This window comes from Mycolicibacterium agri (assembly GCF_002553505.1).
Classification (GTDB): domain Bacteria; phylum Actinomycetota; class Actinomycetes; order Mycobacteriales; family Mycobacteriaceae; genus Mycobacterium; species Mycobacterium agri.
Genome location: NZ_PDCP01000045.1, coordinates 1 through 48,598, shown reverse-complemented (window position 1 = coordinate 48,598; position 48,598 = coordinate 1). Strand labels below are relative to the sequence as shown.

Genomic DNA, 48,598 nt, shown 5'->3' with positions numbered 1-48,598 from the left:
ACCTCCGACTGCCCCGCCACCGCCCGCCCCTGCGCCCGGTGGTTGAGCAGTCGGATCTCGAGGCCGTCGCGCGGCAACTCGGTCGCGAACCGCGCGGGGTGCTCGAGATCGCCTACCGATGCCCGAACGGCGAACCGGGCGTCATCAAGACCGCGCCGAGATTGCCTGACGGAACACCGTTTCCGACGTTGTACTACCTGACGCATCCCAAGCTGACGGCAGCGGCCAGCAGGCTGGAATCGGCGGGCCTGATGCGGGAGATGACCGAGCGGCTGAAACAGGACCCGCAACTGGCCGAGGCGTACCGTCGGGCACACGAGGCCTACCTTGCCGAGCGCGACGCGATCGAAGCGCTGGGCACCACGTTCTCCGGCGGCGGCATGCCGGACCGAGTGAAATGCCTGCACGTTCTCATCGCGCATTCACTGGCGAAAGGTCCAGGCGTAAACCCGTTGGGCGACGAGGCCCTGGCGATGCTGGCCACCGAACCTGACATGGAAGGCATCCTCGACCGGGAGGTGTGGACGTGACTCGAGTCGCGGCGATCGACTGCGGCACCAATTCGATCCGATTGTTGATCGCCGAGGTGGTCGACGGTTCGCTGCATGACGTCCACCGCGAGATGCGCATCGTGCGGTTGGGCCAAGGTGTCGACGCCACAGGGCAATTCGCGCCCGCCGCGCTGGAACGGACCAAGGCCGCGCTGATCGATTACGCCGAATTGCTGCGCCGCCACGATGTCACGAAGGTGCGGATGGTGGCGACCTCGGCAACGCGCGACGCCGCCAACCGCGACGTGTTCTTCGCGATGACATCGGAGGTGCTGGGCGCGGTCGTGCCCGGTGCGGTCGCCGAGGTGATCACCGGCGACGAGGAAGCCCGACTGTCGTTCCACGGCGCGGTCTACGAGTTAGACGCCGCCGCAGGACCTTTCGTCGTGGTCGACCTCGGCGGCGGGTCGACGGAGGTGGTGCTCGGCCAGCGCGAGGTCGAGGCGGGCTATTCCGCCGACGTCGGCTGTGTCCGGCTGACCGAACGCTGCCTGCACACCGACCCGCCGACGGCGGCGGAAGTGGCGGCAGCGCGGGATGTGGTGCGCGAACGGCTCGGCGAGGCGCTGCGCGTGGTGCCCGTCGAGAAGGCGCGGACGTGGGTCGGCGTCGCCGGAACCATGACGACGCTGGCGGCGCTGGCGCAGCGGATGACGACGTATGACCCGGAGGCGATTCACCTCTCGCGTGTGGGCTTCGATGATCTGCTTGCAGTGTGCGACGAGATCATCGCGATGAGCCACGATCAGCGCGCGGCCTTGGGGCCGATGCACGAGGGCCGAGTCGACGTTATCGGCGGGGGCGCGATCATCGTGGAGGAGTTGGCCGACGCGCTGGGCAAACGCGCGGGCATCGACGAATTGGTCGTCAGCGAGCACGACATTCTGGACGGCATCGCGCTGTCGATCCTGTGATCAGGTGCGGACCCTCGTCCGGTGTTTGGTCGGGTCGCGCTGCCCGGCCAGGGTGACGCCGAGCAGCACCATGCCCACGCCCAAGCCGAAGTGCAGCCAGTTGTCGGCGCCGTTGAGCGGGACGAAGTTGGCCGGGCTGGCGTGGTCGATCAGCAGCCCGTAGAGCCACAGGCCCAGGTAGGCCAGCCCGCCGACGAGGAAGTAAAGGCGGGCCAATGCGTAGGTGCGGGCCATCGCCAATCCGGCAACGCCGAAGGCGATGTGGACGATGTTGTGTAACCCGGACACGGCGAAGACGCCGAACAGCAAGCCGCCGGAATGGTGTCCGGCCAACTCGAGCGAGTCGACGTTCGTCGTCACCCCTGGGATGAATCCAAGCACGCCCATGATCAGGAACACGACCGCGATCAGCAGGGCCGCGCCCTGAACCGCCATCAACTTGGGCCGCTTCACCATCGCCTCGCCTCCCTTCGACCTCGTTATTGACGGGTCGGCAGGTAGGTACCCCGCCAGGTCGCCGATTAATCGCGACGGCGGGGAAGACGCGCTAATAGACGCGCGAAAGTAACCGTCGGCGGACCTGTGCCGCCGTAAGAAGGTGACTTAGTGCAGGGCGCTCAGCGCCGTACGTGGCAGTTGGGCGGGTTACCGCAGTGGTGCCCGCTGTCGCACGCGTTGCAATGACAGTTACAACTGCCGGCCTTGGTTTCGCGCATCGCTACAACTCCTCAGTCGCTCTGACCGCCTGATCAGGTGGGAGCAGAGTTCGAACATATGCCGAAATCACCATAGTTCTGTTCATCGGCGAATGAAAGGAATATGCGCTCAAGCGGCCGCGTCGGCCTCGGCCAGCAGGCGTTGCAGCAGGTCGGTCATGGTCACCAGCCCGACCGAGCCGCTGTCGACGACGATCGCCACGTGGTTGCGGCTCTTTCGCATCTGCGCAAGCGCGCGATACACCGGTGTGCTCGGCCGCAGCCGCAGAAGCGGCCGCATCAGATCGCGCGCCGTGGTACCCGGCGGCGGGCGCAGGCTGTCGCGGACGTGCACCACGCCAATCGGCGCATGCTTCTCATCGGCCACGAGCAGCCGCTGATGACCGGTCAACTGCGACATCGCTTGAATCGCCGCGGGGTCGGCATCGGCGGCGACCGTGCTCAACCGCGTTGTGGGCGACACGATATCGCCGACGGTTAGCTTGCGCAGATCCAATGCCCTCGCCAGGTTGCGATAGTTGCGCTCATCCAAAGTGCCTGCGGCCGCCGAGTGTTCGACTAATTGACGCAGCGTCTCGGGGTCCTGCCCTTCGGCGAGTTCGTCGACCGGGTCGACGCCGACCATGCGGACACACCAGTTCGCCGCGCGGTTGAGCGCGATCAGCACCGGACGCGTCAGCGTCATGAACATGCGCATCGGGATCGCCAGAATGATCGCCGCACGTTCAGGATGTGCGATCGCCCACGATTTCGGCGCCATCTCACCGATGACCAGATGCAGGAACGTCACGATCGCCAGCGCCAGAACGAAGCTGCCCGCGTCGGCGACCCAAGGTGGCGCGCCCAGAGCGCGGATCAGCGGCGTAAGCCAGTGGTGCACAGCCGGTTTTGTGGTAGCGCCCAACGCCAGGGTGCAGGCCGTGATGCCCAACTGCGAACCGGCCAGCAGCACCGACAGTTCCGTTGTGCTGCGCAACGCGGCCCGTGCGGCGTAACTCTTGGCCGCCGCATCCTCCAGTCTGTGCTTGCGTGCGGTCAACAACGCGAACTCCACGGCGACGAACAACGCGCTGACCGCGATCAGGCCCATGGTGACCGCGAGCACCGTCAACGGATTACTCATCGTGGGTCTCCAACGTGCGCACCGACACGAAAACCTCGGCGGGCACGCGCCGTTCGATCGACCGCACGGTGGCGGTCAACACCTTGACTGGGTCGCTCTTCCACTGTGCGGAGTCGTCCGGCAGCGGAATTTCGACGCAGTCCCCGACGACCGGCAGGCGGCCGAGCTTTTCCATCAACAGCCCCGCGAGCGTCTCGCTGTCGCCGTCGGGTAGTTCCTCGTCGAGCAGTCGCGAAGCCTCGTCGAGGTGTATGTCGCCGGGCATCACCCAACCGTCGTCGCGCCGTGTCGCCTCGCCGCTCGACGCGTCGTGCTCGTCGGCGATCTCACCGACCAGTTCCTCGGCGATGTCCTCGATGGTGACGATCCCTGCGAAACCGCCGTATTCGTCGATCACCAGAGCCATTTGGTGGCCTGCATCGGTGAGCCGCTGCAGCGTAACGGGCAGCGGTAGCGATGTCGGCACCTGCACCGCGGCCCGGCACCGCGAGGCGGCGGTCGCCGTGGGATCGGCGTCGAGCACGTCGTGGAGGTCGACGATGCCCAGCACCTCGTCGGTGGTCTCGCCGACGACGGGGTAGCGGGTGTGTCCTGCGGCCATGCGGGTCAGCACCGACTCGACGGGCTCGTCGAAGCGTACGACGTCCACGCGGGTGCGCGGGACCATCGCGTGTTCGGCTGTGCTGGTGGGGAAGTCGAGGATGCGGTCGAGCAGCGTGGACAGTTCGGCGGGCATCTCGCCGGTGGCCGACGACGCGGCGACGATGTGCTCGAGGTCGCGTGCGGTGACGGCCTGTTCGACGTCGTGCACCGGTTCGATTCGCACCGCGCGCAGCAGCACGTTCGAGGACTGGTCCATGAACCAGATCAGCCACCCGAACAACCGCAGATACCAGCGGGTCGACAGCGCGAGGCGCCGGGCCAGCGCTTCCGGGATGGCAATCGCCAGGTTCTTCGGGAACAACTCGCCGAACAGCATCTGCACGATCGTGCAGAAGATCAGCGATATGGCCGCGCCGACAGCCACCCCGACGCTGCTCGGCACACTGGCCAACCCGAGCACATCCGCCAGCCCCTGACCGATCAGCGGTTCGGCGACATAGCCCGCGAGCAGACCCGTCACGGTGATGCCCAATTGCGCGCCCGACAACATGAACGACGTCCGCCGGGTCACGTCAAGAGCGCCGGCCGCGGCGGCATCGCCCGCCTCCGCGTGCGCCTTCAAACGTGCCCGGTTGACCGCCGTGTAGGCGAACTCCTGGGCGACGAAATACGCCGTGAACGCGGTGATCAGGACCACCACCACGACGCCGAGGCCGATATTGGCCAGCGCCATCAGCATGCTTCCACCTCCGGAGCCGTCACACGCTCAGTCCGGGGTGGGACGGGTCTTCGGGGTGCGCGCGAGGCGCTACTCATCGCTCCCTTACATCGAAGTGGTGTGCCTTCGACGATACCGGCGTCAACGAGTCAGGATCGGTTTGAGCTTGTCCAGCACGGTCGGGTCCTCGATCGTCGACGGCAGCGGTTCGTCCTTGCCATGTGCGATGCCGCGCATGGTTTTGCGCAGGATCTTGCCCGAGCGCGTCTTCGGCAGCGCGGGTACGACGTCGACGGTGCGTAGGCAGGCCACGGCGCCGATCTCGGTGCGCACGAGTTCGACCAACTCCTCGGGCAGGCCTTCCGCCGAGGCGCCGGACTTGAGCACCACGAAGCCGCGCGGCACCTGGCCTCTGATCTCGTCGGCGACGCCGATGACGGCGCACTCCGCCACCGCGGGATGGGTGGCCAGCACCGCCTCGATGGAACCCGTGGACAGCCGATGCCCGGCGACGTTGATGACGTCGTCGATGCGGCCCATCACGAACAGATAGCCGTCCTCGTCGAGGTAGCCGCCGTCGCCGGTCAGGTAGAAGCCCGGGTACTCGGACAGGTACGAGCGCTGGTAGCGGGCGTCGTCGCCCCACAGTGTCGGCAGCGTTCCCGGCGGCAGCGGCAACCGGATGCAGATCGCGCCGTCCTCGCCGGGCGCGCATTCCGAACCGTCGACGTGCAGCACGCGCACGTCATAGCCCGGCATCGGCACGGTCGGCGAGCCGGCCTTGATCGGAAGCGGATCGGCGCCCATCGGATTGGCGGCGATCGCCCAACCCGTTTCGGTCTGCCACCAGTGGTCGACCACCGGCACGCTCAGTTTGTCCGCCGCCCACGCGTAGGTGTCAGGGTCGAGCCGTTCGCCCGCTTGGAAGAGGTACTTCATCGGCGACAGGTCGTATCGGCCGATGTGCTCTCCGTCGGGGTCCTCCTTGCGGATTGCGCGCAACGCCGTCGGCGCGCTGAACAACGCCTTGACGCCGTGCTCGGCGATCACCCGCCAGAACGCGCCGGCATCGGGTGTTCCGATCGGTTTGCCTTCGTAGAGAACGGTTGTCGCTCCGAGCAGCAGCGGCCCGTAGACGATGTAGGAGTGGCCGACGACCCAGCCGACATCGGAAGCGGCCCAGAACACCTCACCCGGTGCGATGTCGTAGATGTTGCGCATGCTCCACAGCAGTGCGACGGCATGTCCGCCGTTGTCGCGCACGATGCCTTTCGGCTTTCCCGTCGTGCCCGAGGTGTAGAGCACATACAGCGGGTCGGTCGCTTTGACGGGCACGGCGTCAACCGGTGAGGCCGTCGCCATCACGTCGGTCCAGTCCAGATCGCGGCCGTCCTGCAACTGGCACCGGTGCCGGTCGCGCTGCACCACGATGCAGACGGGCGCGGGGTGTTCGGCCATGTCGAGCGCGGCGTCGATCATCGGCTTGTACTCGACGGTGCGGGTCGGCTCGATGCCGCACGACGCGGTGACGATCGCCTTGGGGCGTGCGTCGTCGATGCGGGTGGCCAACTCGTGGGCCGCGAAACCGCCGAACACCACCGAGTGCACCGCGCCCAGCCGGGCGCAGGCCAGCATCGCGACGACGGCCTCGGGAATCATCGGCATGTAGATCACGACGCGGTCGCCCCGCTCGACGCCGTTGGCGCGCAGAACGCCGGCGAATCGGGCCGTCAGGTCGAGAAGTTCCCGGAAGGTGAAGGTGCGCTTCGTGCCGGTGACCGGCGAATCGTAGATCAACGCCAGCTGGTCGGCCCGGCCGCCGTCGACGTGACGGTCGAGCGCGTTGACGCAGGTGTTCAACTCGCCGTCGGGGTACCAGCGGTAGAACGGTGGGTTCGTGTCGTCGAGGATCTTTTGAGGTTCACGTGTCCACGTCACCGCCTTGGCGGCATCGGCCCAGAAGGCGTTCGGATCTCGGATGCTGGCCTCGAAGAGTTCTCGATATCCACCCATAACCGGCACGGTAGCCGCGACGGGGCCGCTGTAACCCTGGTTTGGGGCCGTTTGACATCGACCGTCTCGGGTAGCCCGTTGTGCATGCACGTCGGAACTCGCCCTGGTGACGGGCGCATCCAGTGGCATCGGATTCGAGTTGGCCAAGCTGTTCGCCGAGGACGGATACGACGTTGTGGTGGCGGCCGACGACGATGCGATCCACGCCAGCGCCGACAAACTGGCCGCAACGGGTGCGACGGTGACGCCGGTACAGGTCGATCTGCGCAAGCCCGACGACGTGGAGCGGCTGTACCGCACCGCCACCTCGGGCGGCGGGCATGTCGAGGTGGTATGTCTGAACGCGGGCACCGGCCGCGGCGGACGGTTCATCGACGGCGACCTGGACAGCGACATGAACGTCGTGGACCTCAACGTGCGGTCGACGGTGCATCTGTCCAAGCTGGTGCTGCGGGACATGGCCGCGCGCGGATCGGGCAAGGTGCTCTACACGTCCTCGATCGTGGCCCAGATGCCCGGCTCACATCAGACGATGTACAACGCCTCCAAGTCGTTCGTGCAGTCGTTCGCCGAGGCGCTGCACGACGAGATGCGCGGCACCGGTGTGACTGTCACGTCGTTGATGCCGGGTCCCACCGACACCAACTTCTTCCGTCGCGTCGGCATGGCCGACACCCTGGTGGCGCGTGGTCCGAAGGACGATCCCGGCAAGGTCGCCAAGCAGGGCTACGACGCGCTGATGCGCGGCGACCGCAAGGTGGTCGCCTCGTCGCGCTGTCCAAGGCGATGGGCCTGGTCAACCGGTTCCTGCCCGACTCCGTGAAAGCCGTTGCCAATCGGGTGATTTCACAGCCGCCGCGATGATGCGCCAGACAGCGGATGCGGTGGTTGTCGGTGCCGGGCACAACGGATTGGTCGCCGCGGCGATGCTGGCCGACGCCGGATGGGACGTGCTCGTGCTCGAGGCGCAGGACGAACCGGGCGGGGCCGTCAAGAGCGCTTCGCTGTTTCCGGGTTTCGTCAGCGACCTCTACAGCGCGTTCTATCCGCTGTCGGTGACCTCACCGGCACTGCGGGCGATGAATCTCGAGGATCACGGCCTGCGTTGGTCGCATGCTCCGGCAGTGGTGGGTCATGCACGCTCGCCGGAGGACGAAGAGGCGCCGCTGATCTACCGCGACGTGGACCGCACGATCGCCAATCTCGATCCGCGCGACGGCGGTGCGTGGGCGGGCCTGTTCGAGCAGTGGCAGCGGATCAAGGACCCGCTGTTGTCGACGTTGTTCTCGCCGTTTCCGCCGGTGCGCGGTCCGGTCGGGCTGTTGCGCCGTCTGGGTACCGCCGAAGCGCTGCGGTTGGCGCATCTGTTGCTGCTGCCTGCGGGTGTGATGGCCGAGAAGCTGTTCTCGGGCGACGAGGCGCGACTGTTGTTGTTGGGCAACGCAATGCACGCCGACGTACCCATCGAGGCGCCGGGCAGCGCGGTGATGGGCTACATGCTGATCATGATGGCGCAGGACGGCGGCTTCCCGGTACCGGTCGGCGGCGCGGGCCAGTTGACCGCCGCGTTGGTCAACCGCGCGCGGTCGGCCGGAGCACAGATCGAGTGCGGGCGTCGGGTCGATGGAATCGAGGTGCACGGTGGGCGGGCGGTCGCCGTACACACCGCCGACGGTTCGGTGGTTCGGGTGCGGCGCGCCGTGGTCGCCGACACGTCGGCGCCCCGGTTGCTCCGCGACCTGTTGCCAGAACACGCCGTGCCACGCGGGCTGCTCCGGTCGCTGGACGGATTCGTTTGGGACACACCGGTTCTGAAGATCAACTACGCGCTGGATGCGCCGGTGCCTTGGCGGTCCAAGAGCTTGGGCGAAGCCGGCACCGTGCATCTGGGCGCCGATCACCATGGGCTGATCCGGTGGATGGCCGACCTCAACACGGAGACCATTCCCGAGCGGCCCTTCCTGCTGTTCGGGCAGATGACGACCGCGGATCCGACCCGTTCGCCCGCAGGCACTGAAAGCGCTTGGGCCTACACGCATCTGCCTCGTGGTGTTTCCGACGATGCGTCGGCGGATCGGCTGGCCGAGGCGGTCGATCGCGTATTGGAGGAGCACGCGCCGGGATTCGGCGCCCGCGTGATCGGCAAGACAATCCAGCGGCCGTCGGATCTGGAAGCCAGCGATGCGAACCTTTTCGCGGGTGCTGTCAATGGCGGCACCTCGCAGCTGTTTCAGCAGTTGATCTTTCGGCCGGCGCCCGGCTTCGGCAGGGCCGAGACGCCTGTGCAGAACGTCTATCTCGGAAGCGCGGGTGCCACACCGGGCGGCGGCGTGCACGGGATCTGCGGCAGGAACGCAGCTCGGGCGGCCCTTGCCGGTGCCGGGGCGCGTGGCTGGCCGCGTCGACGCCTGGCCGCTGCGTTGCTGTCCCGGGTGACGCGGTAGCGAGTCGTCTCGGCGCGATATTGTCGCGAATCTAGCCTGGCTAACCATGCGCGACTTTGTCGCTCCAAAGCGGGCACGCGGGCGTCGTCGCCGACCCTGCTGCCTATAGTCCTTCAAATGAGCGCGCAACCGCCCCTGATACCTGGAGTGCGCCGGTCCTTCATCAACGCCAACGGCGTGCGCTTTCACGTCACCGAGGCCGGTCCCGAAGACGGCCGTCCCGTGCTGGCCCTGCACGGTTGGCCACAGCACCACTGGGAGTACCGCGACCTGCTGGCCGACCCGCCGCCGGGGCTGCGGATCATCGCGCCGGATCTGCCCGGCTACGGCTGGTCGGGCCAAGCGCCGCATAAGTGGGACAAGGAGAGCGTCGCCACCGATGTGCTGGCGCTGATGGACGCGATGGGGCTGGACCGCGTGCTGCTCGTGGCCCACGACTGGGGCGCCTATGTCGGCTACCGCATGATCCTGGCGCGTCCAGACCGGTTCGACGGCTACCTGGCCTGCAATATGGCGCATCCGTGGCAGTCGACCCGTTCGGTGCTGCCACATATGTGGCGGTTCCACTATCAGGTGCCGTTGGCGACGTTCGGCGTCGCGGTGCAGCGCTACACGCCGTATATCGAGAAGGTGATCTTCGGCGTGGGTTCGCGGATGGATCGCGAGTCGGCCCGGGTGTTCGCCGAGCGGTTCCGTGACCCGGTGTGCGCGAAGGCGGGGCGGGACACCTACCGCACATTCCTGACGCGTGAAATACCGCGCGGCGTCCGCGAACGCGAAACCCGCCGCGCCACAGTGCCGATCCGCGCGCTGTTCGGCAAAGGGGATATGGCCATCGATATCTCGATGGTGTCGCCCGAAACGGCCAACGCCGACGACTACACGCTGGAGACGGTCGACACGTCGCACTTCGTCGTCGACGAACGACCGGATCTGGTGCGCAAGAAGCTGATCGACCTCGCCGCCGAGACCGCTCAGTCTTAACCGCGAGCAGACATAAAGGTCCGCCCTTTCCTGGGCCTTTGCGGGCACATGCGTCTGCTCGCGGGAGAAAAGTCACTCCTGGAAGCGGTAGCCCATGCCCGCTTCGGTCAGCAGGTGCACCGGATGGGACGGGTCGTTCTCGAGCTTGCGGCGCAACTGCGCGAGGTACACGCGCAGATAATGCGTCTCCTTCGCATAGGCAGGCCCCCACACCTCTTTCAAGAGTTCCTCGCGGCCGACCAGCTTGCCGCGATTGCGGACCAGCATCTCGAGCATGCCCCACTCGGTCGGCGTCAAATGGACATCCGTGCCGTTCTTCGTCACTTTCTTGGCGGACAGATCGACTGTGAAAGAGGCAGTTTCGACGACGGGCTGATCGGTGTCGGCGGCGGCGCCGCGACGGATCGCGGCGCGCAACCGAGCGAGAAATTCGTCCATGCCGAACGGCTTGGTCACGTAGTCGTCGGCGCCGGCATCGAGTGCCTCGACCTTGTCGGCGGAATCCGTGCGGGCCGACAGCACGATGATCGGCGCCGTCAACCATCCCCGCAGCCCGCCGATCACCTCGATGCCGGACATGTCGGGCAACCCGAGGTCGAGGATGACCACATCGGGATGCCCATCTGCCGCCGCGCGCAAGGCCCCCCCGCCGCTCGACGCGGTCACCACCTGATAGCCGCGCACCGACAGGTTGATCCGCAACGCCCGCAGAATCTGCGGCTCGTCATCGACAACAAGCACCTTGGTCATGAAACCTCGTCTGCGGCAGCGAGTTCCACCAGCACGGTCAGGCCGCCGCCTGGTGTGTCGGTGGCCTGGATCGTGCCGCCCATCGCGTCGACGAACCCCTTGGCCACCGACAGGCCCAACCCGACGCCGATGCTGTTGTCCCGATCGCCGAGCCGCTGAAACGGCGCGAACAACTGCTCTTCGGCGCCGCGTGGGATCCCGGGTCCTTCGTCGATGACCGCGATCAGCACCCGGTCGCCGACCGGGCTGGCCGTGACCCGTACCGGGCTGTCGGACGCGTAGCGCAGGGCGTTGTCGATCAGATTGGCCAGCACACGCTCGAGCAGCCCGGCGTCGGCCATCACGACCGCATCGGCGACATCGACCTTCACCCGATCCAGTGCGACGCTGCGAAAACCCGTCGAGTGCTTGCTGATTCCCACCAGCGCCCGTTGCACCGTCTCCTCCAGATAGACGCGGTGCAGCTCCGGGGTGACCACTCCGGCGGCGAGCCGCGACGAGTCCAGCAGGTTGTCGACGAGCGCGGTCAGCTGGTCGATCGACTCCTCGATGGTGGCGAGCAGTTCTGCGGTGTCCTCCTCGGAGAAGTCGACGTCGTCGCTGCGCAGGCTGGACACCGCGGCCTTCGCGGCGGCCAGGGGAGTGCGGAGGTCGTGGCTGACCGCCGACAGCAGCGAGCGGCGCAACTCGTCGGCTCGCGCGATCGCCTCGGCCCTGCTCGCCTCCTCCGCCAACTCGCGCTGCCTGACCAGGCCTGCCGCCTGCTTGGCGACGGCGGTCAGCACGCGCCGATCGCGGGCGCCTAATTGCTTGCCGTCCATCAACATCCAGAATTCATCGTCGCCGACTTCAATCGCGGTGTCGGCCGACTGCACCGTCGCGCAGGGATCGTTGCCGACACAAGCAACGATGCAGTCGTCGCCGTCCTGGACGCGCAGCACGCTCACGCTTCGCTGCGAATAGGTTTCGCGGACCCGTTCGAGCAGGGTGTCGAGGTCGGCGCCGCGCAGCACCGATCCGGCGAACAACGCGAGCAGTTCGGCTTCGCGGGAAGCGCGCGTTGCTTCTGCGGCTCGCTTCGCCGCGCTGTCCACGAGCGCGGCGACGGCGACCGCGACGACCAGCAGCACGGCGACGGTGATCGCGCTATCGGGTTCGGCAATGGTGAACGTATGACGCGGGTGGACGAGGAAGTAATTCAGCAGCAGACCGGACAGTGCGGCCGACAGCGCGGCAGGGGCAACGCCGCCAAGCAGCGCGACGATCAACACGCCGACGAAGAACAGCGCGCTTTCACCGCCGACGCCCAGCAACGGATCCAGCGACCAGACGATCAACGCGCAAATCGTCGACGGCACAACCAAAGCCGCGAGCCACGATGTGGTGTGCCGCTGTCGCGGGGTGAGCGACGACCATGTGCGCCCTCGCTTGGCCGCGCCGTGCGTGACCATGTGAACGTCGATCTTGGCCGACTCCTGGACGACGGCGGCGCCGATGCCCTCGTCGAAGACGCGCGCAAAGCGGGACCGCCGCGATGTTCCGATCACCAGTTGGGTGGCATTCAACTCCCTGGCGAAGTCGAGCAGCGCGGAGGGCACGTCGTCACCGACGACGGTGTGGACGGTGGCGCCCAGGCTGGTGGCCAGCTCGCGCACCTTGTCCATCTGCGGTGCGGACACCCCGGACAGGCCGTCGCCGCGCACGACGTGCACCACCATCAGCTCGGCGCTGGATTTCGATGCGATCCGAAAGGCGCGCCGCACAAGGGTTTCCGACTCTGGGCCGCCGGTAACCGCCACGACAACCCGTTCGCGGGCCTCCCAGATATCGGTGATGTTCTTGTCGGCGCGGTACTTGGCCAGCGCCGCATCCACCTGATCAGCCAGCCACAGCAGCGCAAGCTCGCGCAGTGCAGTCAGGTTGCCCGGCCTGAAGTAGTTCGACAACGCGGCGTCGATCCGCTCGGGGGCATAGACGTTGCCGTGAGACAGCCTGCGCCGCAGCGCTTCCGGGGTGATATCGACCAGCTCGATCTGGTCGGCGGCGCGAACCGTCTCGTCGGGCACCTTTTCCTGCTGCTCGATGCCGGTGATCTGGGTGACGACGTCGTTGAGGCTTTCCAGGTGCTGGACGTTGACCGTGGTGATCACCGTGATGCCCGCATCGAGGATCTCGTCGATGTCCTGCCACCGCTTCGGGTTTCTGCTGCCGGGGGCGTTGGTATGGGCCAACTCGTCGATGAGCACGACCTGGGGCTTACGCGCCAACACGGCGTCGACATCGAGTTCCCAAAAGCGGGTCCCCCGGTAATCGACGGGACGTCGCGGCAGGACCTCGATGCCGGCCAGCAGGTCGGCGGTCTTCTTGCGGTTGTGTGTCTCCACGACCGCCGCCACCACGTCGGTGCCGCGCTCGAGCCTACGGTGCGCTTCGCCGAGCATCGCGTACGTCTTACCGACACCGGGCGCCGCCCCGAGATAGATGCGCAGCTCACCACGCCGCTTGGCGGGTGACGCCTCACTGGTCACCCGTTCATCATCCTCCCGGATGCTGTTCGTCAAGCTCGATGTTCAGTTTCAGGACGTTGACAGTCGGTTCCCCGAAGAAGCCGAGCCAGCGCCCGTCGGTGTTGTCGGCGACGTCCCGCCTGACCTGGGCGGGGGCGATGCCGCGGGCCTTGGCGACGCGGTCGATCTGGAGGTCGGCGTAGGCGAGGGAGATGTGCGGGTCCAGTCCGCTGCCGCTGGCGGTCACGGCGTCGGCGGGCACCGTCGGGGCGGCTGGCGCGCTGCCGTGGATGGGCACGAACTGGCCGATGCTGTAGTCCTCACCGGCGCGGGCGCACTCGACGCGGATGCCCTCGTACGTGCTGAGGAACGGGGTGCGGGTGCTCTCGCACGGCTCGTTGACGCTGACGACGCGGGTCGGGTGCACGACGTTGCCGCGTGCGTCGCGCGGCCCGATGACCGACAGCACGGCGCCGACGCCGCCACGGGTGCAGAACGGCCGTGACCCGTCGACACCGTCGAGTTCGCCGACCGCGGCGCTGCGCGAACACACCAGCGTGAGCAGGCTCGGCTTGTCCGGTGCGTCGACGACGCTTTCGGGTCCCAGGTTGCTGGCGCTGGTGGCCATCGGGTCGTAGCCGTCTCCTGCGGCCGACGGTCGGCTTTGGAAGTACTGGGGCAGCGGATTGCCGTCGGCGTCGGTGAAGGACTGGCCAATGAGGCTGCTGCCGATCGGTTTACCGCGGGCGGTGATAATTGACCCATCGGCTTTGTCCCGCAGGCCGGGCAGCTGCGCGACGAGCCAGATGAACACCGGGTAGGCCAGGCCGAGGATGACGGTCAGCACCAGCAGCGCGCGCAGCGCCGCCCAGTGTTGGCGAACGATGTTGGTGAATTTCATGTCTACATTCCCGGGAAGAGTTGGATGACCAGGTCGATGAGCTTGATCCCGATGAACGGCGCGACGATGCCGCCGAGGCCGTAGATAGAGAGGTTGCGGCTCAACAGCTTTGATGCGCTGCTCGGTGTGTAGCGCACGCCCCGCAGCGACAGCGGGATCAGCGCGACGATGATGATCGCGTTGAAGATGACCGCGGACAGGATCGCCGACTGCGGGCTGTGCAGCCGCATGACGTTGAGCAGATCGAGGCCGGGGAACAGCGTCACGAACATCGCCGGGATGATGGCGAAGTACTTGGCGATGTCGTTGGCGATCGAGAACGTCGTCAACGCGCCGCGGGTGATCAGCAGCTGCTTGCCGATCTCGACGATCTCGATGAGTTTCGTTGGGTCGGAGTCGAGATCGACCATGTTGCCCGCCTCCTTGGCCGCCGACGTGCCGGTGTTCATCGCCACGCCGACGTCCGCCTGGGCCAGCGCTGGCGCGTCGTTGGTGCCGTCGCCGGTCATCGCGACGAGCTTGCCGCCGGCCTGCTCGTTGCGGATCAACGCCATCTTGTCCTCGGGGGTGGCTTCGGCGAGGAAGTCGTCGACGCCGGCCTCGTCGGCGATAGCCTTGGCGGTCAACGGGTTATCGCCGGTGATCATCACCGTGCGGATGCCCATGCGGCGCATCTCGTCGAACCGTTCCCGCATACCCTGCTTGACGACGTCTTTGAGATGGATGACGCCGAGCACCGACGCTTCATGCTCGATGACCTGACCGACGACCAGCGGAGTGCCGCCCGCCGCGGAGATGCCGTCGACGAGCTCGCCGAGCTCTGTCGGCACGCGTCCGCCCTGGGAGCGGACCCAGTCGGCGACCGAGTTGGCCGCGCCCTTGCGCAGCATCTGGCCGTCGTGCAGGTCGACGCCGGACATGCGTGTGGTGGCGCTGAATTCGACCCACTGAGCCTTGTCGAGCTCGCCGGGTGCGCGGGCCCGGAGGCCGTACTGCTGTTTGGCGAACACCACGATGGATCGCCCCTCGGGCGTCTCGTCGGCGAGGCTGGACAGCTGGGCCGCGTCGGCCAGCGCTTCGGGTGTGATGCCGGTCAGCGGAACGAAGGCCCCGGCCTGCCGGTTGCCCAGTGTGATCGTGCCGGTCTTGTCCAGCAGCAGCGTGTTGACGTCACCGGCGGCCTCCACCGCGCGGCCCGACATCGCCAGCACGTTGCGCTGAACGAGCCGGTCCATGCCTGCGATGCCGATCGCCGACAGCAGTGCGCCGATGGTGGTGGGGATGAGGCAGACCAGAAGTGACACCATGACTATGCCGGTGACACCACTGCTGTTGAGCGCCAACGTGTCCGGCACGCCTGGGTTGTTCGTCTTCGAGAAGATCGCCAGCGGCTGCAGCGTGGCGACGGCGAACACGAAGATGATCGTCAGCGAGGCGAGCAGGATGTTCAGCGCGATCTCGTTGGGCGTCTTCTGCCGGTTGGCGCCTTCGACCAGAGCGATCATCCGGTCGATGAAGCTCTCGCCGGGCTTCTGTGTGATCCGCACCACGATGCGGTCGGATAGCACGGTGGTGCCCCCGGTCACTGCGGACCGGTCGCCGCCGGACTCGCGGATCACCGGCGCGGACTCGCCGGTGATGGCGGACTCGTCAACGGACGCAATGCCGTCCACGACGTCACCGTCGCCGGGAATGGTCTCACCTGCTTCGACGACGACGATGTCGCCCTGTTGCAACAATGGTGCGGCCACCTGCTCTTCGCGGCCGGGAGCGCCGGGTCGCCAGCCGACGAGGCGACGGGCCATGGTGGAAGTCTTTGTCTTCCGCAGTGTTTCAGCCTGTGCCTTGCCGCGCCCTTCGGCGACGGCTTCGGCGAGGTTGGCGAAGACGACCGTCAGCCACAGCCACGCCACGACCATCCACGCGAACCAGGACGGATCGATGACAGCCAGCACGGTGCTCCACGCGGCGCCGATCTCGACGATGAACATCACGGGGTTGCGCCACAGCGTGCGCGGATTCAGTTTCCGCAGCGCGTCGGGCAGCGACTTCCACAGCATCTTCGGATCCAGCAGGCCGCCCTGTACACGGTTGGGCGCCATGGCTTTCGGCCGTGCGGCCGGTGCGGCCTCGATGGTGTGAGTGGTCATCGGTGAATTCCTTCAGCGAGGGGGCCCAGCGCGAGCATGGGCAGGAACGTGAGAGCGACCAGGATGAGCGTCACGCCGGCGACCATGCCGACGAACTGCGGTCGGTGGGTGGGCAGTGTGCCTGCGGAGTCGGGCGTCTTGCCCTGCTTGGCCAGCGCGCCGGCCAGTGCCAGCACGAAGATGATCGGCAGGAAGCGGCCGAACAGCATGGCCAAGCCGAGTGCGGTGTTGTACCACACGGTGTTCACACCGATGCCGGCGAACGCCGACCCGTTGTTGTTGGCCGCGGAGGTGAACGCGTACAACACTTCTGACAGCCCGTGCGGACCGGTGTTGAGCATGCTGGCGCGTTGACCTGGCATGGCCATCGCGACGGCGGTGCCGGTCAACACGATCAGCGGCGTGATCAGGAAATACGTTGCGGCCAGCTTGATCTCGCGCGGCGTGATCTTCTTGCCGAGGTATTCCGGTGTGCGGCCCACCATCAGCCCCGCTACGAACACCGTGATGATGGCGAGGATGAGCATGCCGTACAGTCCGGAGCCCACGCCGCCGGGCGCCACCTCGCCGAGTTGCATGTTGAACAGCGTGAGCATGCCGCCGAGACTGGTGTAGGAGTCGTGGAAGGAGTCGACGGCCCCTGTCGATGTCAGCGTGGTCAAGTCGGCGAAGACGGCCGAATCCGGCACGCCGAAGCGCTGTTCCACGCCTTCCATGGACGACCCGATCGCGGTGGGGACGGTGCCGTGGTGGCCGATCTGGAACCACATGATCAACGAGACGCTGATGAGCGCGATCACCGACATCGCGGCGGCGATGGCGTAGCCCTGCTTCCTGCTGCCGACCATGCGGCCGAAGGTGCGGGGAAGGGAGAACGCGATGCACGCCAGCAAGAAGATCTCGACCCAGTTGGTCCATGCGGTGGGGTTCTCGAAGGGATGAGCGGAGTTGGCGTTGAAGAAGCCGCCGCCGTTGGTGCCGAGCAGCTTGACGACTTCCTGGCTGGCGACCGGGCCGCCGGGGATGGTCTGCTGCCCGCCGACGAGCGTGCTGACCACCTGGTCGTGCACGGCGAAGTTCTGGATGACGCCGCCTGTGATCAGGATGATCGCGCCGGTGATGGAGAGCGGCAAGAGGATTCGGATGCAGCCGCGCACCAGGTCGACCCAGAAGTTGCCGAGCTCGCCGGTGTTGCGGCGGGCGAGCCCGCGGACGAAGGCCATCGCCACGGCCATGCCGACCGCCGCGGACACGAAGTTCTGCACGGCGAGCCCTGCCATCTGCACGAGATGGCCCTGCGTCGACTCACCGGAGTAGGCCTGCCAGTTTGTATTGGTGACGAAGCTGACGGCGGTATTCCAGGCCAGCGCAGGCGTCATCGGAGTGCCGGGATCGTTGAGGTGCAGCGGCAACTTGCCTTGTACCAGTTGAGAAATGAACAGGAAGAGCAGGCTGACCGCCGAGAACGCCAGCACGCTGCGGGCGTAGCCGCCCCACGTCTGCTCGGCCTTCGGGTCGGCACCGATGAGGCGATAGACGAATCGCTCGCCGCGCAGATCCTTGGCAGAGGCGTAGGCCCGGTACATGTAGTCGCCCAGCGGCACGTGCACGGCCGCAAGGCCGATGATCAGTGAGGCGAGGAACAGGATCCCCGCTGTCGTCGACGTCATTAGAACCTCTCCGGGAACAGCAGGGCGGCGAAGAGGAACACGGCGAGCAGGATCGCCAGCGCGAGGCCGATGAGGTTGCCGCTCACAACGCCTCGACCAACTTCTGGATCCAGCCGAGCAGGGCGAAGATCGCCACCGTCAGCAGGACGTAGAGCAGGGCGGACATGTCACTCCAGGGCATGTTTACGGGCTGCCGGACTTCGGCGGCCTGAACCATGAAACGCCCTGCTCAGGGCCGTAATGGCGGCCTTAACGGGATCTTGACGCCCGCGGTACGGTCCTTAACGGTTTGGGTCTGCCCGGGTTATCGGGACCGCCCGAATCGGCGTTTGGGCTTCGGGGCCGGTTGCGACTCCTGAAGCCATTCCTGCCACATCATGACCTCGTTCTTCTGGACACGATTGTTTGCGACGCTCAACCCTCGACGTTCGACTTCCGCTGTCGCCCACCGGATCAGCGAGCTGTCGGGACCGATCTCCTGAGCGAGGCGCAGCCGGTCGTCGTCACTCAACCTGTCGCTGAAGTCCTGCATCGCGTTCTTCAGTCGATAGAAGGGGACGGCGCCCTCGAACTGCAGGAGGAGCTCAGCGAGTTCCCGTCGGGCGCCGTCGAGGATGGTGGCGGCAGGTTCGGTCTGCTCCTCGGCTGCGGGGGCGGGCGCAACTGCGGTATCGGGAGTCTCGACAAGCTCGGGGTGTTTGGCGCGCAGTGCCTCGAGTTCCGCGGTGAGGGCGAGGGCCTTCGCGCGCCACCACTCGAGGTGATAAGCGGTGAGCCGCGCCTCGCAGTCAGGGCAGAGGGCCTCAGCGACATCGACCTGTGGGACAGGGGTCGGGTCATGCAACGCCGCACCACAGAGGGCGCGGTCATCCACACCGTGAAGCGCGCGGTCAGTTCTGCCGTTCAAGTAGTCGGCGTGATGGATCACTGCTTCGGAGCGATCGCGGAGATAGCTGTGGGGCGGTTCCACTTCTCGTAACTTAGATCACACAGCCGCCGATTATGCGATGTCGGCTCGAATCGGGACGTCCGAGGCGGCAGCGACCGTCCACGGCTCAAGGAGGCGCAATGGTTGAGGCACTGGCTGGCATTCGGCAGAAGCTGCAGCACGTATCTGAGAAGGCGCGTGCGGTTGAGCGCCTGGCCAGCACCGGAATGATCGACCTGAAGGATCTGGGCTCGACGATCCGGTTCGCCAAGCTCGCGCGCGTCTACGGGCCGCAGGCCACGATGGCGATCGTCGGGGGCCAGAAGTATGCGAACCTGCCCGCGATCGTCGACGAACGCGGGACGCTGACGTACAAGCAGGTCGACGACCAGTCGTGGGCGCTGGCACACGGGCTGAAGGACCTGGGCGTCACTGAAGGGTCCGTCATCGGTGTGCTGTGCCGCGACCACCGCGGGCTGGCCGTCGCCATGGCCGCCTGCGGCAAGGTCGGCGCCCGGATGGTGCTGATGAACACCGGCTTCGCCAAGCCGCAGTTCGCGGAGGTCTGCAAGCGCGAGGGCGTCAGCGTGATGCTGCACGACAGCGAGTTCCTCGGCCTGCTCGACGCGCTGCCGGACGACATCCGCCGCGTCGTGGTCTGGGTCGACGACGGCGCCGAGCTGCCCGCGGGCGCGCTGACCCTCGATGACATCGTCGCGGCCAACCCGACCGAGCCGTTGCCGCCGCCGTCTCAAGCCGGCGGGTCGGTCATCCTCACCAGCGGTACCACCGGCCTGCCGAAGGGCGCGCCGCGGAAGACGGTGAACCCGCTGGCGACGGCGCAGATCGTCGACCGGATCCCGTTCCCGCGGAAGGGAACCATGGTGATCGTGTCGCCGATCTTCCACAGCACGGGCTGGGCCACCTACGGCGTCGGCGCCGCGTTGGGCAACAAGGTGGCGACGATGAGGCGGTTCAACGCGGAGCGGACGCTGCAGCTCATCGCCGAGCACGAGGCCGACATGCTGGTCGCCGTCCCGACGATGCTGCATCGCATTGTCGAGCTTGGGCCGGACGTCATCGCCAAGTACGACACGTCGTCGCTGAAGGTGATCCTGATCGCCGGGTCGGCGCTGAGCCCGGAGTTGTCCAACCGGGTGCAGGACACCTTCGGCGATGTTCTCTACAACATGTACGGCTCGACCGAATGCGCGATCGCCACCATCGCGACCCCTGCGGAGCTGCGGGCCGCGCCGGGCACGGCGGGCCGCGCTCCGGTGACGTGCGAAGTGGTCCTGTTCGACGAGAACGACCGACGCATCGAGGGTCCGAACCGTCGCGGCCGGATCTTCATCCGCAGCGGGGCGCCGTTCGAGGGATACACCGACGGACGGACCAAGCAGATCATCGACGGCTACATGTCCAGCGGCGACATGGGCCATTTCGACGAGAACGGGTTGCTGTTCGTCGACGGTCGCGACGACGACATGATCGTGTCCGGCGGGGAAAACGTCTTCCCGCAGGAAGTGGAGCAACTGCTCGAACAGCGCCCTGATGTCGCCGAGGTGGCCGTCGTCGGTGTGGACGACGTCGAGTGGGGAAAACGGTTGCGCGCCTTCATTGTTCCCGAGCCTGGCGCACAGCTGGATCCGGACGCGATCAAGCAGTACGTGAAGGAGAACCTGGCCCGCCACAAGGTGCCGCGCGATGTGGTGTTCGTCGACGAGCTGCCCCGCAACGCCACCGGCAAGCTGCTGCGCCGGGTTCTGGTCGAGATGAAGGTCGACGCCTAGGTCCTCAGTGACGCCGAGATGGGTTGGGCCGTCATCGATGTCTTCGGGCCCGGGCGGTACGCGGCGGGAAAACTGACGTAGTCCAGTACGCAGTTTTGCGCCGGCTCAAAGCCGATACTGAGATGACCGACATGGTGAGGCGAGAGTGTGGCGCCGGGCCGGGCGGGCGTATTCGGCGCGGGCTTGGTCGAGGCTGAGCGCGCCGTTGGGGCCGCCGCGAACCACCGAGCTGTCGTGATCGTCCTGCCCATCGTCTTCCCAGACGCACTCACCGCAGATCTCGTACGCACCTCGCTCCGACAACTCAATATGGCCGCAGCACGGGCAGGAATAAGGTCCCTCCGAGGCCGACGCGTAGACGTTCTTGGCTTGGGTGTATTCCCGAAACCATGCCCTCCGCTGAGCGATTAGCTCTTCGTCGGTCAGTGTGGGGTCATCGTCGGGTCCACGTCTGACGGGCCGGTCAGTCACCGCATTAGTGTCGCGAGGTAGTGGGTCCTCGGCAACCAAGAAATCACTGAGTTTGTCGCGAACAGGCGGCAGGATTATCGCTCGTCATACCTGCTTGGGAAGAGGATCCTGTTCGGCGTTGTCGCGGTAATTCGTCTGCGGCGGTGAGTGCTCGGGTCAAGCCGCCAGCCCCAGCACTTCGTCGAAGCCGGCCTGCAGGCACCGCGTGAACAGCTTGACGTCCGGGATTGCCCCGCTGTCGACATCGATGCCCAGCGCGCAGGTGTCTACGTAAGTCAGCAGCGTGACATTGACCGCCGCACCGATCGTTGGCCCGAATGCGTACTGCATCCGGACCTCGGCGCCACCGAATTGCACCGGAATCGGTATGCCCGGTACATCGCTGGCGACGAAGTCGACGTTGCGCAGGATCGACCCGATGTACCAGCGCGGCATCCGGTTCAAGAACCCGGCGATGAGCTGCGTGTGCGGCAGCGACTGCTCGTTGCGGACCCGCTCGGTACGCTCGTGGATCCGCCGGATCCGTTCCGCCGGGTCAGCGATATCGACGGGAATATCGAAGCGCATCAGCGTGATCCGGTTCCCTCCAGGAGCATCACCCTCTGTGCGCAGGTTGATTGGCATCGTCAGGTGGAGCCGGCTCACATCGACGCCGTGCTTGTCGTGGTATATGCGTATGCCGCCGGCCACGCCGGCGACGAACGCGTCGTTCAGCGCGCCCCCGCCGCGGTGTGCCGCTTCGCGCAACGCGGGCTTCGGCACCTTGAGCACGTCAAGCCTGCGGACCGTCGTGCGTCGCGTCCTCGGCGGCGATCCTGTCGAATTAACCGGCCGCACAGTACGATACACCGAACCGGTGAGTCCCATCGCGGTGGTCAGCGTTCGCATCGGACTGCGTACGCCGTCGACGACCAGACGGGGGAAGGCCGACATCGCGCCGGTCAGCGCGCCGCCGGCCAGACCGACGCTGTAGCGCGCGGTATCCCAGTAATCGCCGAAGGCGGCTCGTCGTGAAACCGGCTGCCCTTCATCGTCATTGGATGGAAGTCCCGGGGAGAGGCCAAACAGTGTCATCGCGATCTGGATTCCGCCGACGCCGTCCGTCAGAGCGTGATGGAACACGCACAGCACGGCTGCCTGCCCATCGGGCAGGCCCTCGATCAGGGTGATCTTCCACAACGGGCGGGCCCGGTCGAAATCTTCCATCTGTCCCAGCCTGGCGAGCTCGAGCACGTCGTTGAACGATCCGCCGGCCGGTATCCCCACCCGTCGCATGTGAAAGTCCAGGTCGAAGTCGACAGAGCGCTGCCACCGCGGTGGCGCAGGGGGCGGTGACTCGACGACGATCTGGCGCAGCATAGGCAGCTCGTGGCTGAGATGCTCGAAGCGGTCGCGGACCTCATCCCAGTCCGGCGACCGGTCCAGCAACAGGACAGTCACCACCGTGGACCGGAGCCGTGGGTCGCTCTCCATGGACCATGTGAATGCGTCACTGCTGCGCATGAACTCAGTCATCGTGTTTTCCCGCGCACAACGGTAGGCCCGCGTTGTGACCCAGCGCACCGCCCGGCGGGTGATTGGGGACTTTGTGCCCTACAGGTGATGACCGAGGTTGCGAGGTTCGAGGCCAACGGCCGCCCGCGAGTCTGCGGCCAGATCGCGAAGAGCCAGCGAAACGCGATCTCCCCGCGGTTCGGGGTCTCCTGCGTCACCTGCCTGACGGACAGGAATTCCTACCCTGAAGCGGCCGGATTCTGGCCGCGCAGCGATTACCCGCCGGCCCGCCGGTCGCGATGCTTTCCCTATGACTTCTCACACCGCGCACCCCTCGCACTTCGCTTGCTGGATTGCGGGCTATGCCCTGATGGCAGGCTTGGCCACCACCGACGCTGGTGGTGATCGCCAGTCGGCGCGAGGCCGCCAAGACTTCACCGAGGGTGACATCACCGAACTGAAGACCAGCGACCTCGACGCCAACAACGGGTAGCGGTCTACACGCAGTCGACGCAGATCTGCTCGGATCCGCGCTGCAGTGCCAGCCGGTTGCGGTGTTGCACCAAGAAGCATGACGAGCAGGTGAACTCGTTCGCCTGCTTGGGGATCACGCGGACCGAGAGCTCTTCGGAGATATCCGCGTCGGGCAGGTCGTAGGAATCGACAGCCTCGTCGTCGTCGATCACGGCGGTGTCGGCAACCCGCCGCGTGACGGTCAGCTCCTCGAGCGACTCGTCGACGGTGTCCTCGGCGTTCTTCGTGCGTGGTGCGTCGTAGTCGGTGGCCATGGACGGTCCTTCCTTTCAACTCCGTCTGAACTCCGTCGCAGACGCAACGTCGTGAGTGCTTCGGCTGTTCCCCTACGGACCCGCACCAGGAGTTCTCATACCGCTTCCTCAGGTTTGCGGCGTATCGATGTGGACATGCACGTGATCACCGGTGAAGAGCACTTCCTGCACCCGCTCGCCGTGGCCCGCCGAACGTGAAACCTCAGCGATTTTTCGCGGGCAGAATCGCACCAGGCGCACGTTCGGCGACGCTCGTCCACGGCGCTGAGCACCGCGCCATGGCCGACGGCTCGATCACGCCGTAGTCGACTCGCCTCCGGCCTTGGCCGCGATCCGCGGATCCTTGGACGCGCGACGGCTCTCCATCTCCTCGAACACCTGGAGGATTTCGGACTGCAGCGTGGCGACCGCTGGGTCGGTCTGGAGGCGCGGGTAACTCAGGCCCACCTCGATGTCGGCATATATCCTGCCGCCGACCTCGAGGATGATGATCCGGTCCGAGAGCTGGACGGCCTCGATCACGTCGTGGGTGATGAACAGGACGGTCCGCTTCGTCCGCGCCCAGATCCGTTGCAGCTCAGCGCGCATCCCGCGGGCCGTGATCGCGTCGAGGTGGCTGAACGGCTCGTCCATGAGCAGGAGGTCGGGCTCGACCGAGAACGCGCGCGCGATGCCGACGCGCTGCTGCATCCCGCCCGAAAGGTGCGCCGGGTACATGTGCTCGAAGCCGGTGAGACCGACGAGGTCGAGGTACGGCTGCACATACTCAAGCTTCTTGTTCGCCTTCGGCTGGACGTAGATCAGATTGTCTGTGACCGTTAGCCACGGTAGGAGCCGCGGGTCTTGAAACACGTAGCCGAGCCTGGCCGCGCCGCCACCATCAGCGGTCACGTCCACGCTCCCGGTGGTCGGCGTCTCGACCCCGGACACGATGTTCAGGAAGGTGCTCTTGCCGCAGCCGGACGGGCCCACCATGGAGACGAAGCTCTGACCGCTCATCTCGAAGTCGATCCCGTCCAGCGCGCGCACGACCGGCTGATCCTTGGTCGTCGGCGGGAACTCCTTTGTCACCTTGTGGGCTTTCAGCACCGCCACGTCAGTGCCTCCTCGCGGTCGCTTTCATGGTTCTGATTTCCCTGCTCGAGAAGACGCTCCGAAGCCCCCAATCCCGTCGCGCCACCGGTGCACACGCCGATCGATCCTTTCGATCACGCCGCGGTCGAAGACGATGATGAGCACGATGATGATCAGAGCCCAGCCCATGATGCCGTCGAAGTTCGCCGAGTCGTACCAGCTCCGCGACCGGAATCCCGCTCCATCGCTCAGCCCGAACCATTCCACGAGCAGTACGACGCCCCAGGCCGCGAGGATGGAGAGCCGCAGACCGGCGATCACCGAACCGGCCAGCGACGGCAGCACGAGGCGGCGGAAGCGCTCGACGAATCCGACGCCGTAGGCCACGGACATGTCCCTGAGCTCGCGTGGTATTGCGAGCGTCCCTCGCATCACGTACACGACGAGCGCCGGCGTGGCGGAGACGGCGATGGTGAAGACGGGCGCGGTGGTGCCGAAGCCGAACCACATCAGCGCCAGTAGGGCCCAGATGTAGGCGGGCAGCGCGAGGCCGACCATGATGATGTCGGTGAAGAGGCCCTGCGCGCGCCACCAGGTCCCCATCGCATAACCGAGCGGGATGCCGATCAGGATCACCCAGACCATCCCGATCGCGGTGCGCTGGAGGCTGATGACGGTGTTCCAGACGACCTCGTTGTTGAGCAAGCTCGCTTCGGTGCCCACATATGGGCGCCTGAACTCGGCCACGATGAAGTTGAAGGTGCCGACCGGAGTGGGAAAACGAGCGCTGACGTCGCCTACGAGCTGCCAGATCAGCAGGAGAGTGAGCCGGGCGGCCCATCGCGCCGCACGCGGGTGAAAGAGGAAAGTTTTCAGTTTGGCAGGTGCACTCGCGGTCACCGGTCGAGGTTTAGTAGCGGAGAACATCCTCACCTCGCTGTAGCCGGTAGCGGAACGCGCGTCGCTCGAGCCGCATGAGCACGAATCGCTCGATCACGATGATGAAGATGACGAAGAACATCATCCAGGCGAGCATGTCGGCAACGGCAAAGCCCTGGAACGCTTTTCGGATCTGGACACCAACGCCGGAGGTCCCCCCGAACGTCTCGGCCAGCGCCGCGAGCTTCCACGAGCTGGCGAACGAGGCCCTGACCGCCGCGAACAGGAACGGGAGGAATGTCGGCGCCACGATGTACCGCAGTGCCGCGAGCGTCGGCTGCTTGTAGACGCGGCTCATCGCGAGAAGACGACGATCGACGCCCTCCACGCCGGCCGCGACGAAGAGAGCGATGTCCGGGAGGACGAGAAGCCCGACGACGACCGCGGGCCCGATGTCGCCGAGGCCGAAGAGGACGACCGCCAGGATCGAGTACACGATCAACGGGATGTTCGCCGCGAGGTAGACGAAGTCGAAGAAGTAGTTCTTCGCGTACTCGTAGCGGCCCATCAGAATGCCGATCGGGACGCCTACGACCACAGCACCGACGAATCCGAGGAGCGTCTTGCGCAGCGTTTCCCAGAAGTTGATGAATACGGTGCCGGGTTTCACCCCGCGCGAGGGGTCACCGACCATGAGGCCCCACATGCGATCGGCCACCGTCCACGGCGGGGGAAGCAGTTCGAACACCCCCGCGGTCAGCCGGCTGGTAATCGCCCATCCGGCCAGCAGGGCAAGCGCACCGCCGATCGAGTAGAGCGTGGCCCTGCGGCGCTTGGATGCCTCTCGCTTGCCCGTATCCACCGACGCGGTGCTCAGCCCTACGTTCGAGCCGACCGCAAGCGCCGACTCGGGTCCGGGCTCTTCGGGGCCGGGTTCTAGTGGCACCGCGTTGCCTGGATCTCAGTTGTCACCGACATCAGGGATCTCGCAGGTCTGCTTCCCGGTCTCCGGATCGATGCACACGTAAATCGAGTCCTGCTGGTCCTCGGGCACCAGGCCGGCGGCCCGCAGGAGGTCTGTCACGCCCTGCTCCTGCTCGATCCACTTCGGGGTCAGATAAACCGAGTCGAGGAAGTTGTCGTATGTGTTGGCGTAGTAGTCCTTGACGAACTGCTTCTCGACGTCGTTCTGGTAGCCGAAGTCCTCCTGGTTGGCGTCGATGATCTCGGACTGGTGCGCTTTCCATTCGTCTAGGGCGCGCTGCCACACCGAGAGGAAGAACGCGACCTCGTCGGGGTGGTCCTTGTACCAGCTGTGCAGGGTGACGAAGTTGTTGCTGTTCATACCCACGTGGCCCGGCTCGTATTTCTCCTCGTAGAGCTGGGCGGCCGTCTTACCGTCGTAGAGCACGTCGACGCTGCCGTTCATCAGATAGGGGATCGACGTCGTCATGGCCGTCACCCCAGCGCAGAGGTCACCCTTGACGACGAGGTCGGGAGAAACCTCGAAGTCCGTGAGCGCCATCTGCAGGTCGTCGGAGCCCTCGGCAAGCTCGCGGTTGTCCATGTCCTTGGCCAGCGCCTGCCAGACGAGGCTGGAACCCGCAAACGACTCGACTCCGACCTTGCAGCCCTTGGGAAGGTCGCCGAAACTCTTGTAGCCGCTGCCGTTCTTGACCACGACGATGTCCTGGGCGCGGTTGTACTTGCCGATGGTCACGGTCTGGACGCCGGTTTCCTTCTCCAGCACAGGGGTTTCGTAGGTGCCCGTGGAGACGATGTCGGCGTGGCCGCCTGCGAAACTGGCAAACTCGTCCTCGGTCTCGAAGCGCTGGATGTGATACCCGGACTCGTCCTCCATCTCCTTGAGGATTCCTTGGTCCTCGATCCAGTTCCATGCTGGATCGGGCGAGAAGACGAATCTGATCGTCCCCTTGTTGCCGCCGCCACCGCTGTCACCGCCAGGACTGCAACCAGCGATACCGACGCAGACGGCTACGGACAGGACGCCGAACGTCGCGAACTTGCCGATTTGCCGCACCGTCTCCACCACCATTTCCTCCCACCGACGCGAAGCCCTCGAGCGTGATGTCATAAGTTATAGAACGGCTAGTGTCATAAATTATAAGAATTGCAACGATTTTTAGGTTGCTTATACGTAACGGTCGTGATTCCGGAAGTCTTCTTGATGACGCCCCATCACTCAGGAACGCTTGTGAGCTTCGGGCTGGGCTGGCGGTCCCGTTTTTTGAAGCGATGCCCGTCCGACCAGGTGAGTGCGGCGATTCTTGGGCCCGCGAGAGGACTGCGGCAGCCTACGGTCGGTGCATCACGTGCGACAGCCGAGCCGTCCACTCATACTTCGTCGCCGCAGCCACGGCGTTCATCGCTTCTCGGTAAGCGCTTCCCTCGAGAAAGCTCCGGGTGGTCGCGGGATCCGGCAGCTCGAGATCCATGATCCAGTCGTAGTCGGTGGGGTTGTTGCCGACATTGTGACCGACCAGCGCCCTCTCGACTCCCTCCACCTTGGTCAGGCTCTCGACGGCGGCGATCGCCGCGGCTCGCTCGCCCTCTGAGGCCTCGTCCTTCCAGATGAACATCGCCGCGTGCTTGACGTGGCCCGCCCGGGTGGGCGGCGCGTCCCCGTCGTAATACCAGTCCACGCGTGCAGTGAACTCGTCGAACGAGGTGACCTCGTTGGACTTGGACGCCGCATCATGGGTGGGGTCGGCCGCGTAGGCCCGAAAAGCCTCCCAGTCCTCGAAGTCCAGGTGGAGTGCGAGGTCGAAATTGGAGATCGGACCGTCGCTGCCTTTACGGCGCCACACGGGCAACCGCTCCCAGGGAGGCACGCGGTGTAACAACTCGCTGCCACCGAACAGGTCCGCCCCGTAGTCGCCGGAGCGAACCATCGGGGGTTCGGTTCCTAGGTAGGCGAGACGCTGGAGCATCGCCAGTCGCGACTCAGCGTCTAGCGGGTATCGAAGGATCCAGAGGACTGAATGTCGAAGCATTCTTCTCCTTAGATAGATCTTTGTAATCTATATAATCTTGCGTCAGTGAACAGACTGCACTGTGCGTAGTCACGTGATTCGACCGAAGGAGCCACCCCAGTGAGGGCCGATATCCACAACCATGCAGTGCCCGAGGCGGTGGTCGAGTTCTATGACCGCGAGCCCGTCTTCGGGATCGAGGTAGTTGGCGAGCGTCAGCTGAAGGGCGGCCCCGAGGGCGACTACGAGCTTCAGCCGCGCTTCTACGACGCGGCGGCGAAGGTCCAGGACCTCAAGCGGCACGGGCTCGACACCGCGGTGATGTCGGTGGATCCGCCGTTCTTCCACTACGACGTCGACCCGGACGCCGGGACGGCTCTGGCCGAGCTGATCAACGACGGCCTTCGTGCGATGGCAAGCGCTCAGCCGGACCACCTCAACTGGATGGCCACCGTCCCGCTCCAGGCACCCGAACGGGCCGCCAGCGTGCTGCGAGACGCCCACACCGATGGCTGCGTCGGCGTCGAGATCGGTACGAGCACCGGGAGCCGTTTCCTGGACGACCCGGTCTTCGAGCCCTTCTGGGCCGAGGCGGAGGCGCTGGAGATTCCGGTGATGCTCCACCCCGCGTATCAGCATCCTCATCCCGGTTTCGACAGCTTTCACCTGACGAACGTGATCGGGAACATGCTCGAGACGACGATCGCGATCGAGCGACTGATCATGTCGGGAACGCTCGACCGGCACCCCGGCGTGAACATCGTGATCGTGCACTCCGGCGGCTACGTGCCGTTCCAACATGGACGGCTGCGCCACGCACGTTCCGTCAGGCCATTTGAGGAGAGCGCGCCGCGCGACCCCGCCGACTACTTCGGGCAAGTGCGGTTCGACTGCCTGACGCATGATCGGAAGGCCCTCCGGTTCCTGATCGACCAGGTGGGCGAAGAGAACGTCCTGATGGGCACCGACCTGCCTTGCGACATGGCGACCCCTGAGCCCTGGAGCGAGCTCGTGGCCGTCGCCGGCGAGGAGGTTGCCGCGCGGATCGCAGGACCCAACATCGCAGAGCTCTACGGGCTCAAGTCGCCCGTCAGCGAATCACGTTAGCCTCGATTTTTCGTGGCGCGGGCTCGGGTCTGATGCCGAGTGGTGCTGCGGTGTAGTGGCTTTCGTGCGGTGGCGTGTTAGTCGTCCCGCGTCGCCGGCTGGGGCGGGCTTTCCCAGGGCCGGTGGGGTCTTTCGTGGTCGATGGGTCGGGTGATCGGCGGCAGCTAGCACTATTTCGACCCGTGCGGCGGTGGCCCAGAAACTGCGGCACGGCAGGTTACACAGGTTACGCAGGCCGGCGGCGCGGCCGAACAATGGTTTGCAGCCCAACAGCACCGCATGTCCAAAACCGTTGCAGGATATCGCTCCCTGCTTGACACAGTAGTCTGCCACCTGGGCTGACGTGTCGCTGAAAGGTATTGACTACGAGTTCTATTCGACCTGGTTGAGGATCGTCGATAGACGGCGGTACAGCGCGGGCAGGATGTACTGAGGCGTAAGCACATGCGGGACAGGGTGTTACAGCTCCATACTCAATTGCCCGCCGACCCGAACGCACTGGTGTTTCCCAGTCGTGAAGGCGGGTTCCTGCCTCTCGCTGAATTCCGCTGGGCATTCGACACGCCCGCGACGACGTCCGGGGTCGAAGGGCTGGTATCTCACACGGCCTGAGATAGACCACGGCGTGGTTGGCGATCAGTACAGGCGCTAACGTCAACGTCGTGCAACGGCTCCTTGGACACGCGATGACGCTCTACGGTGCGGCCACCTTCTCAACGAGGATTCGAGTGGTGTGGCCGATGCGCTGGTAAGGCCATCGATAGCATTGCGGTACCGGGGACGCTCGAACGAGGCCGAATCGGCTTTTATCATTCTCTGATCTGCAACGCCCCCATAGCCCAATTGGCAGAGGCAGCGGACTTAAAATCCGCCCAGTGTCGGTTCGAGTCCGACTGGGGGCACTAGCGCAGGGCGGCCTTCGGCAACTCCTCACGTCAAAGGCGTCCAGCAACTACATTGCCCGCATGCGGGGGATCCTTCTTTTGTCATTCGAGTGTTGTCGTGCTGGCCGGGCTGACCTGCGGAATGGCGCACGTGCACCCAGGTCATTCGGGGGCTGAGGTGTCGACGATCAACGGCGCCGAGCTACCCGGGGTACTGGCACCCGCTGCAAGAGGTGTCGACCATGCTGGACACCATCGACGCTAACGGTCAGCGAGTGGTCGTGATGCAAGGTGTGCGTAAGGCGGGGACCCGCGCCCCGATCCACGCCCACGAGTTCGGCGGTGTCACCTGTGTGCTCAGCGGCACGATGGCCCCTTACGTCGAAGGCCGTGCGCCCGAGCCGTTCCCGGCGGGCAGCTGCTACTACATGCCGCCGAACACTCCGATGGCGGCCGTCAATCTCGGCACCGAGGACGTCCGCCTCACCGACAGCTTCACCCTGCCGGCGGATGCCGAGACCATCACCGTCATCGAACCGGCGTAGACGGACCCCGATCCCGACGACGTCGGCTGAGCGGCAAACCTGTGGTCGCCCTGCATACTTCGGGGCAAACGGCGGCGCGTGATCTTGACTAGCATCGGTCAAGCATGGATACCTGGCGCATCGACACCCTCACCGGACCGGACGCAGCCGCCGTCGTCGAGCCGGTGTTCCGCGAATACCTCGATTGGATGGTCGAGCGGTTCGCACGCGACCTGGGTATCGACAACGTGGATCCCGACGGCTCCCGTGAACGCGCCTACTTCGACGAGACGTTGCAGTTCCTGCAGCCTCGGGGCCGGCTGCTGGCAGCCCGCCTCGACAGTGACGTCGTCGGCGTCGGCGCGTTCAAGCCGACCGATATCCCGGATACCGCGGAGATCAAGCGCATGTTCGTTCGGCCCGCCGCGCGGGGCAAGGGCATCGCGCGGGCGCTGTTCGACCGACTGCTGACCGACGCGCGCGCCGAGGGATACACCAGCGTGCAACTGGAGACGCTGAGCTTCATGACGGAGGCACAGGAGCTCTACCGCTCCGTCGGCGCCGTCGAGATCGATCCCTTCGAGGGCTCCGAGGCCGTACGCGTCGGAATCGAAGCGGCGACAACGTATCTGCGCCTCGACCTCTGACGCTGCGCTGTGTGAAAACTCAAATCGGCGCAATAGGGTGCGAACGAACCGATTTTCACGGCCGCCGACGCTCTACGCTGCGACCGGAGGAAGTCGTGATCGCGACTGTTCGCCCTCGAACGCTTGACGGAGTCCGCACGGCCGAGGCCCGCGTGCCCGCCAGCAAGCGAAAGGCGCTTCGTCCGCGTCAATTTCAGCTATCAGCGTAGGACGTCCAATGTCGGCCACCGAGATCGACACGTTTGTGCTGGAAAACGGTGTGTCCCTGCCGATTCGCTGGGACGCTTGTACCAAATTCTCACCGGAGCGGAACCGGCCTCGGCTACAGTCGGCGTCGAAAGGAGGCACGACTATGGCTAACTCAAACACCGCACTGCAACTGGGTGACGAAGCGCCCGACTTCACCGCTGAAACCAGCGAGGGGACTATCACGTTCCACGACTGGCTCGGCGACGGCTGGGGAGTGCTGTTCTCGCATCCCAAAGACTTCACCCCGGTCTGCACCACCGAACTGGGCGAGGTAGCCCGGATCAAGCCCGAGTTCGACCGCCGAGGGGTCAAGGTGATCGGACTCAGCGTCGACCCGCTCGACTCCCACGAGCGCTGGACGCGCGATATCGAAGAGACCCAAGGGGTTACGCTCAACTTTCCACTCATCGCCGACGGTGACCGACGCATCGCCGACCTGTACGGGATGATCCACCCCAACGCCGACGACACCGCCACGGTGCGCAGCGTGTTCGTGATCGGCCCCGACAAGAAGATCAAGCTGACGATCACCTAATCCCCAGAGCACCGGGCGCAACTTCGACGAAATCCTTCGCGTCATCGACTCGCTGCAGTTGACCGCAGAACACAAAGTCGCGACCCCGGCGAACTGGAAGCAGGGCTCGGACGTCGTCATCATCCCCGCAGTCTCCGACGACGAGGCACGCGAGCGCTTCCCTGGCGGCTGGAAAACGGTCAAGCCGTACCTGCGCTTAGTGCCGCAGCCCAAATGATGGGCAACTGCGATGATCCTCGAGCAGTACTACCTCGAATGTCTATCGCAAGCGTCATACCTGATCGCTGACGAAACGACCGGCCGCGCAATCGTTGTCGATCCGCGCCGAGATATCACCGAGTATCTCGCGGACGCCGCGCGGTACGGATTGGCCATCGAAGGCGTGATCAACACGCACTTCCACGCCGATTTTGTCTCCGGCCATTTGGAATTGGCCAATGCAACGGGTGCATGGATCGGTCTGGGCGAAGCCGCCCAGGCCGATTACCCCATTCGCCGGCTATCTCACGGGGAGCGCATCTTGCTGGGCGAAGTCGAACTGGAAATCCTGTCGACGCCGGGGCATACCTGGGAGTCGATCAGCGTGCTGGTGCGCGAACATCCTGGGGCACAACCAGATGCGGTGCTGACCGGCGACTCGTTGTTCATCGGCGACGTCGGTCGGCCCGACCTGGTGAACATCGGCGAAGGGTCGCCGGCGGAGCTGGCTCACGCGATGTATCACACCATCCACGACACGCTGTTGAAGCTGCCGGATAGCGTGAGAGTGCTGCCCGCGCACGGGGCGGGGTCGGCCTGCGGCAAGAACCTGTCGTCGGAACTGACTTCGACGATCGGCGAGCAACGACGCACCAATCCGTCGGTGCAACCGATGAGCGAGGCCGCCTTCGTCGAACTTGTCACCCACGGGCACCCCACCGCACCGGCCTACTTCGCCGTCGACGCGGCGATGAACAAGAAGGAGCACTCGCTGCTGAACCCCGTCCCGCACGATCCCGGCGCTCCGTGCAGCGCAGTTGCGTAAGGCTCTCGACGATAGGGTCGCCGTCGTTGACGCCCGCAGCGTCGATGACTTCGCAGCGTGTCACCTGCGCGGCTCGATTGCCGTCGGCTTCGACGGGCGTTTCGCCGAAACCGTCGGCATGGTGGTCGATATCGACGAGCCGATCGCGTTGATAACGTATCCGGGACAGGAGCAGACCGCCGCGATGCGGCTTGCCCGCGTCGGCTGCGACAACACCATCGGCTACGTCAACGTCGACCGCGGCGGTGCGTTCGACCCGTCGTTGGCCGACCTGCTGCAGTGCGCCCCGCGGGTCAGCCCCGCCGAGTTGGACCACCTTCGGGCTCAGGATGCGGTGACGCTGGTCGACGTTCGCAATCCCGGCGAGGTCGAACGCGGCGCCATCCCCGGCGCGATCCACATCCCGCTGGCTCAGCTGCGCAGCCGAATCCATCAGGTGTCCAACGAAAAACCGGTCGTCGTGCACTGTGCCAGCGGGTGGCGCTCCAGTGCGGCGGCCTCGCTGTTGCGGGCGCGGGGATTCACCGACGTCTCGGACCTGGCCGGCGGCTACAACGCCTGGGCCAACGGATCACCCTCCTGCCGAACGTGAAACCTCTGCGGAATCTCGCGCCGAAACCCGCAAGATCTTCACGTTCGGCGGGGTGACGAATCAGGTCGGCACGAGCTCGGTGACGAACGCCCGCAGCAGGGCGGCGAACCGGCGGGGCTGCTCGCGGTAGACGTAGTGTGCCGAACGATTGATGACGACCGATGTGCAGTCGCGGGTTCGGGCCGCGATCTTCGCGAAGAGAGTGTGCGCTAGGGCCACCGGGGCGGAGACGTCGTTGTGACCCCACACTTGAAGCACCGGCATGGCGAAGCCGCGCTCTTCGACATCAGCGAGAACACGCGACCGTAGGCAATCCAATTCAGGCTTGACGATCGTGTTGTAGTCGCGGATTCGCCGCTCGCGGTCAAACCACCAATTGTTTTGCGTCGCAGCTTCGAACCGCCCGGGTACAAGGCCGTCGACGTGCTCGATGAGGTAGGAATTCATGCACGGCTCGCGGCGGATGAACTCGGTCGTCGGCTCCGGTGGCGGTGCGTCGTACGCCCGAGGGTAGAAATCCGCGGGCGTTTCGGGCGACGGGGGAGCCAGTGTGTTCGACGAGACCAACACCAGGCCGGCGATCCGGTCGGGGTGATGGAGTGCGGCCGCGGCGACCGGCAACGCTCCGCGTGAATGACCCATCAGAATGATCGGGATCGAGCCGAGGCGGTCAAGCAGTTCTTCCAAGTGTTCACAGATCGCGTTGGCTCCCATCGCCCGGTCGACGAGGTCCGGAGAGTAGGAAAGCCCCTGTCCGGGTTTGTCGTAGGCGATCAGCCGAGCGCCGAGGTCAGCCGGCGACCAAATAGTGCTCCAGTCCAAGGCGTTTGACAGCGAACGCGGGTCGCCGCCGTGCACCATGACGATCGCGGCGCGGTTCGCACCGGGACCGGTGTCGTACACGCACGTGTTGACGCCTCGGATCGTCCACCACTGTCGATCGGATTGCATTGTGTTCAGTCGGCCCAGCGACTCGCCCGCGTTTCCAGCCACATCAGCACTGCGTACGAAATCAGCGAGGCGATGATGATCAGGACGATGACGGCCCAGACTCCGGCGATGTCGAAGGTTGAGGACTCGACGATCAACAGCTTCCCGATACCGATCGTGCCGATGATGACCTCTGCGCTGATGACGCCCTTGATCGCTTGGACAATGGCCACCCGCAGACCGGTCAAGAGCAGCGGCGCCACCGAGGGAAGGTAGATCGTCCACGCAAGCTGAAAGCGGTTGGCGCCGAAGCTGCGTGACATCTCGATCAGCGGGTCCGGGACCTCACGAAGAGCGGTCGCCCATTGGAGTGTGAGGGGCAATAACGCAAAAGAGACGACCGACATGACAACCGACGTTTCGCTGAGACCCCAGATGAAGACGAAGATCGGGATCAGTGCGACGGTCGGCACGGCCATGAGGCCGCCGAGGACTGTGGTCAACGCCTCGTCGATCAGATCGCTCAGCCCGAGCAGAGCGGCCAGTGCGGCGGCGATCGCCATCGTGATCAGCAGTCCGATGACGAGCGTGCGCAGTGTGGATACACCGGCCGCGACAAACGATCCGTCGGCGATGTGGCTCCACATCTGGTCGAAGATGTCGGTCAGGGGAGGCAGCCAACCGGGTTCGATAGTGACGGCGACCAATTGCCACACCGCGAGTACGACGATGAAAGTCGCGACCGGAGACAGGGTAGTCATCCAGCCGTTCAGGGGGATTCGTTGACGCGCTTCGGTCGCGACATGGGTGTCAGCCACGGGAAACCCCCTTGAGCCTGCGGATGACGGCTCGCTCGAGCCAGGTCGCCAGCCCAACGAGTATGAGTCCTTCAAGCACCACCGCGAGTGTCATCGCATAGAGGTTGGGCGCCGAGAACTGCGAGGTGTATTTGATGATCGTTCCGCCAAGGCCGGCGGGAATCAGGGTGAGTTCGATGACGATCATCCCGGAGATGGCTCTGGACAAGGCGATTCGTGTGCCGGTAAAGAGGGGCGCCGCGGCACCAGGGAGAATGACCGTCCGCCACACCTGCAGCGGTGACGCGCCGAAAGATACTGCCATCTCCTCCAACTGGGCCGACGGCACCCGCACGGCGGCGCGGGCGTTGAGCGCGACGACGGGAAAGGTGAACAGGAACACAGCCACCACACGCGCTGTCAGGGTCAGGCCGAACGCCACGATGATGACCGGCACGAGCGCGACCATCGGGACGACCAGCGCAATGTCGAGCCAGTAACTGCTCGCTCGATCGACGCCGCGGCGACGGCCCAGCACAAAGCCGACGAGCAGACCGAGCACGATCGAGACGGGAAACCCGATCAGCAGTGACTGGTTGCTCGCCCACACAGCGGGCCACAGTATGCCGTTGCGAGCCTGCTCGATAAGCGCGACGACAGTGTCGGTGAACGTGGGGACGAAGAGGCCCCCGTCGCGGATCCCGAGCCACTGCCACACGCCGAGGATGGCCGCAATGAACGCCATTCGCACTGCCCAGACGCTGGCTTTCCGCTTGGCTCGAGCGGCGATCTTGCCCGACGGCGGGCCACCGGCAAGGCCCTTGGTGGTGGCGGGCGCCTGGACCGTGCCGGTGGCCTGTACAGACGAGCTAGTGGTCACTTATGGAGAACTCCGTCCAACGGTTCGGTGGTGCAGCAGCCCTCACGCGTCGGCACGCCGTCGAGGCCGCCGAACTCCTTCACCGCATCGAGCGTCGCGTTGATGCTCTCATCGGTGAAGTTGGCGTCCTCAGGCCACACATTGGACTCGAGATAGGTATCGGCGAAACCCTTTGCCTGCTCCGGAGTTACGTCCGGAACGTTCGCAACGATGCCGTCGATGAGCACCTGCGGGTCTTCCTTGATCCGCTTCTGCTGCGCGACGAGGGCGTCCAGGAAGTCGTTCACCGCGTCGGGATTCTGCTTGAGGAACTTGTCGCTGGTGAAGATCGCGCTATCGACGATGTCGTTCATCGAAGTCGCGTAGTTGTAGAGGACGTGAAACTTGCCCGGCGCCTTCTCCTCCAGGACTTGGAGATCCGACAGTTGCACCACGGACGCATCCAGCTCGCCGGCGATCAATGCCTGCACGCGGTTGGCCGAGCCGGGCACGACGACGAGGTTGGGTTTGACGTTCGGATAGTCCTTGAGCAGGAGGTTGGTGTAGAGCGCAGTCGCCGACACCTGGGCGTGAATACCAATCCTCAACCCGTCGAGACCTTCCGGCGTCGTCACGTTGGGCGGAACGACCATGGCGTACGACGGGCTATTCTGCGCCGAGATCGCCTTGACGGGCGCGCCCTGAGCGGTGGCGCCAAATAGGGTGCTGGTGTTGGCCGTTCCGATCTGTGCGTCGCCGCGGACGACGGCTTGCACTGGGTCTTCGGAGGACTGCAGCCAGATGAGTTTGATCTCGTAGCCCTCGTCTTCGAGTTGCTCGCTGGCGAGGATCGTCGGGACCTTCTCAACCTGCGGCACCGCGTTCGAGAAGGCGATCGCAAGCGTGCCTTTACCCTCCTGGGCGGCATTCGAGTCGCCGCCACCACCGCCACAGGCGGTGACGAGCAGCAGTGAAGCGACGGCGATCAGCGCCGGCATCATCCACCGGACCGGAGCGGATATGCGTGTCATGATGTCCCTTCCGAACGGAATTGCGTTGGCCCGCAGCGATCTACTGTGTTCTGCGGTCGCGCTCATGTGTCTTGGACGCGCTTGTGAAGTAGTACGTCATCTCTGATGAGTTGCCAGATCGAATCGACGATCTCGGTGAACTCGACGGTGTGCTTGACGTCAAGGCTGCGGGGACGTGTCAACGTCACGGGCACGATTGCGCGCACTCGGCCGGGATTGGCGGAGAGAACCACCACCTTGTCGGCAAGATACACCGCCTCGTCGAGCTGGTGGGTGACGAAGATGACGGTCTTGCGCTTCTGCTGCCAGATGGACAGCAGCTCGGCCTGCAGCACCTCACGTGTCTGTGCATCCAGAGCGGCGAAAGGCTCGTCCATCAAGAGGATTTCGGGATCCGACACCAGCGCTCGCGCCAAGTTCACCCGCTGACGCATGCCGCCGGACAGCTGGGCGGGATACTTCTCGGCCGCGTCAGCGAGGCCGGTCATCGCGAGTAACGGAGCCGCCTGGCGACGTGCTCCGGATCGGCGAACACCCTGCAGTTCAAGGGGATAGCCGATGTTGTCCTGCACCGATCGCCACGGCAACAGGCAGTCCGCCTGGAAGACGAAGCCGCGGTCGCGGGTAGGTCGGCGCACTTCGTTACCGGCCACGGTGACGATGCCGGACGCGGCCGGAAGCAGTCCGTGGATCGCCCGCAGGAGGGTCGTCTTGCCGCTGCCGCTCGGCCCGACGACGGTCACGAACTCGCCCTGTTCGATGCCGAGGTTGATGTCTTCGAGGACATTCGTCGTGGTTCCTGGGAAGCGTACGAATACATCACGTAATTCGAGCAGGGTGCCGGTCACGTATCGTCTTTCCTTCCGCGGTCGAGCGCTTCCATGAGACGTTCTCGCAGGGTGAGCGATCGCTGGGGTGTCCCTACCGCTCTGTTCTGTTCCTCTTCTTTGATCATTTCGACGATGCCGTCGCGTACCTGGCACAGGTTCGCCTCGACGGAAGCGATCACTCCAGCCTCGTCGCCCGCCGCGATCTTGTTGAGCACGTCGTTGTGCGCTTCGTCGTGTGGATGGCGTAGTCGCCAGCCGAAGATGTAGCGCCCCAGTTTGAGACGTAGCTCCTCAAGGAGACGCACGAGTTCGGGATTGTTGGTGACGTCGAAGAGCTCGGCGTAGTACGCGCGCCGCGCGTCGACCATCTCGGCGCGCTTCGACTCGGCCAGGTCGGAAAGCGCGCGCAGTGTCCTGACACGCTCCGGCGTCATGGCGCGCATCGACTGCCGTACCGCGTGCGTTTCGAGAACGATTCGAATGTCGTACAGCTCACGCGCCTGCGCGGCGGTATGGGCCGTGACGACAGCGCCCTTGCGATCGCCTAGTTCGACCAGTCCGTCTGCCGCGAGCCGTAACAAGGCCGACCGCACAGGAATCCGTGACACGCCGAGCGCTTCCGCGAGAGCCGCCTGACGCAGCGGCTCTCCTGGCGCAAAGACGTTCAGCACGACCGCTTCCCGCAGTGTTTGATACACCTGGGTGCCGAGTGACCGGCGGCCACTCACGCTGGGCAGGGGGCGGCCAGCGTCGTGGGGCGCCCGCGTGCCTGCCTGCATGTCGAATCTCCGCCGTGAAGCTGGTGTGCATTTACCGAACGACGCTAGATCGAACGTATCTTGTATCAAAAAGATGGGATACATCGTTACCTGATCGTTACCTTCGTTTCGAGGCCCTGGCGTCGTCGACATTTGCCAGCCAGATCGGCTCCGCAGATGACCGGTGTTCGGCGGATTGCGGGCGCGCGCGTCGGCGATGTCGCGATCTTGACGACGGCTGGAGCACCTGGAGCACGCCAGCGGCCGCGCTGTCTCGCCGAACGTGAAGCCTCTGCGAAATTTCTCGCCGGAAACCACAAGATCTTCACGTTCGCGGGACTGGGCAGTCACCGGCGCGTTGCCCGGCCTTGGTCTTGCGGACGTTGCCCAATCGGCACGTTGAGGTGGGCGAAGACATGGTGCAATTGCAGGCGGAAAACCATGCGACGCGGAACGGGCGGTGCCTCAGCGGATGGATTGTGGCTCAACGGATCCTTGGGCGAGCGTGGTGGTCTTGGCCGCGCTGGGCATGGAGGCGGCTGCGCTCAGCACTTTGCTGACCGATTGGTCGGCGACGCCCGGCATGAGATCGCATTACGCGGGCTACATCGGTGAGCGGCGAGTGGTGGTCTATCCGATTGCCGGGGCGGGCAATCTCCACGCGGCCATTGCGGCGCGCGACGCGATCGCAACGTGGCACCCCGAGTACGTGATCCTCAGCGGTATCGCCGGCGGATTTCGCGCGCGGCACCAGCATCTCGGTGACATCCTGGTACCCACGCAAGTCGTCAACTACGAGACGGGCAAGCTGACCGACGGCACATTCGAGCACCGCTACGAGGCCTACCACGCTTCACACAAGCTCATCAAGGCCGCCGAGTTCGCCCGTCGTACCGACTGGTGGGCGCGCATCCCGCCCGAGATCGCCGGCAAGCGCCCCGACAAACTCAACGTTCACTTCGGTGTGCTGGCGTCCGGCGAGAAAGTCATCGCGGACAAAGAATGGGGCGAAAGCCTGCGGCGCGATTGGCCTGAACTCATCGGGGTGGAGATGGAGAGCCTGGGCGTCGCGCACGCCGCCTATGACGTGGAGCCGGCGTGGGGAGTCGTCAAGGCCGTAAGCGATTTCGCCGACAGTCACAAGCGGGACAACTGGCAGAATTTCGCGGCCTCGGCTGCGGCGGCATTCGTCGTGGCGATGATCGAGGCGCTCGGACCGCCGCCGGCTGACCGTCAGCCCGCAGGCTAGCGCTCGCCGAAGTTGCCGACGGTCTCGCCCGCCTTCCGCATCTGGACCTGATCAAACCGGTTGAAGTGCTCGAAAGGCCTGCCGGCCACCACGGCGTCGAGCAGGTTGACGGCCTCGCGGCCGAATGCCCACGGGGCGAGGTCGACGGCCGTCATCCGCGGGTCTCGCAGTTCGGTGGTGCGCTCACTGCTCAGCGACGCCAGCCCGAATTTCGGCCCGACGTGAATGCCCTTGGCCTCCAGGATGTCCAACGACCGCCCGGCGAAGCCCTGCGGCGCGCACACCAGGGCGTCGATGCCCGGCGACCCGACTGCCTCGCGCACCACGGCGCCGAGCTCCTCGGTGCTGGCGTCCAGCGGGCAGTCGAACGCATACGCCTCGACGCCGTTGGCGGCACACCAGTCCAGGTAGCTCTGGCGGACGTCGTCGGCCCACGACGAATAGAACCGCCGGTCCGATCCGATGAAAGCCGGTTGCTGAAAACCGCTGTCGCGCAAGTGATCGAGCACCATACGGGCAAGCCCGCTGTGCGGCGCTTCGATCACCGCGGCGACGGCATCGGCGAGCTCGGCCGGCGGTCGACCCGCCGTCACCATGGGGATCCCGGCGGCGACGAGCCGGTCGAGCATCGGGTCACCCGGTAGCGGATCGACGGCGAGTACGCCGTCGACCTGAAACTGGCGCGGCTCAACATCATCCGCCTCTCGGGCGAACAGCGTCAGGTCCGCGTCGTGCTCGGCCGACCCGTGCGCGGCCCCGAACGCGAAGTCCATGTAGAAGCTGAAGTTCCTCGCGATCGGCGGGATGTAGATCCCGAACGCACCGACCCGACGCCCCCGCAGTTGCCTGGCCGCGCGATTGGACACGTAGCCGAGTTCGCGTGCAGCCTCCACGACCCGCGCCGCGGTTGCCGCCGACACCCGCCCGCCGCCGTGCAGTGCATCGGACACCGTGGTCTTGGACAGGCCGACACGCTGGGCGATCTCGACGATCGTCACCCGACGCGCAGCCATGCGGTCATCGTAGTGACCTCAACTTTTCACCGATTGCTCTTGACATCGCCGGGCTGTGCGACAAGTCTCAAACGCGTGCCGGAACGTTCCGGCAAAAAGGGGCGCGATGGGAATCGGCAATCCGCAGGCAAGGAAAACGAGCGCGAGGATCGTTGTCGCGCTTGCGATCATCGATTTCGTTCTGCTGCTCTTTCCGCCGCTGACCTGGATCCTCGGTCACGGGGCGGTCTGGTACTTCCTGCTCACCGGCGCATTCGGCGTACTCTCCCTGGCGGTCATGTACCGCCTCGACAGCTCCGCCAAGGAGAAGTAGCGCATGCAGATGCTCATCGGCTACGGCGGCGTCGCGGTCTTCCTCGCAATCCTGTTCGTCATTCTGCAGCGCACCCGCACCAGCGCAGACTTCAGCGAATACGCCACGGCCGGACGATCTTTCGGCCCGATGTTCTCGGCGATGGCGTTCGTCAACACGTGGCTGCCCGGCACCATCTTCATCGCATTCGCCGGGCTCGCCGCCAGCGCCGGTGCCATCGGCTTCTACTTCGTCTCCTACTCGATCCTCGCCGTCGTGCTGATGTTCCTACTGGCCCAGCCCGTCCACGAGTGGGGCCGCCGGTTCGACCTGCGCACCCAGGCGGACCTGCTGCGCCTGCGCTACGGGTCGACAGCCGTGCGGGTCATCGCCGCCGTCATCGGCGTGATCGCGTCCTTCCCGTGGATCGTGCTCGGCATGCAGTCGCTGACGCTCGTGTTCGAATACCTGTCATTCGGCGCCGTGTCGGCGGGCACCGCCGCTTTCATCGGCATCGCCGTGATCGTCGTGCGCCAGTGGTGGACCGTGCGCCTCGGCGCCCGCGGCCTGGTGATCGGCGACTTCATCCAGGGCGTCGTGGCCTACCTCATCGGTACCCTGCTCATCCTCGGCCTGATCACCTGGCTGATTACCAACGGCCACGGATTCGGCGAGGTCGACCCCGCGTTCTTGACCCTGCCCGGTCCCGGTAGCGCCGACGGACCGCTGTTCCTGTTCGCGCTCGTCGCCACCGGCGCATTGGGCGGCTGGTGCTGGCCCGATATCTTCGTGCGGCTCTTCACATCTGACAGCACACACACGATCAAACGCGCCGCGGTCATGGCGTCGCCGCTGCTGTTTGTCTTCGGGTCCGCCCTGTGCCTGCTCGCGATGGCGGCGTCGACGCTGCCCGGCGTGTCCGACGCCCCCGATCAGGTGTGGTTCATCACCGCGTCGGTCGGCGGTCCGCTGATCCTCACGCTCGCGGGGCTGTGCGTACTGGCCGCCACCATGGGCAATGTGGGCGCGAACCTGCAAGCGCTCGGCGCGCAGATCGCCAACGACGTCGTCGGAGTCGCGCGCGGCACCCGCGTCGAGGACGCGCGGTGGGGCAAGGTGTCGGTCGGGGTGCTCACGCTAGTGGCCGGCGCGGTCGCGGTGGCCACCACCGACGCGCTGGCCTCCGGCATGGTGGCTCTGGCGCAGGTGTCCTACCAAGGCATCGTGCAGCTGGCGCCGACGCTGTTCCTCGGAATCTTTTGGCGCCGAGGAAATGCCGCCGCGGCATGCGCGGCGATGATCGTCGGTTTCGCGACCGCCTGCGTGCTGCAACTGATGTACCCGATCGCCATCCCGGTGCTCGGTGGGCTGACGTCCGGGGTCGTCGCGCTGGCCGTCAACTTCGTCGTATATGTCGCGGTGTCGTACGCCGCGCCGGCCACTCCCGACGAAAGGCGCCGTGTCGCCGAACTTTTCGACTCATTGCACCAACGACCAGCCGACCTTGTCGACGCGAAAGGACAGCCGCGATGACCGCACGCCGACGTACCGGCTACATCTGGCACGAACGCTACGCCTGGCACGACACCGGCACCCACGTCGGCTTCGTACCGGCCGGCGGCTTCAACCAACCGCATCTGAATTTCGAAACCGGTGAATCGAAGTCCAGAATGGCCGGACTCGTCGAAGTCTCCGGGATGATCGACGAACTCGTCCGGCTGCGACCGCGGTTCGCCGAGAAGGCCGATCTGTTGCGGGTGCACGACGCGGCCTACGTCGACCGTATCGAACGTGAAAGCGAGGCCCGCGGTGGCGACGGCGGCGACGGGTTCACCCCGTTCGGCCCCGGCTCCTACGACATAGCGCGGCTCGCCGCGGGCGGCACCATGGCCGCCGCCGAAGCCGTGCTGACGAAAGCCGTCGACAACGCTTACGCATTGGTGCGCCCGCCAGGACACCACGCGCGCCGCGACATGGGCATGGGCTACTGCCTGTTCTCCAACGTCTGTGTCGCAATCGAATACGTGCGCGCCACACTCGGTGTGGAGCGGGTGGCGATCGTCGACTACGACGTACACCACGGCAACGGCGCCGAATCGATCTACTGGACCGACCCCGGCGTGTTGGCGGTCTCGCTGCACCAGGATCGACTGTTCCCCTTGGACACCGGCGACGTGACCGCTTCCGGCGGTCCTGGCGCCGAGGGCACCAACATCAACATCCCGCTGCCCGCCGGCTCCGGCAACGGCGCCTATCTGGCGGCCATCCAACGCGTTGCCATCCCGGCGGTCAAAAACTTCCGGCCCGACATCATCTTCGTCTCCAGCGGCTTTGATCCCAGCGCGGTCGACCCGCTCGGCTGTATGACGGTGACGTCGAAGGGGTTCAAGGACATGGCCAGCGCCCTGGTCGGTCTGGCGGACGACGTGTGCGAGGGCCGGATTGTCTTTTCGCATGAGGGCGGCTACTCGCCGGTGCACGTCCCGTTCTGCGGGCTGGCGGTGCTGGAAGCGCTCACCGGCCACGACACCGGCGTGCCCGATCCGTTCGCGCAGAGCTTCGACAACTCGCCGGCTCACCCGTTGAAGCCGTGGCAGGACGACGTCATCGCCCAGGCCGCCATGATCGCCGAAGCGCTGCGGGTTTAGCCGATGATCGACGCCATCACGCTGCGCCTGCATTCGCCGCGGCCGGTGACTGCGATGGGCATGGCGCGGTTGCGCCGACTATTCGCCGACGGTGCAGGCCCGATGTATGCAGGCGGCAGAGGCGACCTCGACGGCCGGCTGGATGCCGTGCTGGATGTGCTCTGACACCCATTCGCATAGCGAGCATCTGACATGGCGGTGTCACGGACTGGGGAAGGCGGGATGGAAGCATTGGTCGGCGGGGCTGCCATCGCATGAGATCTGTTGACCTGCGCCGGCCGCCGCACCCCACCCGTCAGCGGTCGACTCTGCGCTGGCACCCTCGCCGTGCGCCAGTGCCATTGCGTTGTCGGCGGTTACAGTGGCCGTCGCATCAGCGAAGGCAGTATCGTGCGTGCCGACTTCTGCAATGCTCTGGTTGCCGTTGACGGTGGCGGTGCTGCGCTCGCCGTTAGCGAGGGCCGCGCTTACGTCGCCGGTGGTACTGGCGCTGGCGTCGTTGCCGTATGCCGCGGCGATGCTACGGTCGCCGTTCACGGTCGCGGTGATGTTGTCGCCGCGTTCACCGGACGCCAAGCTGTCATCACCCGTCGCGGCGGCGGTGATGTTATTGCCGCGTGTCGCCCACGCCTGAGTACCGTTGTTACCGTTGACCGTTGCGGTGTTGCGGCTGGCACTTCCGAATTGTCCGTCCCCGGCGCGCGCCTCGCCGTCGTTACCGGTCACGCGCGCAGTGTTGCGATTGTTCTGGTTGTAGGTGGGCGTGCACTTTGGTGAGCCGACTTCATCGAAGCATCCCGCGCGGGCAACCGAGGCATTGCCCATGACACTTGCGTTGTTGTTGTTGCCGAGTGACGCCTCGGCGTGGCTGTTGTTCCCGCGCACCGAGGCACGGTTGTTATTGCCGCCGCCCGCGTACGTATGGCTGTTGTCGCCCAAGGTGATCGCGCTGTTGTTGTTACCGTTCGTCGCTCGTGCACTGCTGTTATTGCCGATAGCGATCGCGCGGTTGAGTACACCGTTCGTGGCTTCTGCGGAGCTGTTATGACCAATCGCAACGGCTGCCGATCCGAAACTGCTCTTTGCGGTGGCAGAGGCGCTGTTGATTCCGACGCCACCGATAGAGATGCCCACGTCAGGTGCGGCCTCCGCTTCAGGCGCTCCCGTCGTGGACGCGACTCCTGTGCTTATGCCGAGGGCGACCGCCAGAGCACCGATCCGGCCGACGTATTTGGCGGATTGCTGGCTCAAGATGTGGTTGGCCACGTTCGCCCCCTGACTCAGGATGCCGAAACCCCGGGCGGGTTTCATGCTTCACGCAGACTAACCGGCGTTCATTGCTGGCAAATAGCAAAACCAATGCTGGCTGTATCAGTCGTTGCAAGTGCAAACAATATCGGCGTGGCGAAACGCAATTTCGTTGTTGAGATATACCTGATCAGATGGCATATTAGCCTCAGCATGGCTGGATGTGGTGCCAGCCAAAGACGTCTCGTTCGGGCTGCTGGTTTGATATTGATATTCGCTAGAACGCATGGAGCAAACCATTTTGGCGAGGCCCGATCTCGTCAGGCATCCGTTCGCGCCTGAGGACCCTTGAACGGGGAACTACTTTGGTCGCGTGATCGAAACGCTTCCCGCGTCGGCCGCAGAAGATGCTTCGTTGATGGAGCACATCACCGATCTGGTGAACCGTGTTTACGCCGATGCCGAACGCGGCCTCTGGCGAGACGACGCCACGCGTACCTCTGTCGAGGAAGTCGTCACCCTGACACGGGCCGGGCAGTTGGTGGTCGCCGACATCGACGGGCAGCCGACAGGTGTCGTCTGCGTCAAACGCCTCGACGCGAACACCGGCGAATTCGGGATGCTGGCTACCGAGCCTGCCGCGCGCGGCCGCGGCGTCGGCACCGAGCTGGTGCGCTTCGCCGAGCAATCGATGCGCGACGACGGATGCGGGCAGATGCAACTGGAGCTGCTGGTGCCACGCGAGTGGGTACTGGAATCGAAGGAATTCCTCGCGGCGTGGTACGACCGCCTCGGCTATCGCCTTACGCGGATCGGCCACACCGAAGAGGCGTACCCGCATCTTGCGCCGATGCTGTGTACACCGACCGATTTCCGTATCTACCGCAAAGAGCTGCAGATCTAAAGACTGTCGGCCTACAAGCTGTCGGGTGTCGAGCACGCCCGTAGGTGCCCGCTCATCGGATGCAAAGCAGGAACGCGCGCGAACATTGCGGCGCATTTCTCTGCTTAGCGAACGCGATGCAGCTAGAACCGGTAGATTTTCAATCTTAGATATTTTCTCAAATCGCGGGATGGTGATCGCCCTGACGAGAATGTGCATAGAACGTGTATTGAGAGGATTTGCCGGTCCGAAAGCGCGCCGCAGTTCGGCGATGGTAGTGGCCGTTGTGACGGTATTGGCGTTGTCGTCCTGTTCGGCGCCCGCCGGAACCGGCGACGAAGGCCAGCTCGCAAAGAAGGATTGTGCGAACGGCCCGGCCGTACAAGAGCAGCAGAAGGTCAACGGTATGCCGCCCGGGAAGCGGGCAGCGACCTTGGCGGCCGATGCAAAGGCCGTCAACAACGGCACGATCAGCTGGTACACCGAACTGAACGACGCGGACGTCATCACGGGGCCTTTTGAAGACAAGTATCCCGGTCTCACAGTGGCGGTCTATCGGGCCGGAACCGACGACATCCGCCAGCGGGTTTTAGAGGAAGCCGCTGCTGGCTATCGGGGCTCTGACGTCATCCAGCTTGATTACCTAGGGATGAATCCGCTTGATAAAGAGGGCGTCCTGGCCCCGGCGTCGTCGCCGGAGGTGTCGCATCTGGTGCCCGAGGCGAAGTTCGGAAACTTCACTGGCGACTCACTGAAAATTACTGTGCCAGCCTGGAATTCAACGCTGTTGCCTCCAGATCAAGCGCCCAAGTCTCTGCAGGACTTAGCCGACCCGCGGTTCAAGGGCAAACTTGCAATGGAGGGAACCGACGTCTTCTGGTTCGCGGCGCAAGTTTCTAACCTGATGAACACTGAGCGGATGACGAAGGACCAGGCGGTTGACGTCTTCCGCAAGATCGCTTCGAACGCCGCCATCACCGACGGGCACACCGCTACAACAGAATTAGTTATTGCCGGGCAATACTCGATCGCTGCCAACAATTTCGTCCATCGAATCGTCGAACTGGAAAGCAAGGGCGCACCGATCGAGTGGAAACCCGTACAGGTCCCAGCAGTGGCTGAAGTATCCGCATATGCAATCCCATGCGAGGCAGGGAATCCCGCCGGGGGAATGCTGCTCCAGGATTTTGTTCTCTCCAAACAAGGGCAACAGGAACTGTTGGCCCACGGTCGCACGCCTGTCGACAGGGCGCTGAACGAGGAATCCCTGGGTGGCGTGGACCTTCACGCAATTGAGGTCGATGCAGGTGCGATCGCGGACAAATTCTCGGAGTGGCAAGACACTTGGCGCGAAGTCGTCCAGAACGGGACGAAGACCAATTGACTGTGGTCGTCCATATGCGTAAGAGCTGAGCTGTGACGTGTTGAGGGCTGGTTTACGCGCAGGCGGTGGCCGACCTTCGGTCGTTGATTATCTGGTGCTCTGTGTAACCTCTTGTCGCGTCGGCCATCACCTGCGAACCAGTTCGGTCGGTTCTGCACGACGCATGTGGCAGTCGGTCTCCTGGCAAGCCGCGCAGCGCCGCGGTTACCGAACGTTTGCCGCGGCGACGCCCCCGGCGCGTGACGGTTCGCGGACGTGCCCGCCGCCGAGGTGCGGCGACGACCCGCGGTGACGCCGCTGCTTGGGCTGGTGCGCCATCTGCAGCAGCTCCTCGGGGGTGGACTCGTCGTCGGGGTCGGCTGCCGTCGTCACGGCCGTGTGCGCCACGGCGGGGTCCGTGTGTGGCGGCACCACGAGCAGCACCAGCGTTCCGAACTTCTTGCCGGTCACGGTCAGCGTGTGGGGCGAGGACGTGCTCGGCTCGAGGATCACGCTGTGGCCGCGGAACTCCTGCCGCATTGAAGCCGGCGCCCAGTCGTTTTCGTCGTAGATGACTCGCTCGATGGTTCCCGGTGTCGCCTGCCATGAGGATGGGACCAGTGTGACCTGATTTTTGCCAGGGTGATGGGACCACCTGGATTGCCAGTTAT

General features: G+C 65.2%; 47 protein-coding genes, 1 tRNA gene and 2 pseudogenes. 21 read left to right on the top strand and 29 right to left on the bottom strand.

Going from position 1 to position 48,598, the window contains the following annotated elements; translation table 11 throughout:
- The first annotated feature begins 38 nt into the window (after window positions 1–38).
- Together CQY20_RS21985 and CQY20_RS21980 are read left to right on the top strand one after the other, a co-directional pair.
- Window positions 39–530 (top strand): DUF501 domain-containing protein, encoded by a 492-nt coding sequence (locus tag CQY20_RS21985; protein WP_097942202.1) that lies wholly within the window; start codon window positions 39–41, stop codon window positions 528–530.
- Window positions 527–1,465, top strand: a complete 939-nt coding sequence (locus CQY20_RS21980; protein WP_097942204.1) for a Ppx/GppA phosphatase family protein — start codon at window positions 527–529, stop codon at window positions 1,463–1,465. Before CQY20_RS21985 ends, CQY20_RS21980 begins: the two co-directional genes overlap by 4 nt.
- Here CQY20_RS21980 and CQY20_RS21975 read toward each other — a convergent pair whose 3' ends face one another.
- The 4 genes from CQY20_RS21975 to CQY20_RS21960 form a co-directional block, all read right to left on the bottom strand.
- The gene (locus tag CQY20_RS21975) at window positions 1,466–1,921 is read right to left on the bottom strand and encodes a DUF4383 domain-containing protein (protein WP_097942201.1); all 456 of its coding nucleotides are present in this window, start codon (window positions 1,919–1,921) and stop codon (window positions 1,466–1,468) included. It abuts the gene before it with no gap.
- 369 nt (window positions 1,922–2,290) lie between these two features.
- A complete protein-coding gene (locus tag CQY20_RS21970) occupies window positions 2,291–3,304 on the bottom strand; it encodes a hemolysin family protein (RefSeq protein ID WP_097942200.1) in 1,014 nt (337 codons plus the stop codon).
- Entirely contained in the window at window positions 3,297–4,646 is a 1,350-nt protein-coding gene (locus tag CQY20_RS21965; RefSeq protein WP_097942199.1) for a hemolysin family protein, read from the bottom strand. The genes CQY20_RS21970 and CQY20_RS21965 overlap by 8 nt, the downstream gene beginning before the upstream one ends.
- Window positions 4,647–4,766: 120 nt before the next feature.
- Window positions 4,767–6,638 carry a propionyl-CoA synthetase gene (locus tag CQY20_RS21960; RefSeq protein ID WP_097942198.1) on the bottom strand — a complete coding sequence of 624 codons (1,872 nt, stop codon included), beginning with the start codon at window positions 6,636–6,638 and terminating at the stop codon, window positions 4,767–4,769.
- Between the two features lie 103 nt (window positions 6,639–6,741).
- Between CQY20_RS21960 and CQY20_RS21955 the strand changes: the two are divergent.
- From CQY20_RS21955 to CQY20_RS21945, 3 genes and pseudogenes are all read left to right on the top strand, one after another.
- A pseudogene (locus tag CQY20_RS21955) lies at window positions 6,742–7,502 on the top strand (SDR family NAD(P)-dependent oxidoreductase).
- On the top strand, window positions 7,499–9,082 hold the full coding sequence (locus CQY20_RS21950; protein WP_097942197.1) for a phytoene desaturase family protein: 1,584 nt from the start codon (window positions 7,499–7,501) through the stop codon (window positions 9,080–9,082). Before CQY20_RS21955 ends, CQY20_RS21950 begins: the two are co-directional and overlap by 4 nt.
- A gap of 117 nt (window positions 9,083–9,199) precedes the next feature.
- On the top strand, window positions 9,200–10,066 hold the full coding sequence (locus tag CQY20_RS21945; protein ID WP_097942196.1) for an alpha/beta fold hydrolase: 867 nt from the start codon (window positions 9,200–9,202) through the stop codon (window positions 10,064–10,066).
- 72 nt (window positions 10,067–10,138) lie between these two features.
- Here CQY20_RS21945 and CQY20_RS21940 read toward each other — a convergent pair whose 3' ends face one another.
- The 8 genes from CQY20_RS21940 to CQY20_RS21910 form a co-directional block, all read right to left on the bottom strand.
- Window positions 10,139–10,816, bottom strand: a complete 678-nt coding sequence (locus CQY20_RS21940) for a response regulator (RefSeq protein ID WP_097942195.1) — start codon at window positions 10,814–10,816, stop codon at window positions 10,139–10,141.
- A complete protein-coding gene (locus CQY20_RS21935; protein ID WP_097942194.1) occupies window positions 10,813–13,344 on the bottom strand; it encodes an ATP-binding protein in 2,532 nt (843 codons plus the stop codon). Before CQY20_RS21935 ends, CQY20_RS21940 begins: the two co-directional genes overlap by 4 nt.
- Before the next feature lie 7 nt (window positions 13,345–13,351).
- The gene (locus CQY20_RS21930; protein ID WP_097942193.1) at window positions 13,352–14,224 is read right to left on the bottom strand and encodes a potassium-transporting ATPase subunit C; all 873 of its coding nucleotides are present in this window, start codon (window positions 14,222–14,224) and stop codon (window positions 13,352–13,354) included.
- Window positions 14,225–14,226: 2 nt separating this feature from the next.
- Window positions 14,227–16,374 carry a potassium-transporting ATPase subunit KdpB gene (gene kdpB, locus CQY20_RS21925; protein ID WP_097942192.1) on the bottom strand — a complete coding sequence of 716 codons (2,148 nt, stop codon included), beginning with the start codon at window positions 16,372–16,374 and terminating at the stop codon, window positions 14,227–14,229.
- Window positions 16,371–18,044 (bottom strand): potassium-transporting ATPase subunit KdpA, encoded by a 1,674-nt coding sequence (gene kdpA / locus CQY20_RS21920; protein WP_097942191.1) that lies wholly within the window; start codon window positions 18,042–18,044, stop codon window positions 16,371–16,373. Before kdpA ends, kdpB begins: the two co-directional genes overlap by 4 nt.
- Window positions 18,044–18,130, bottom strand: a complete 87-nt coding sequence (kdpF, locus tag CQY20_RS35975) for a K(+)-transporting ATPase subunit F (RefSeq protein WP_272938826.1) — start codon at window positions 18,128–18,130, stop codon at window positions 18,044–18,046. Before kdpF ends, kdpA begins: the two co-directional genes overlap by 1 nt.
- Window positions 18,127–18,225, bottom strand: a complete 99-nt coding sequence (locus CQY20_RS35880; protein ID WP_109789740.1) for a potassium-transporting ATPase — start codon at window positions 18,223–18,225, stop codon at window positions 18,127–18,129. The genes kdpF and CQY20_RS35880 overlap by 4 nt, the downstream gene beginning before the upstream one ends.
- 123 nt (window positions 18,226–18,348) lie before the next feature.
- Window positions 18,349–18,888, bottom strand: coding sequence for a hypothetical protein (locus CQY20_RS21910; protein WP_234816352.1), 540 nt, complete (start codon window positions 18,886–18,888; stop codon window positions 18,349–18,351).
- A 224-nt stretch (window positions 18,889–19,112) separates the two neighbouring features.
- Between CQY20_RS21910 and CQY20_RS21905 the strand changes: the two genes are divergently transcribed.
- The gene (locus CQY20_RS21905) at window positions 19,113–20,765 is read left to right on the top strand and encodes an acyl-CoA synthetase (protein ID WP_097942188.1); all 1,653 of its coding nucleotides are present in this window, start codon (window positions 19,113–19,115) and stop codon (window positions 20,763–20,765) included.
- A gap of 105 nt (window positions 20,766–20,870) precedes the next feature.
- Here the strand turns inward: CQY20_RS21905 and CQY20_RS36220 are convergent, their stop codons facing one another.
- Both CQY20_RS36220 and CQY20_RS21895 read right to left on the bottom strand, forming a co-directional pair.
- Window positions 20,871–21,236 (bottom strand): CPCC family cysteine-rich protein, encoded by a 366-nt coding sequence (locus CQY20_RS36220; RefSeq protein ID WP_097942187.1) that lies wholly within the window; start codon window positions 21,234–21,236, stop codon window positions 20,871–20,873.
- Window positions 21,237–21,392: 156 nt separating this feature from the next.
- Window positions 21,393–22,751: a wax ester/triacylglycerol synthase domain-containing protein gene (locus tag CQY20_RS21895; RefSeq protein ID WP_097942186.1), complete on the bottom strand. Its 1,359-nt coding sequence runs from the start codon at window positions 22,749–22,751 to the stop codon at window positions 21,393–21,395.
- 289 nt (window positions 22,752–23,040) lie between these two features.
- On the opposite strand from CQY20_RS21895, the gene CQY20_RS34530 reads away from it, so the two are divergent.
- Window positions 23,041–23,223, top strand: coding sequence for a hypothetical protein (locus CQY20_RS34530; RefSeq protein WP_133119102.1), 183 nt, complete (start codon window positions 23,041–23,043; stop codon window positions 23,221–23,223).
- A gap of 4 nt (window positions 23,224–23,227) precedes the next feature.
- Here the strand turns inward: CQY20_RS34530 and CQY20_RS21890 are convergent, their stop codons facing one another.
- The 6 genes from CQY20_RS21890 to CQY20_RS21865 form a co-directional block, all read right to left on the bottom strand.
- Window positions 23,228–23,518, bottom strand: coding sequence for a DUF4193 domain-containing protein (locus CQY20_RS21890; protein ID WP_097942185.1), 291 nt, complete (start codon window positions 23,516–23,518; stop codon window positions 23,228–23,230).
- Between the two features lie 294 nt (window positions 23,519–23,812).
- Window positions 23,813–24,613 (bottom strand): ABC transporter ATP-binding protein, encoded by an 801-nt coding sequence (locus CQY20_RS21885; RefSeq protein ID WP_097942184.1) that lies wholly within the window; start codon window positions 24,611–24,613, stop codon window positions 23,813–23,815.
- A 24-nt stretch (window positions 24,614–24,637) separates the two neighbouring features.
- A complete protein-coding gene (locus CQY20_RS21880; protein ID WP_163701679.1) occupies window positions 24,638–25,492 on the bottom strand; it encodes an ABC transporter permease in 855 nt (284 codons plus the stop codon).
- 10 nt (window positions 25,493–25,502) lie between these two features.
- On the bottom strand, window positions 25,503–26,417 hold the full coding sequence (locus tag CQY20_RS21875) for an ABC transporter permease (RefSeq protein WP_097942182.1): 915 nt from the start codon (window positions 26,415–26,417) through the stop codon (window positions 25,503–25,505).
- Between the two features lie 15 nt (window positions 26,418–26,432).
- Window positions 26,433–27,521 (bottom strand): ABC transporter substrate-binding protein, encoded by a 1,089-nt coding sequence (locus CQY20_RS21870; RefSeq protein WP_133119101.1) that lies wholly within the window; start codon window positions 27,519–27,521, stop codon window positions 26,433–26,435.
- A 265-nt stretch (window positions 27,522–27,786) separates the two neighbouring features.
- Window positions 27,787–28,383 (bottom strand): antibiotic biosynthesis monooxygenase family protein, encoded by a 597-nt coding sequence (locus tag CQY20_RS21865; RefSeq protein WP_133119100.1) that lies wholly within the window; start codon window positions 28,381–28,383, stop codon window positions 27,787–27,789.
- Between the two features lie 201 nt (window positions 28,384–28,584).
- Between CQY20_RS21865 and CQY20_RS21860 the strand changes: the two genes are divergently transcribed.
- The 7 genes and pseudogenes from CQY20_RS21860 (at window position 28,585) to CQY20_RS21830 (ending at window position 34,026) form a co-directional block, all read left to right on the top strand.
- Complete coding sequence (locus CQY20_RS21860) at window positions 28,585–29,571, top strand: amidohydrolase family protein (protein ID WP_097942179.1); 987 nt, start codon at window positions 28,585–28,587, stop codon at window positions 29,569–29,571.
- Between the two features lie 828 nt (window positions 29,572–30,399).
- A tRNA-Leu gene (locus CQY20_RS21850) sits at window positions 30,400–30,473 on the top strand.
- Window positions 30,474–30,697: 224 nt separating this feature from the next.
- Window positions 30,698–31,000 carry a cupin domain-containing protein gene (locus CQY20_RS21845; RefSeq protein ID WP_097942178.1) on the top strand — a complete coding sequence of 101 codons (303 nt, stop codon included), beginning with the start codon at window positions 30,698–30,700 and terminating at the stop codon, window positions 30,998–31,000.
- A 104-nt stretch (window positions 31,001–31,104) separates the two neighbouring features.
- Window positions 31,105–31,626 (top strand): GNAT family N-acetyltransferase, encoded by a 522-nt coding sequence (locus tag CQY20_RS21840; RefSeq protein ID WP_097942177.1) that lies wholly within the window; start codon window positions 31,105–31,107, stop codon window positions 31,624–31,626.
- A gap of 352 nt (window positions 31,627–31,978) precedes the next feature.
- Window positions 31,979–32,410, top strand: a complete 432-nt coding sequence (locus CQY20_RS21835; RefSeq protein WP_234816351.1) for a redoxin domain-containing protein — start codon at window positions 31,979–31,981, stop codon at window positions 32,408–32,410.
- A gap of 58 nt (window positions 32,411–32,468) precedes the next feature.
- The gene (locus CQY20_RS36355; protein WP_234816350.1) at window positions 32,469–32,627 is read left to right on the top strand and encodes a thioredoxin domain-containing protein; all 159 of its coding nucleotides are present in this window, start codon (window positions 32,469–32,471) and stop codon (window positions 32,625–32,627) included.
- A gap of 12 nt (window positions 32,628–32,639) precedes the next feature.
- A pseudogene (locus CQY20_RS21830) lies at window positions 32,640–34,026 on the top strand (MBL fold metallo-hydrolase).
- 60 nt (window positions 34,027–34,086) lie between these two features.
- On the opposite strand, the gene CQY20_RS21825 reads toward CQY20_RS21830, so the two are convergent.
- From CQY20_RS21825 to CQY20_RS21800, 6 genes are all read right to left on the bottom strand, one after another.
- Complete coding sequence (locus tag CQY20_RS21825) at window positions 34,087–34,977, bottom strand: alpha/beta fold hydrolase (protein WP_133119098.1); 891 nt, start codon at window positions 34,975–34,977, stop codon at window positions 34,087–34,089.
- A 5-nt stretch (window positions 34,978–34,982) separates the two neighbouring features.
- The gene (locus CQY20_RS21820) at window positions 34,983–35,774 is read right to left on the bottom strand and encodes an ABC transporter permease (RefSeq protein WP_097942175.1); all 792 of its coding nucleotides are present in this window, start codon (window positions 35,772–35,774) and stop codon (window positions 34,983–34,985) included.
- Window positions 35,767–36,633, bottom strand: a complete 867-nt coding sequence (locus CQY20_RS21815; protein ID WP_097942174.1) for an ABC transporter permease — start codon at window positions 36,631–36,633, stop codon at window positions 35,767–35,769. The genes CQY20_RS21820 and CQY20_RS21815 overlap by 8 nt, the downstream gene beginning before the upstream one ends.
- On the bottom strand, window positions 36,630–37,643 hold the full coding sequence (locus CQY20_RS21810; protein ID WP_163701673.1) for an ABC transporter substrate-binding protein: 1,014 nt from the start codon (window positions 37,641–37,643) through the stop codon (window positions 36,630–36,632). The genes CQY20_RS21815 and CQY20_RS21810 overlap by 4 nt, the downstream gene beginning before the upstream one ends.
- 62 nt (window positions 37,644–37,705) lie before the next feature.
- Window positions 37,706–38,491: an ABC transporter ATP-binding protein gene (locus CQY20_RS21805; RefSeq protein ID WP_163701670.1), complete on the bottom strand. Its 786-nt coding sequence runs from the start codon at window positions 38,489–38,491 to the stop codon at window positions 37,706–37,708.
- On the bottom strand, window positions 38,488–39,582 hold the full coding sequence (locus CQY20_RS21800) for a GntR family transcriptional regulator (protein ID WP_133119097.1): 1,095 nt from the start codon (window positions 39,580–39,582) through the stop codon (window positions 38,488–38,490). Before CQY20_RS21800 ends, CQY20_RS21805 begins: the two co-directional genes overlap by 4 nt.
- Window positions 39,583–39,736: 154 nt before the next feature.
- On the opposite strand from CQY20_RS21800, the gene CQY20_RS21795 reads away from it, so the two are divergent.
- The gene (locus CQY20_RS21795) at window positions 39,737–40,480 is read left to right on the top strand and encodes a 5'-methylthioadenosine/S-adenosylhomocysteine nucleosidase family protein (RefSeq protein ID WP_163701667.1); all 744 of its coding nucleotides are present in this window, start codon (window positions 39,737–39,739) and stop codon (window positions 40,478–40,480) included.
- On the opposite strand, the gene CQY20_RS21790 is transcribed toward CQY20_RS21795, so the two are convergent.
- Window positions 40,477–41,493, bottom strand: coding sequence for a LacI family DNA-binding transcriptional regulator (locus CQY20_RS21790; protein WP_097942169.1), 1,017 nt, complete (start codon window positions 41,491–41,493; stop codon window positions 40,477–40,479). The genes CQY20_RS21795 and CQY20_RS21790 overlap by 4 nt on opposite strands.
- A gap of 106 nt (window positions 41,494–41,599) precedes the next feature.
- Between CQY20_RS21790 and CQY20_RS21785 the strand changes: the two genes are divergently transcribed.
- From CQY20_RS21785 to CQY20_RS34895, 4 genes are read left to right on the top strand one after another with little or no spacing between them, the layout of a single operon-like run.
- Complete coding sequence (locus CQY20_RS21785) at window positions 41,600–41,806, top strand: hypothetical protein (RefSeq protein WP_097942168.1); 207 nt, start codon at window positions 41,600–41,602, stop codon at window positions 41,804–41,806.
- Window positions 41,807–41,809: 3 nt separating this feature from the next.
- Complete coding sequence (locus CQY20_RS21780; protein ID WP_097942167.1) at window positions 41,810–43,318, top strand: sodium:solute symporter family protein; 1,509 nt, start codon at window positions 41,810–41,812, stop codon at window positions 43,316–43,318.
- Entirely contained in the window at window positions 43,315–44,433 is a 1,119-nt protein-coding gene (locus CQY20_RS21775) for a histone deacetylase-like amidohydrolase (RefSeq protein ID WP_097942166.1), read from the top strand. The genes CQY20_RS21780 and CQY20_RS21775 overlap by 4 nt, the downstream gene beginning before the upstream one ends.
- A 3-nt stretch (window positions 44,434–44,436) precedes the next feature.
- The gene (locus CQY20_RS34895; RefSeq protein ID WP_163701625.1) at window positions 44,437–44,598 is read left to right on the top strand and encodes a hypothetical protein; all 162 of its coding nucleotides are present in this window, start codon (window positions 44,437–44,439) and stop codon (window positions 44,596–44,598) included.
- A 36-nt stretch (window positions 44,599–44,634) separates the two neighbouring features.
- Here CQY20_RS34895 and CQY20_RS21770 read toward each other — a convergent pair whose 3' ends face one another.
- Window positions 44,635–45,744 (bottom strand): hypothetical protein, encoded by a 1,110-nt coding sequence (locus CQY20_RS21770; RefSeq protein ID WP_097942165.1) that lies wholly within the window; start codon window positions 45,742–45,744, stop codon window positions 44,635–44,637.
- Window positions 45,745–46,054: 310 nt separating this feature from the next.
- Here CQY20_RS21770 and CQY20_RS21765 point away from each other — a divergent pair, with 310 nt between their 5' ends.
- The gene (locus tag CQY20_RS21765; RefSeq protein WP_234816349.1) at window positions 46,055–46,585 is read left to right on the top strand and encodes a GNAT family N-acetyltransferase; all 531 of its coding nucleotides are present in this window, start codon (window positions 46,055–46,057) and stop codon (window positions 46,583–46,585) included.
- A 169-nt stretch (window positions 46,586–46,754) separates the two neighbouring features.
- A complete protein-coding gene (locus tag CQY20_RS21760) occupies window positions 46,755–47,948 on the top strand; it encodes an ABC transporter substrate-binding protein (protein WP_097942164.1) in 1,194 nt (397 codons plus the stop codon).
- 204 nt (window positions 47,949–48,152) lie between these two features.
- Here the strand turns inward: CQY20_RS21760 and CQY20_RS21755 are convergent.
- A partial coding sequence (locus CQY20_RS21755; protein ID WP_234816348.1) for a DUF5994 family protein occupies window positions 48,153–48,598 on the bottom strand: 446 nt, incomplete at its 5' end.

Excerpts from the sequence above, each read along its gene's own strand:
- CQY20_RS21890 (WP_097942185.1), bottom strand. The coding sequence starts at position 23,518 with ATGGCCACCGACTACGACGCACCACGCACGAAGAACGCCGAGGACACC.
- CQY20_RS21950 (WP_097942197.1), top strand. The coding sequence starts at position 7,499 with ATGATGCGCCAGACAGCGGATGCGGTGGTTGTCGGTGCCGGGCACAAC.
- CQY20_RS21825 (WP_133119098.1), bottom strand. The coding sequence starts at position 34,977 with ATGCAATCCGATCGACAGTGGTGGACGATCCGAGGCGTCAACACGTGC.
- kdpA (WP_097942191.1), bottom strand. The coding sequence starts at position 18,044 with ATGACGTCGACGACAGCGGGGATCCTGTTCCTCGCCTCACTGATCATC.
- CQY20_RS21845 (WP_097942178.1), top strand. The coding sequence starts at position 30,698 with ATGCTGGACACCATCGACGCTAACGGTCAGCGAGTGGTCGTGATGCAA.
- CQY20_RS21930 (WP_097942193.1), bottom strand. The coding sequence starts at position 14,224 with ATGAAATTCACCAACATCGTTCGCCAACACTGGGCGGCGCTGCGCGCG.
- CQY20_RS21905 (WP_097942188.1), top strand. The coding sequence starts at position 19,113 with ATGGTTGAGGCACTGGCTGGCATTCGGCAGAAGCTGCAGCACGTATCT.
- CQY20_RS21810 (WP_163701673.1), bottom strand. The coding sequence starts at position 37,643 with ATGACACGCATATCCGCTCCGGTCCGGTGGATGATGCCGGCGCTGATC.
- CQY20_RS21975 (WP_097942201.1), bottom strand. The coding sequence starts at position 1,921 with ATGGTGAAGCGGCCCAAGTTGATGGCGGTTCAGGGCGCGGCCCTGCTG.
- CQY20_RS21770 (WP_097942165.1), bottom strand. The coding sequence starts at position 45,744 with ATGAAACCCGCCCGGGGTTTCGGCATCCTGAGTCAGGGGGCGAACGTG.
- CQY20_RS21775 (WP_097942166.1), top strand. The coding sequence starts at position 43,315 with ATGACCGCACGCCGACGTACCGGCTACATCTGGCACGAACGCTACGCC.
- CQY20_RS21840 (WP_097942177.1), top strand. The coding sequence starts at position 31,105 with ATGGATACCTGGCGCATCGACACCCTCACCGGACCGGACGCAGCCGCC.
- CQY20_RS21965 (WP_097942199.1), bottom strand. The coding sequence starts at position 4,646 with ATGCTGATGGCGCTGGCCAATATCGGCCTCGGCGTCGTGGTGGTGGTC.
- CQY20_RS21835 (WP_234816351.1), top strand. The coding sequence starts at position 31,979 with ATGGCTAACTCAAACACCGCACTGCAACTGGGTGACGAAGCGCCCGAC.
- CQY20_RS35880 (WP_109789740.1), bottom strand. The coding sequence starts at position 18,225 with ATGCCCTGGAGTGACATGTCCGCCCTGCTCTACGTCCTGCTGACGGTG.
- kdpB (WP_097942192.1), bottom strand. The coding sequence starts at position 16,374 with ATGACCACTCACACCATCGAGGCCGCACCGGCCGCACGGCCGAAAGCC.
- CQY20_RS21760 (WP_097942164.1), top strand. The coding sequence starts at position 46,755 with ATGGTGATCGCCCTGACGAGAATGTGCATAGAACGTGTATTGAGAGGA.
- CQY20_RS21790 (WP_097942169.1), bottom strand. The coding sequence starts at position 41,493 with ATGGCTGCGCGTCGGGTGACGATCGTCGAGATCGCCCAGCGTGTCGGC.
- CQY20_RS34895 (WP_163701625.1), top strand. The coding sequence starts at position 44,437 with ATGATCGACGCCATCACGCTGCGCCTGCATTCGCCGCGGCCGGTGACT.
- CQY20_RS21970 (WP_097942200.1), bottom strand. The coding sequence starts at position 3,304 with ATGAGTAATCCGTTGACGGTGCTCGCGGTCACCATGGGCCTGATCGCG.
- CQY20_RS21960 (WP_097942198.1), bottom strand. The coding sequence starts at position 6,638 with ATGGGTGGATATCGAGAACTCTTCGAGGCCAGCATCCGAGATCCGAAC.
- CQY20_RS21785 (WP_097942168.1), top strand. The coding sequence starts at position 41,600 with ATGGGAATCGGCAATCCGCAGGCAAGGAAAACGAGCGCGAGGATCGTT.
- CQY20_RS21945 (WP_097942196.1), top strand. The coding sequence starts at position 9,200 with ATGAGCGCGCAACCGCCCCTGATACCTGGAGTGCGCCGGTCCTTCATC.
- CQY20_RS21780 (WP_097942167.1), top strand. The coding sequence starts at position 41,810 with ATGCAGATGCTCATCGGCTACGGCGGCGTCGCGGTCTTCCTCGCAATC.
- CQY20_RS34530 (WP_133119102.1), top strand. The coding sequence starts at position 23,041 with ATGACTTCTCACACCGCGCACCCCTCGCACTTCGCTTGCTGGATTGCG.
- CQY20_RS21865 (WP_133119100.1), bottom strand. The coding sequence starts at position 28,383 with ATGGTTCGCTCCGGCGACTACGGGGCGGACCTGTTCGGTGGCAGCGAG.
- CQY20_RS21940 (WP_097942195.1), bottom strand. The coding sequence starts at position 10,816 with ATGACCAAGGTGCTTGTTGTCGATGACGAGCCGCAGATTCTGCGGGCG.
- CQY20_RS21895 (WP_097942186.1), bottom strand. The coding sequence starts at position 22,751 with ATGACTGAGTTCATGCGCAGCAGTGACGCATTCACATGGTCCATGGAG.